Origin of the sequence: Octadecabacter sp. R77987 (assembly GCF_042466115.1) — a bacterium.
Lineage (GTDB): Bacteria > Pseudomonadota > Alphaproteobacteria > Rhodobacterales > Rhodobacteraceae > SW4.
Genome location: NZ_JAXHBQ010000001.1, coordinates 1,082,323 through 1,139,623 on the forward strand (window position 1 = coordinate 1,082,323; position 57,301 = coordinate 1,139,623).

At 59.8% G+C, this 57,301-nt stretch carries 56 protein-coding genes and 1 other RNA gene (2 of these 57 running past the window's edge); 22 read left to right on the top strand and 35 right to left on the bottom strand.

Annotated features, from left to right (window positions below):
• The 16 genes from SJY21_RS05430 to SJY21_RS05505 form a co-directional block, all read right to left on the bottom strand.
• Positions 1-683, bottom strand: partial view of an XdhC family protein gene (locus tag SJY21_RS05430; protein ID WP_377507295.1) — the 5' portion only. Its footprint begins 250 nt before the window's first position; only the first 683 of its 933 coding nucleotides appear in the window; it begins with the start codon at positions 681-683; its stop codon lies beyond the left edge, outside the window.
• Positions 684-776: 93 nt separating this feature from the next.
• The gene (locus SJY21_RS05435) at positions 777-1,211 is read right to left on the bottom strand and encodes a BLUF domain-containing protein (RefSeq protein ID WP_377507298.1); all 435 of its coding nucleotides are present in this window, start codon (positions 1,209-1,211) and stop codon (positions 777-779) included.
• Positions 1,212-1,456: 245 nt separating this feature from the next.
• On the bottom strand, positions 1,457-2,890 hold the full coding sequence (locus tag SJY21_RS05440) for an NAD(P)(+) transhydrogenase (Re/Si-specific) subunit beta (RefSeq protein ID WP_377507301.1): 1,434 nt from the start codon (positions 2,888-2,890) through the stop codon (positions 1,457-1,459).
• 12 nt (positions 2,891-2,902) lie between these two features.
• On the bottom strand, positions 2,903-4,474 hold the full coding sequence (locus SJY21_RS05445) for a Re/Si-specific NAD(P)(+) transhydrogenase subunit alpha (RefSeq protein WP_377507304.1): 1,572 nt from the start codon (positions 4,472-4,474) through the stop codon (positions 2,903-2,905).
• A 14-nt stretch (positions 4,475-4,488) separates the two neighbouring features.
• Positions 4,489-6,213 carry a dihydroxy-acid dehydratase gene (locus SJY21_RS05450; RefSeq protein ID WP_377507307.1) on the bottom strand — a complete coding sequence of 575 codons (1,725 nt, stop codon included), beginning with the start codon at positions 6,211-6,213 and terminating at the stop codon, positions 4,489-4,491.
• On the bottom strand, positions 6,206-7,660 hold the full coding sequence (locus SJY21_RS05455) for an NAD-dependent succinate-semialdehyde dehydrogenase (RefSeq protein ID WP_377507310.1): 1,455 nt from the start codon (positions 7,658-7,660) through the stop codon (positions 6,206-6,208). Before SJY21_RS05455 ends, SJY21_RS05450 begins: the two co-directional genes overlap by 8 nt.
• 10 nt (positions 7,661-7,670) lie before the next feature.
• The gene (locus SJY21_RS05460; protein ID WP_377507313.1) at positions 7,671-9,563 is read right to left on the bottom strand and encodes a thiamine pyrophosphate-dependent enzyme; all 1,893 of its coding nucleotides are present in this window, start codon (positions 9,561-9,563) and stop codon (positions 7,671-7,673) included.
• Positions 9,556-11,070, bottom strand: a complete 1,515-nt coding sequence (locus tag SJY21_RS05465; RefSeq protein WP_377507315.1) for a tripartite tricarboxylate transporter permease — start codon at positions 11,068-11,070, stop codon at positions 9,556-9,558. The genes SJY21_RS05460 and SJY21_RS05465 overlap by 8 nt, the downstream gene beginning before the upstream one ends.
• Before the next feature lie 6 nt (positions 11,071-11,076).
• On the bottom strand, positions 11,077-11,568 hold the full coding sequence (locus SJY21_RS05470; protein ID WP_377507318.1) for a tripartite tricarboxylate transporter TctB family protein: 492 nt from the start codon (positions 11,566-11,568) through the stop codon (positions 11,077-11,079).
• Between the two features lie 27 nt (positions 11,569-11,595).
• A complete protein-coding gene (locus SJY21_RS05475) occupies positions 11,596-12,561 on the bottom strand; it encodes a tripartite tricarboxylate transporter substrate binding protein (RefSeq protein WP_377507321.1) in 966 nt (321 codons plus the stop codon).
• Between the two features lie 66 nt (positions 12,562-12,627).
• Positions 12,628-13,674, bottom strand: a complete 1,047-nt coding sequence (locus SJY21_RS05480; protein ID WP_377507323.1) for a xanthine dehydrogenase family protein molybdopterin-binding subunit — start codon at positions 13,672-13,674, stop codon at positions 12,628-12,630.
• A complete protein-coding gene (locus SJY21_RS05485) occupies positions 13,674-15,530 on the bottom strand; it encodes a molybdopterin-dependent oxidoreductase (protein ID WP_377507326.1) in 1,857 nt (618 codons plus the stop codon). The genes SJY21_RS05480 and SJY21_RS05485 overlap by 1 nt, the downstream gene beginning before the upstream one ends.
• A gap of 19 nt (positions 15,531-15,549) precedes the next feature.
• Positions 15,550-16,470, bottom strand: a complete 921-nt coding sequence (locus tag SJY21_RS05490; protein ID WP_377507329.1) for an FAD binding domain-containing protein — start codon at positions 16,468-16,470, stop codon at positions 15,550-15,552.
• Positions 16,471-16,495: 25 nt separating this feature from the next.
• On the bottom strand, positions 16,496-17,659 hold the full coding sequence (locus SJY21_RS05495) for a zinc-binding dehydrogenase (protein WP_377507332.1): 1,164 nt from the start codon (positions 17,657-17,659) through the stop codon (positions 16,496-16,498).
• A 35-nt stretch (positions 17,660-17,694) separates the two neighbouring features.
• Positions 17,695-18,561 carry an IclR family transcriptional regulator gene (locus SJY21_RS05500; RefSeq protein WP_377507335.1) on the bottom strand — a complete coding sequence of 289 codons (867 nt, stop codon included), beginning with the start codon at positions 18,559-18,561 and terminating at the stop codon, positions 17,695-17,697.
• A 640-nt stretch (positions 18,562-19,201) separates the two neighbouring features.
• Positions 19,202-19,951 (bottom strand): YebC/PmpR family DNA-binding transcriptional regulator, encoded by a 750-nt coding sequence (locus SJY21_RS05505; RefSeq protein WP_377507337.1) that lies wholly within the window; start codon positions 19,949-19,951, stop codon positions 19,202-19,204.
• Positions 19,952-20,121: 170 nt separating this feature from the next.
• Between SJY21_RS05505 and SJY21_RS05510 the strand changes: the two genes are divergently transcribed.
• Together SJY21_RS05510 and SJY21_RS05515 are read left to right on the top strand one after the other, a co-directional pair.
• Positions 20,122-21,900 carry an SLC13 family permease gene (locus SJY21_RS05510; protein WP_377507340.1) on the top strand — a complete coding sequence of 593 codons (1,779 nt, stop codon included), beginning with the start codon at positions 20,122-20,124 and terminating at the stop codon, positions 21,898-21,900.
• Positions 21,901-22,635 (top strand): glutamine amidotransferase, encoded by a 735-nt coding sequence (locus SJY21_RS05515; protein WP_377507343.1) that lies wholly within the window; start codon positions 21,901-21,903, stop codon positions 22,633-22,635. It begins immediately after the preceding gene.
• Here the strand turns inward: SJY21_RS05515 and SJY21_RS05520 are convergent.
• The 5 genes from SJY21_RS05520 to mgtE are packed head-to-tail and all read right to left on the bottom strand — an operon-like array spanning position 22,626 to position 27,584.
• A complete protein-coding gene (locus tag SJY21_RS05520; RefSeq protein WP_377507346.1) occupies positions 22,626-24,413 on the bottom strand; it encodes an SLC13 family permease in 1,788 nt (595 codons plus the stop codon). The genes SJY21_RS05515 and SJY21_RS05520 overlap by 10 nt on opposite strands.
• Positions 24,414-24,473: 60 nt before the next feature.
• Positions 24,474-25,289: a YmdB family metallophosphoesterase gene (locus tag SJY21_RS05525; RefSeq protein WP_377507349.1), complete on the bottom strand. Its 816-nt coding sequence runs from the start codon at positions 25,287-25,289 to the stop codon at positions 24,474-24,476.
• Positions 25,290-25,330: 41 nt separating this feature from the next.
• Positions 25,331-25,714, bottom strand: a complete 384-nt coding sequence (locus SJY21_RS05530) for a DUF1801 domain-containing protein (RefSeq protein ID WP_377507352.1) — start codon at positions 25,712-25,714, stop codon at positions 25,331-25,333.
• Positions 25,711-26,271 (bottom strand): 5-formyltetrahydrofolate cyclo-ligase, encoded by a 561-nt coding sequence (locus SJY21_RS05535; protein WP_377507355.1) that lies wholly within the window; start codon positions 26,269-26,271, stop codon positions 25,711-25,713. The genes SJY21_RS05530 and SJY21_RS05535 overlap by 4 nt, the downstream gene beginning before the upstream one ends.
• A complete protein-coding gene (gene mgtE / locus SJY21_RS05540; protein ID WP_377513161.1) occupies positions 26,268-27,584 on the bottom strand; it encodes a magnesium transporter in 1,317 nt (438 codons plus the stop codon). Before mgtE ends, SJY21_RS05535 begins: the two co-directional genes overlap by 4 nt.
• A gap of 164 nt (positions 27,585-27,748) precedes the next feature.
• Between mgtE and guaD the strand changes: the two genes are divergently transcribed.
• Complete coding sequence (gene guaD / locus SJY21_RS05545; RefSeq protein WP_377507358.1) at positions 27,749-29,035, top strand: guanine deaminase; 1,287 nt, start codon at positions 27,749-27,751, stop codon at positions 29,033-29,035.
• Here the strand turns inward: guaD and SJY21_RS05550 are convergent.
• From SJY21_RS05550 to SJY21_RS05565, 4 genes are all read right to left on the bottom strand, one after another.
• Positions 29,032-29,514: a CAP domain-containing protein gene (locus SJY21_RS05550; protein WP_377507361.1), complete on the bottom strand. Its 483-nt coding sequence runs from the start codon at positions 29,512-29,514 to the stop codon at positions 29,032-29,034. The genes guaD and SJY21_RS05550 overlap by 4 nt on opposite strands.
• A gap of 56 nt (positions 29,515-29,570) precedes the next feature.
• Positions 29,571-30,905 (bottom strand): 8-oxoguanine deaminase, encoded by a 1,335-nt coding sequence (locus SJY21_RS05555; protein WP_377507364.1) that lies wholly within the window; start codon positions 30,903-30,905, stop codon positions 29,571-29,573.
• Between the two features lie 96 nt (positions 30,906-31,001).
• Positions 31,002-31,814, bottom strand: coding sequence for an inositol monophosphatase family protein (locus SJY21_RS05560; protein WP_377507367.1), 813 nt, complete (start codon positions 31,812-31,814; stop codon positions 31,002-31,004).
• A 62-nt stretch (positions 31,815-31,876) separates the two neighbouring features.
• On the bottom strand, positions 31,877-32,248 hold the full coding sequence (locus tag SJY21_RS05565) for a helix-turn-helix domain-containing protein (RefSeq protein WP_377507370.1): 372 nt from the start codon (positions 32,246-32,248) through the stop codon (positions 31,877-31,879).
• A 293-nt stretch (positions 32,249-32,541) separates the two neighbouring features.
• Here SJY21_RS05565 and SJY21_RS05570 point away from each other — a divergent pair, with 293 nt between their 5' ends.
• Positions 32,542-33,498: an NADPH:quinone oxidoreductase family protein gene (locus SJY21_RS05570; RefSeq protein WP_377507373.1), complete on the top strand. Its 957-nt coding sequence runs from the start codon at positions 32,542-32,544 to the stop codon at positions 33,496-33,498.
• Here SJY21_RS05570 and SJY21_RS05575 read toward each other — a convergent pair.
• Positions 33,495-34,349, bottom strand: coding sequence for a LysR family transcriptional regulator (locus tag SJY21_RS05575; RefSeq protein ID WP_377507376.1), 855 nt, complete (start codon positions 34,347-34,349; stop codon positions 33,495-33,497). The two genes, SJY21_RS05570 and SJY21_RS05575, sit on opposite strands and share 4 nt — an antisense overlap.
• Positions 34,350-34,470: 121 nt before the next feature.
• Here SJY21_RS05575 and SJY21_RS05580 point away from each other — a divergent pair, with 121 nt between their 5' ends.
• From SJY21_RS05580 to SJY21_RS05600, 5 genes are all read left to right on the top strand, one after another.
• The gene (locus tag SJY21_RS05580) at positions 34,471-34,689 is read left to right on the top strand and encodes a DUF1127 domain-containing protein (RefSeq protein WP_377507379.1); all 219 of its coding nucleotides are present in this window, start codon (positions 34,471-34,473) and stop codon (positions 34,687-34,689) included.
• Between the two features lie 168 nt (positions 34,690-34,857).
• The gene (locus SJY21_RS05585) at positions 34,858-35,631 is read left to right on the top strand and encodes a Bax inhibitor-1 family protein (RefSeq protein ID WP_377507382.1); all 774 of its coding nucleotides are present in this window, start codon (positions 34,858-34,860) and stop codon (positions 35,629-35,631) included.
• A gap of 118 nt (positions 35,632-35,749) precedes the next feature.
• Positions 35,750-37,705 carry a PEP/pyruvate-binding domain-containing protein gene (locus SJY21_RS05590; RefSeq protein WP_377507385.1) on the top strand — a complete coding sequence of 652 codons (1,956 nt, stop codon included), beginning with the start codon at positions 35,750-35,752 and terminating at the stop codon, positions 37,703-37,705.
• Positions 37,706-37,717: 12 nt separating this feature from the next.
• Entirely contained in the window at positions 37,718-38,116 is a 399-nt protein-coding gene (locus SJY21_RS05595; protein ID WP_377507388.1) for an MAPEG family protein, read from the top strand.
• Between the two features lie 103 nt (positions 38,117-38,219).
• A complete protein-coding gene (locus tag SJY21_RS05600) occupies positions 38,220-38,831 on the top strand; it encodes a hypothetical protein (protein ID WP_377507391.1) in 612 nt (203 codons plus the stop codon).
• A gap of 57 nt (positions 38,832-38,888) precedes the next feature.
• Here SJY21_RS05600 and rpmG read toward each other — a convergent pair whose 3' ends face one another.
• Together rpmG and SJY21_RS05610 are read right to left on the bottom strand one after the other, a co-directional pair.
• A complete protein-coding gene (gene rpmG / locus SJY21_RS05605) occupies positions 38,889-39,056 on the bottom strand; it encodes a 50S ribosomal protein L33 (protein ID WP_011750518.1) in 168 nt (55 codons plus the stop codon).
• A 108-nt stretch (positions 39,057-39,164) separates the two neighbouring features.
• Positions 39,165-39,533 (bottom strand): hypothetical protein, encoded by a 369-nt coding sequence (locus SJY21_RS05610; protein ID WP_377507394.1) that lies wholly within the window; start codon positions 39,531-39,533, stop codon positions 39,165-39,167.
• A gap of 131 nt (positions 39,534-39,664) precedes the next feature.
• On the opposite strand from SJY21_RS05610, the gene ppsA reads away from it, so the two are divergent.
• A complete protein-coding gene (ppsA, locus tag SJY21_RS05615; protein ID WP_377507397.1) occupies positions 39,665-42,037 on the top strand; it encodes a phosphoenolpyruvate synthase in 2,373 nt (790 codons plus the stop codon).
• A 1-nt stretch (position 42,038) separates the two neighbouring features.
• Here the strand turns inward: ppsA and rnpB are convergent.
• The 5 genes from rnpB to gatC form a co-directional block, all read right to left on the bottom strand.
• Positions 42,039-42,440, bottom strand: an RNA gene (gene rnpB / locus SJY21_RS05620) — RNase P RNA component class A.
• A 12-nt stretch (positions 42,441-42,452) separates the two neighbouring features.
• The gene (locus SJY21_RS05625; protein WP_377513163.1) at positions 42,453-43,079 is read right to left on the bottom strand and encodes an N-acetylmuramoyl-L-alanine amidase; all 627 of its coding nucleotides are present in this window, start codon (positions 43,077-43,079) and stop codon (positions 42,453-42,455) included.
• A 53-nt stretch (positions 43,080-43,132) separates the two neighbouring features.
• Positions 43,133-43,858, bottom strand: coding sequence for a hypothetical protein (locus SJY21_RS05630; RefSeq protein WP_377507400.1), 726 nt, complete (start codon positions 43,856-43,858; stop codon positions 43,133-43,135).
• A gap of 32 nt (positions 43,859-43,890) precedes the next feature.
• On the bottom strand, positions 43,891-45,375 hold the full coding sequence (gene gatA / locus SJY21_RS05635) for an Asp-tRNA(Asn)/Glu-tRNA(Gln) amidotransferase subunit GatA (RefSeq protein WP_377507403.1): 1,485 nt from the start codon (positions 45,373-45,375) through the stop codon (positions 43,891-43,893).
• Positions 45,375-45,662, bottom strand: a complete 288-nt coding sequence (gene gatC / locus SJY21_RS05640; RefSeq protein ID WP_377507405.1) for an Asp-tRNA(Asn)/Glu-tRNA(Gln) amidotransferase subunit GatC — start codon at positions 45,660-45,662, stop codon at positions 45,375-45,377. The genes gatA and gatC overlap by 1 nt, the downstream gene beginning before the upstream one ends.
• Before the next feature lie 127 nt (positions 45,663-45,789).
• Between gatC and SJY21_RS05645 the strand changes: the two genes are divergently transcribed.
• Complete coding sequence (locus tag SJY21_RS05645; RefSeq protein WP_377507408.1) at positions 45,790-46,485, top strand: metal-dependent hydrolase; 696 nt, start codon at positions 45,790-45,792, stop codon at positions 46,483-46,485.
• Between the two features lie 12 nt (positions 46,486-46,497).
• On the opposite strand, the gene SJY21_RS05650 is transcribed toward SJY21_RS05645, so the two are convergent.
• The gene (locus SJY21_RS05650) at positions 46,498-46,947 is read right to left on the bottom strand and encodes a nucleoside deaminase (RefSeq protein ID WP_377507411.1); all 450 of its coding nucleotides are present in this window, start codon (positions 46,945-46,947) and stop codon (positions 46,498-46,500) included.
• 124 nt (positions 46,948-47,071) lie between these two features.
• Here SJY21_RS05650 and SJY21_RS05655 point away from each other — a divergent pair, with 124 nt between their 5' ends.
• The 11 genes from SJY21_RS05655 to dtd all read left to right on the top strand — a co-directional run bounded on the left by SJY21_RS05655 (position 47,072) and on the right by dtd (position 57,164).
• Positions 47,072-47,854 (top strand): class I SAM-dependent methyltransferase, encoded by a 783-nt coding sequence (locus SJY21_RS05655; RefSeq protein WP_377507414.1) that lies wholly within the window; start codon positions 47,072-47,074, stop codon positions 47,852-47,854.
• A 9-nt stretch (positions 47,855-47,863) separates the two neighbouring features.
• A complete protein-coding gene (locus SJY21_RS05660) occupies positions 47,864-48,694 on the top strand; it encodes a pseudouridine synthase (protein WP_377507416.1) in 831 nt (276 codons plus the stop codon).
• Between the two features lie 60 nt (positions 48,695-48,754).
• On the top strand, positions 48,755-49,600 hold the full coding sequence (locus SJY21_RS05665; RefSeq protein ID WP_377507418.1) for a TerC family protein: 846 nt from the start codon (positions 48,755-48,757) through the stop codon (positions 49,598-49,600).
• 136 nt (positions 49,601-49,736) lie between these two features.
• Positions 49,737-50,603, top strand: a complete 867-nt coding sequence (locus SJY21_RS05670) for a 5-bromo-4-chloroindolyl phosphate hydrolysis family protein (protein ID WP_377507421.1) — start codon at positions 49,737-49,739, stop codon at positions 50,601-50,603.
• 22 nt (positions 50,604-50,625) lie between these two features.
• Positions 50,626-51,828, top strand: a complete 1,203-nt coding sequence (locus SJY21_RS05675; protein WP_377507424.1) for a toxic anion resistance protein — start codon at positions 50,626-50,628, stop codon at positions 51,826-51,828.
• 4 nt (positions 51,829-51,832) lie between these two features.
• Entirely contained in the window at positions 51,833-52,828 is a 996-nt protein-coding gene (locus tag SJY21_RS05680) for a DUF2927 domain-containing protein (RefSeq protein ID WP_377507426.1), read from the top strand.
• Between the two features lie 37 nt (positions 52,829-52,865).
• Positions 52,866-53,963, top strand: coding sequence for an SPFH domain-containing protein (locus SJY21_RS05685; protein ID WP_377507429.1), 1,098 nt, complete (start codon positions 52,866-52,868; stop codon positions 53,961-53,963).
• 89 nt (positions 53,964-54,052) lie between these two features.
• A complete protein-coding gene (locus SJY21_RS05690; protein WP_377507432.1) occupies positions 54,053-54,628 on the top strand; it encodes a cytochrome B in 576 nt (191 codons plus the stop codon).
• 50 nt (positions 54,629-54,678) lie between these two features.
• Positions 54,679-55,800 (top strand): primosomal protein N' (replication factor Y) - superfamily II helicase, encoded by a 1,122-nt coding sequence (locus tag SJY21_RS05695; protein WP_377507435.1) that lies wholly within the window; start codon positions 54,679-54,681, stop codon positions 55,798-55,800.
• Positions 55,801-55,815: 15 nt separating this feature from the next.
• On the top strand, positions 55,816-56,730 hold the full coding sequence (locus tag SJY21_RS05700) for a carbohydrate kinase (protein ID WP_377507438.1): 915 nt from the start codon (positions 55,816-55,818) through the stop codon (positions 56,728-56,730).
• A complete protein-coding gene (dtd, locus tag SJY21_RS05705) occupies positions 56,727-57,164 on the top strand; it encodes a D-aminoacyl-tRNA deacylase (protein WP_377507440.1) in 438 nt (145 codons plus the stop codon). Before SJY21_RS05700 ends, dtd begins: the two co-directional genes overlap by 4 nt.
• Here dtd and SJY21_RS05710 read toward each other — a convergent pair.
• Positions 57,161-57,301, bottom strand: the 3' portion of a protein-coding gene (locus tag SJY21_RS05710; RefSeq protein ID WP_377507443.1) for a metal ABC transporter permease. It continues 648 nt past the right edge of the window; the window shows 141 of its 789 coding nt (coding positions 649-789); the start codon falls outside the window, past its right edge; its stop codon occupies positions 57,161-57,163. The genes dtd and SJY21_RS05710 overlap by 4 nt on opposite strands.

Below are 57,301 nucleotides of genomic sequence, written 5' to 3' on the forward strand. Positions count from 1 at the left end.
AACAAGACGACTGCGGTCCTTTTATCAATAGAGACCGAAGCAGGGATTTCCGGGCGCGCCAGTTCAACGGTTTGGCACGCCACGTTCTGTGCGTGTTCCAGCGTTTCAGGGTCTGGTGATAACAGGGTCGTTTCGTAGCCGGTAGATTGCGCGAGTGCGGTGAACGCGACCGCCTCCGGGCCTTTGCCAAACACCAGGAACCTCGGCTCCGGCTCCAATGTCAAACTGACGACGGACGCCGAGGGCACGGGGGCACCTTCGATAGTCATACTCATGTCGCCGGACTGCATCTGTATGTTTAAAGTGCAGGTTCTGCGATCCCGTATTGTAGCGTGCAAGACGCCTTGAATGGTTTCACGGCACGGGTTGGGGAGGAGCAGGATCTGAAGTCCGCCGCCACATGGAAGCACGATGTCCAAATAGGGTGAACCAAGACCATAGCGAACCACATTGGGTTTGCCGGAATTGAGGCATTCGAGCGCGTGCAGTTTTATGTCGGCTTCAACGCAGCCTGATGACAAGGAGCCAACCGATGGTCGCGTTTGGAATATCGCCATCATCGCCCCGAGCGGCCGATAGGACGGCCCCTCTGTCCCGACAATGATTGCGAGGACGCAGGGATCGTCGTCGAACAAACACGCTTCCAGCGGTGCGCGTTCTAGGGGAATTGCATTCTTAAGCACGTTTCCCCCAATTTCTGACGGATATGATCCGCTAGCGCGCGGCGATCCAAGCCCCCGCGCAAGGCCGAGTGCGCCGGCGTTCTGCCAGTTGCCTCATACGCCGTCATAAAAGCTGCGTAACGTCACCAAAGCATCCGGCACCGAGCGTTCTTTTACGTTTTTCCAGAATTCATCACTTCCAAGTTCGGAAAACCCAGCAAACTTTGCCAAATCGCTGGCATCCACGCTGCGGAAACCCATGGACCATTCGCCGAACATGCGCTCATCGGTTTGCCCTTCATCCAAGACGATAATGGTGTGGTGCCGGGGGTCGCCGGAAATCCTGCGCCATACATCATCCAGCGCCTCGTGCGATCCTTCCAGCACTTGAAGGAAGTTTCCCCGTTTGAAATCAGCATTGTAGCGATAGATGAGCAACCCTGAAATGCCATCCGCAGAATTCCTCTCGCGGCTGTGCGTCAGAAGCCCTGCCAGTTCCTCCGTAGAAAACGCCTTTGCAGCTTGGCTAACATAGACAATGTACTTCATGGCATTCTCCTCTTTTTCTGGTTTTGGGTATCCGCAGGTTGGCCCCTCGGCGCAAGTCAAATCCGGATAACATCAGATATCCCCAATCGCGCTTGGACGTGTGCCATAAGGCGGCATCATCGACGAGGCCAACCATGTGACTATTTGCGGTTGGCGCGTCATCAAGGTCAAACAGACGCATTTCTGCCTCGCCCCTTTGAGGCGGCCTTTCTCGCGGGTCTGGCCATGGGCGAGGCGTGTTTCCATCAAGACACCAACGCGAGCAGCTTATCCAAGCTTGCCTTGGCGTCACCGTAAAACATCCGTGTGTTCTCCTTGAAAAACAGCGGGTTTTCGATGCCGGAATAGCCAGTGCCTTGCCCGCGTTTGGACACAAACACCTGCTTGGCCTTCCAGCATTCCAGCACCGGCATGCCGGCGATGGGGCTGTTGGGATCGTCCTGTGCGGCGGGGTTCACGATGTCGTTGGACCCGATCACGATGGCCACGTCGGTATTGGGGAAATCTTCGTTGATTTCGTCCATCTCCATGACGATGTCATAGGGCACCTTGGCCTCGGCCAGCAGCACGTTCATATGGCCGGGCAAGCGCCCCGCGACGGGGTGGATCGCGAAGCGCACGTTCTTGCCCTTGGCACGCAGTTTGCGGACCAGTTCAGCCACGCCCTGCTGCGCTTGCGCGACGGCCATTCCGTAGCCGGGGATGATGATGACGCTGTCGGCCTCGTTCAAGGCCGCGGCCACGCCATCAGCCTCAATCGCGACCTGTTCGCCCTCGACTTCCATCTGCGGGCCAGCCGCGCCGCCAAAGCCGCCCAAAATCACCGAAACGAAACTGCGGTTCATCGCCTTGCACATGATGTAGGACAGGATCGCACCGGAGGAGCCCACCAACGCGCCGACCACTATCAGCAGATCGTTGCCAAGGCTAAAGCCGATGGCAGCTGCCGCCCAGCCGGAGTAGCTGTTCAGCATCGACACCACGACGGGCATGTCCGCGCCGCCGATGCCCATGATCAGGTGGTAGCCGATGAACAAAGCCGCCAGCGTCATCAGGAACAGCGGGAAAAAAGCGCCACTGTTGAAATACCAGATCAGGCAAAGCAGCGAAATCGCCGCCGCGGCCGCGTTCAGCACATGCCCGCCGGGCAGTTTTTTCGCAGCTGAATCAACGCGCCCCGCCAGTTTGCCATAGGCAATGACGGACCCGGTAAAGGTGATTGCACCAATGAAGATACCAAGGAACAGTTCAACCCGCAGGATGCTGATTTCCACGCCGTCCTTGTGGGCCAGCAGGGCCGCGAAGCCGTCAAGGGCTACACGTTCGTCGCCTGTCATGCCCAGCACACGGGTCAGTTCGATATGGGCGATCAAGCCGACAAACACCGCCGCAAGGCCCACAAGGCTGTGCATCGCCGCGACCAGTTCGGGCATCTGCGTCATCTGCACCCGTGTGGCCAGCTGATAGCCGATGGCCCCGCCACCCGCGATCAGCAGGATCGACAGCAGCCAATAGCCCGCCCCCGGCCCGACCAGCGTGGCCGCCACGGCCAAAGCCATACCGACAATACCATACCAGACCGCGCGTTTCGCGCTTTCCTGTCCCGAAAGACCGCCCAGCGAGAGGATGAAAAGAACCGCTGCGACCACATAAGCCGCTGTTGTGAAACCGAATTCCATTGATCCGCCCCCTTAGGATTTCTGGAACATGGCGAGCATCCGCCGTGTGACCAGGAAACCGCCGAAAATGTTGATGCCCGTCATGAACACTGCCAGTGCGGCCAGCAGGATCACCAGAAATGACCCCGATCCGATCTGCATCAGCGCGCCGAGGATGATGATTGACGAGATCGCGTTGGTCACGGCCATCAGCGGGGTGTGCAGGCTGTGTGCCACGCCCCAGATGACCTGAAAGCCGACGAACACCGCCAGAACGAAGACGATAAAATGCTGCATGAAGCTGGCAGGGGCCACAAGGCCGACCCCCAGCAACAGCGCCGCACCCACGGCCAGCAAAGTGACCTGATTGCGGGTCTGTGCCTTGAAGGCGGCGATTTCGTTTGCGCGCTTTTCTTCGGCTGTCAGTTCGACAACGGCCGCCTTGGGCTTGGCCGCGATGGCCTGCACCTTGGGCGGGGGTGGCGGGAATGTGATCTCGTGTTTGAACGCCACCGTTGCGCCGCGGATCACATCATCTTCCATGTCGTGATTGATCTGTCCGTCCTTTTCGGGGGTCAGGTCGGTCATCATGTGGCGGATGTTGGTGGCATAAAGCGTGGATGCCTGCGCGGCCATGCGCGACGGGAAATCGGTGTAACCAATGATGGTCACGCCGTTGTCGGTGACGATCTTTTCGTCCGCAACGGTCAGCTTGCAGTTGCCGCCCTTTTCCGCGGCCAGATCGACAATCACCGATCCGGGCTTCATCGCCGCGACCATATCGGGCGTCCACAGTTCGGGCGCTTCGCGGTTGGGGATCAGCGCCGTGGTGATGACGATGTCCACTTCGGGGGCCAGCTCGCGGAACTTGGCAAGCTGTGCCTCGCGGAATTCGGGGGATGACACGGCGGCGTAGCCACCCGTGGCCGCGCCATCCTGCTGTTCTTCCTCGAAATCAAGGAACACGAACTCGGCGCCCATGCTTTCGACCTGTTCGGCCACTTCGGGGCGCACATCGAAGGCATAGGTGATCGCGCCGAGGCTAGTGGCCGTGCCGATCGCGGCCAATCCGGCGACACCTGCACCGACCACCAGAACCTTGGCCGGGGGCACCTTGCCCGCCGCCGTGATCTGGCCGGTAAAGAAACGGCCGAAATTGTTGCCCGCCTCGATCACGGCGCGATAACCGGCGATATTGGCCATGGAGGACAGCGCGTCCATCTTTTGCGCGCGACTGATGCGCGGCACCATTTCCATCGCCACAACCGTCGCGCCCTTCTTGGCGGCGGCCTGCATTTTGGCCTCGTCGGCCACAGGCGAAAAGAACGAGATCAACGTCTGATCAGCCCGCAGACGCTTCATCTCCCCTTCATCCGGCACGCGGACCTTGGCGATGATGTCGGCGGCCTTCCAGAGGGCATCCGCCGTCTTGATGACCTCGACACCAGCCTCCCTATAATCCTTGTCCGAGAAACCGGCCGCCGCCCCCGCCTTGGTCTCGATCACGCAGTCATGACCCAGCTTTTGCAACTCAAGTGCAGAAGCCGGCGTCATCGCAACGCGGTTCTCCCCATCAAAAACTTCCTTTGGTGTTCCAATTCTCATACGTCTGCCTCGAACTAGGAGTCTGATTTAAAATCAATTGGCTGAAGGAACGCGAAATCGCACCCTTCATCCGCCTGAGATACTTCACTGGCATAAAGCCTGTCGTAGCCGCGCCGCATTTCGGCCGGCACGTTTTCGCTTTTCCATTCGGATTTCCGGCGCGCCAGTTCCTCGTCACTGACCAGCAGGTCAATCGACTTGTCCTTGACCGATAGCTTGATCTGGTCGCCATTGCGCACCAGCGCCAGCGGTCCACCAACGGACGCTTCCGGTGCAACATGCAGAACAATTGTCCCGAATGCCGTGCCAGACATCCGCGCATCGGAAATGCGCACCATGTCCTTCACCCCTTGGGCGCTCAGCTTTTTCGGGATCGGCAGATAACCAGCTTCCGGCATGCCGGACGCGCTTTTGGGTCCGGCGTTCTGAAGCACCATGAAATCATCCCGCGTGATATCAAGGTCGGGATCATCAACGCGGTTCGCCAAGTCCTCGAGCGAGTTGAACACAACCGCCCTGCCCGTCTTTTCGAACAGTGTTTCATCGGCAGCGGATCGTTTCAGGACCGCTCCGCGCGGGGCAAGGTTGCCAAACAGCCCGACCAGCCCGCCTTGTGGTTCAAGCGGGGCATCCGCCTTGGCTATAACGCGGTGATCAACATAACCCGGATCCCGTTCAAGCCGGTCGCCCAGCGTTTCGCCAGCTACTGTCAAAGTATCCAGATGCAACAGCGGCTTAAGCTCGCGCAGAACCGCACCGACGCCGCCAGCAAAGAAGAAGTCTTCCATATAGTGCTCACCGACGGGCTTGAGGTTCACCAGCACCGGCGTCGTATCGGACAACGCGTTCATCTTTTCGAGCGAGACCTTGATTCCGAGCCGCCCCGCGACCGCCGTAAGGTGAACAATCGCGTTCGTCGAACCACCCAGCGCCAAAAGCATTCGCAGCGCGTTTTCGACCGATTTCTCGGTAATGACTTCGCTGGGGCGGATGGGCTGGTCGATCATGTTGGCCGCCGCCCGCCCAGAGGCCTCGGCGGCTCGCAGACGGTCGGCATGCACAGCGGGGATCGCCGCTGTTCCGGGTAACGACATGCCAAGGGTTTCTGCAATGCAGGCCATCGTCGAGGCCGTTCCCATAACAGCACATGTGCCAGCGGTCGTCGCCAAGCGCCCCTCGATATCGTTGATTTGTTCGGTGCTGACGTCACCGGCGCGGTACTTGCCCCAGAAGCGGCGGCAATCGGTGCAGGCACCCAGCCGTTCTTCGCCGTAGCGCGACGTCATCATCGGGCCCGCCACCAGTTGAACAGCCGGTAGGTCTGCAGAGGCCGCACCCATCAGCTGCGCAGGCACCGTCTTGTCGCAGCCGCCCATCAGCACGACCGCATCCATCGGCTGAGCGCGCACCATTTCCTCTGTGTCCATCGACATCAGGTTGCGGAATTTGAGGCTCGTCGGGCTTAGAAAGACTTCGCCCAGAGAAATCGTCGGAAACTCGATAGGAAGCCCGCCGCCCAGCAAGACGCCACGTTTGACGGCCTCGAGCAGTTCAGGGAAGTGCCGGTGGCAGTTATTGAAACCGGAAAAACTGTTCGCGATGCCGACAATCGGCTTCTTCAGAACCTCGCGCGAATAGCCCATGGAGGATGCAAAGGAATTTCGCAAATAGATCGAAAAATCCTTGTCGCCGTAGTTTGTTAGCCCGCGTGAAAGACCCGTCGCTTTTTCGTCACCCATGCGATGTCTCCGAGAGTTTGATTTTTACGTATTTCGGATCAAGGTAGTCCTGAATTCCGAAGGATCCGCCTTCGCGGCCCATCCCACTTTCCTTCACCCCACCAAAGGGTGCTTCGGCCGTGGCAAGCAGCATCTCGTTCACGCCCACCATGCCGACTTCAAGGTCTTCATAGGCGCGGGTCGCGAGCGATAGGTTGTTCGAGAAAACGTACCCCGCCAGACCAAAGGGCAGCGAATTGGCCCGTCTCATCACCTCGTCGTAGTCGGTGAACGTGGTGATGGGTGCAATCGGGCCGAATGGTTCTTCGTTCATCACTTTGGCATCGTCGGGCACGCGGCCCAGAACCGTTGGTTCCATGAAGAACCCTGCATTTGATCCTGACGGTGCCTGCCCACCCGCAAGGAGTTCCGCACCGCGACTGATCGCGTCCTGCGTCATATCCTGTATGGCCTCCAGCCCGCGTTGATTGGCCATTGGTCCCACCTGAACGCCTTCGTCCATGCCACGCCCGACCTTGAGCGACTTTGCGATCTCGGCGAAGCGACCGGCGAAGGCGTCGTAGTTGCTCTCATGAACGTAAAACCGCGTTGGTGAAATGCAGACCTGCCCGCAGTTGCGGAACTTGGTCGGCGCACAGACGTTTGCCGCCTCGATCGGATCGTAATCTTCAAAGATGACGACGGGTCCGTGCCCGCCCAATTCCATCGAAACCTTCTTTACCCCTTCCGCTGCGAGCGACAGGATTTGCTTGCCGACGGGAACAGACCCCGTGACCGTCACCTTGCGCACAATCGGCGACCGGATCAGCTGCGAGGCGATCTGCCCAGAGCTGCCCGTCACGAAATTCACAACACCTTTTGGAACGCCCGCATCATGACAGGCCTGGATCAACGCCGCACAAGACGCCGGCGTCTCACCTGCTGGCTTGATGATAATTGAACAACCCGCACCAAGCGCCGCTGCAATCTTGCGTGCCGGCAAAAGGGCCGGAAAGTTCCAAGCCGAGAAGGCCGCAACCACACCGACGGGCTGCATGATGACGGCCATGCGGCTGTCCTGCGTGCGCGATCCGATGATCTGACCATAGATGCGTTTGGTTTCTTCGGAATACCATTCGAATTGGTCGGCTGCGGCACCGGTTTCGCCTTTGGCCTCGGCCAAGGGTTTGCCCGTCTCAAGGGACATCGCGACTGCGATCTCGTCCACCCGTTCGCGGATCAAGTCGGCGGCCTTGCGAATAATGGCTGCGCGTTCCCATGTGCCCGTCTTGCGCCACACCTCGAACCCACGCTGCGCCGCCGAAAGAGCCGCATCAATGTCGGCCTCCGTCGCAGCTGCAATGGTTCCCAAGGTATCCTCGGTCGCGGGGTCGGTGACCGGCTTGGTCGATTTGTCAGACGCGCCGCGCCATTCCCCGTCGATATAGAGGTTTAGGTCATCATACATAGGATGTTCCTTAGATTTTGGATTTCAGGTAGGCGGCTTGAACGTCATCGACCCAGTTGCCGACATTCCATGACCCGTATGCCCCCATTCCGGCGATGGGGTCTCGACCGGCGTAGACCGGAATGTGAACAAGCGACAAACCATCGTGTGCGTAGGCTTCTTCAAGGGCGGATTGCAGCGTTTCCTTTGTGGTTCCGGCGTGCACAGCTTTGACGCCGCTCACGGACCCGGCCATTGCAACGTAGTCTACGGCGACGGAGTCGTTGGTTTTGAACTCGTGGCCGTATTGGTCGTACTGCAGGCCGGTGATGGCGGCCATCCGTCGATTGTCGAACAAGGCGATCATGCCGCGCACTCCGTGTTCGACACCATCAATCAGGATCTGGGGGTTCATCATGAACGATCCGTCACCGGTAAAGGCGATGCCGTATTTCGCCCCATCAACATAGGCTGATCCAAGCAGCGCCGACCCAGAAAAGCCCATGAAAGATGCGCCCGTTTCCGTGTAGGTCTGGCCCGGCGCGTCATCTTCGACAATCTGGAACCCGTTTGCCTGCACGTCACCGGCATCGAAGAATTTGATTGCGCCCTTCGCATTGGCAAAGGTCGATACCGTATGAATCGCCGCAGGCTGGGTCAAAACCGACTGCTTCCAGACGTCATCTTTGATTGGTGCCGCATCAAGGCGCTTCTGCTTGAAGGCCGTCCATTCGTCCTTGGCAGCCGCACAATCGCGCACCCAGTCACGGCGCAGCTCTGCGCCCGTGTTTTCACCCATCGCGGACACAAGGCAATCCAGAACCGATGTAATGTCACCCGGCAAAGCGATTGTATTTGCGTAATGCGCCAGATCGTCCAGATCGCCGTTGATGTTGAGAACGCCAGTGGCATTCGGATACCCGACGCCGGAACAATCCGCCTGACAAACACCACGGCTGCCGATCACGATGACGCCTTCGGCTTCGCGCATCGCATAGTTGCCGCTGATCGACCCTTTTGATCCGCCCACATGCATATTCTGGACATGGGCATCCATTAGCACCCCGGACGAGCCGGGTGAGAGAACAACCGGCAATCCGGCCTTGAACACGAAACGCCGCAATGCCTTATAGTGGGCCCGCGTTCCGCCACCCGCCTTGACGACGATCTTGGCGTGGCTGCGCATGAACGTGACCGCCTCGTCATAGGCACTGATATTGGCCGGAGCCTGCACCGGGAATTTCTGCGGCGGCGGCAGGGTCGCCAAGTTGACTTGCGTGACCTGCGGCTGCGTGTTGATCGGCAGCATGATAAAGAACGGGCTGGCCTTGTAAGGATGATGCACGCAAGCCGTTCCGCGACGCATACAATCGCGCAACGCGCCAGGTGTCTGCAGCGTATAGGACTGCCCGACAAGCGCACCGAGCTTGCCAAAGATGGCCTGCTCCCGCTTCGGGATCTGCTGCATGTTGTAGCCTTCGCCGTTGGTCGTTTCATCGCCATAAATGTGGTAAACGCCGACCCCGTTTGACGCAGCCGCAAGTGAGCCAGCCATCGCCTGCAACCCGCCCGGCCCGATCGAGGTCACGACTGCGGGCGTCTTGCCATGCACCCACGCGTACGCTGTCGCTGCGTGGGCCATTTCCACTTCGTTTCGGCAGTTGATAACGCTCAGCACACCTTCTTCGTGATAGAGTCGCAGAACCTCGCCCAGGTCAGTCGAACCATGCCCAAAGATCGCGTAAAACTGGGTCACCTTCTGCTTGAGCAGCGCCACAACCAATGCCTCGGAAAGCGTCAACTCGATGATGCCGCCGTTCTGCGGCGTCGCCAAGATGTCGACAGTTCCACTTGCCATGATCTTTGCCGCGCGGGCACGCATCTCTTTTTCGAGTTGTTCGGGTTCTCGGGATTTATCAAGCATCTGAAACTCCAGCGTTTTGTTTGTTACGTCGACTGATTTTCAGTTCGCTCAAGCCCTGGAAAAGGATGACCAACCCAGCAAGACCGAAGAAGACAAGAACAGTCGGAGATGTGTAGAAGATGTCGGCGCTGCCTTCGGAGAGCATCATCGCGGTGCGAAATTCGTTTTCCAAAGTCGGCCCCAGCACCATCCCAAGAATGATCGGGGTGATCGGGATGCGAACAGCCACGAGGACATAAGCGGCGACCCCAATCACGGCCATCGCGTAAATATCGAAGGGTGAGTTTCGGATGGAATATGCGCCGATCGTGCAGAGGACCAGAACAACAACCGCAAGGATGTCGCGGGGCACACGCAAAACATGCACAAACACGCGGATGCCCAAAAGCTGTAGCCCCAACACCCAAACATAGGCGATAACCACAGCGATATAGACGCCATACACTTCTGCCGCATTGTTCATGAACAAGGCTGGTCCAGGCACAAGTCCGTGGATCATCAGACCTGCAAGGACAATCGCCGTGGCGGGGTCGCCGGGAATGCCCAATGACAACAAGGGGATCAACGTGCCGCCCGTGACAGCATTGTTCGCCGTTTCGGGCGCAATGACCCCTTCGATATTTCCCTTGCCAAAAGTCTCTGGCTTCTTGGAAAACCGCTTTGCATGATCATAGGCCAGAAAAGAAGCGATCGCGCCGCCTGTTCCAGGGATCGCCCCAATACCCGTCCCGATGAACGAGCATCGGATCATGAGCCAGACGTTCCTGAACAGGAGCCGAAACGACGGTAATTCAGGCTTTACGTTGACGATTTTTGTCGCTTTGGAAGCCGGATCCGAACGTTCCCCCAGTGCTTCGATGATGAAAGGCACCGCAAAGAGCCCTATCAACGCGACAAGCAGATTGACGCCCTGAAGCATATTAACGCTGCCAAACGTCATTCGCGGGACACCTTCAATGGCGTCCAGCCCGATCGTCATGATCATCAGGCCCAAAACACCGCTGATCAAACCCTTGATCAACGATCGACCACACAGGCCGCAGATCGTCGAAAACCCGAATAACACCAGCGCGAAGATTTCCGCCGGGCCGAAACTGATCGCAACCTTCGAGACGATGTCGACCGAAACGATCATGATGATAAGGCTGAAAATCCCGCCAAACACGGAAACGATAACGGCTGTTCCCAATGCAATTGACGCATCGCCATTTCGGGTCATCGGGTGTCCGTCAAGTACGGTTGCTGCCGCCGATGGCGTTCCCGGAATACCCAACAGAATTGCGGAGACAGAACCGCCGGTCATGCCGCCAATATAGGTTCCAAGCAGCAAGCCGATGGCGGGCACGGTGTCCATGCTGAACGAAATGGGCAGGGCCAAAGCAAGCGCGACTGTAAACGTCAGGCCCGGAATAGATCCAAAGATCAATCCAACCAAAGCTCCAAGCCCGATCGCGGCAATCGACATAGGCGTCAACGCAAGCGCGAAGGCACTCAAGAAGTATTCCATTTTTGATTACCCGAGATTGATCCAACTGCCGTTGGCAAGGTAGATGCCAAGGACCTTTTCAAAGATGAACCAGCACGAACCGGTCACCCCTATGGACATCCCCAGAAGAAGTTTCGGGGATGTAATTCTCAAATTCACGATCATGACAAACAAAACGATTACCGGCGTCGCGATCACAAATCCGCAAGTCTGAAGCAGAAACCCATACGCGGCGATCTCAATGAAAACGAGTACGGCGGGCGTCCATCTAATGGCAAAGATGAAACCGTCGTCACTCTCGTCCGGCACTGGCCGCGTGCGGTTCACCAGAAGCGTTTTCGCCAGCAAGAGTATCGAAAGCACGCAAAGGATTATCCCAAACATCAGCGGGAACGCTCTCGGTCCGATATCGCCGTCGCCAAACCCCTTTGGGATTGTATCAATGACCAGCCAAATCCAGAAACCGGACAGGGTGAGTAAGATCAGCCCCAGTACAATGCTATGAATTCGACCAGTCATTTTAACTGCTCCTGCGGTCAGGTTTGCTTACTGGGCCATGCCCAATTCAGTCAGGAGCTCGCCATAGAAGGCATCATCGCTTGCGATGAGTTCCCCAAAAGCCTCGTGGCCGAGAAACGCGCGTGCGAAACCGACGTTTTGGGATGCCTCAATAAAGCGTTCGCTTTCGACAGCATTGCGGGCCGCTTCTTCCAAAGCCGCAATGGCCTCGTCGGGCGTCCCGGCAGGCGCCGCAAGCCCACGCCACATGGTGATGTTCACGTCGAACCCTTGCTCTTGCGCAGTCGGAACGTCTGATAGAACCTCGGCGCGTTCCTCGCCCGTCACGGCCAAAACCGTAAGCTCACCTGTCTCTGCATAAGACGCGAACTGGCCAGGCCATTGAATTGCCGCATCGATCCGTCCTGCGAGAAGTTCGACCGGAGCACGCCCGTCACCGTAGGAAATGTAAATGACCTGATCGGTCATTCCCATCGCGTCAAACAACGCCGCTGATGTCAGGTGGGTAAACGACCCCTTGCCCGAAATCCCGACGCGCAACTTCTCACCGGACTCGTTGGCCGCAGCGATCATGTCATCAAGTGATGTCCATTCCGTTGACGAGTTCACGGCCAAAGCGGGGATTTCAACTGAAACCCGTGCGATTGGTGTGAACGCCGTATAGTCAAACGGGATCCGCCCCGTGTGAAAGGACGTGTTGATCGAATTGGAATTCCAAACGATATTGTAGCCGTCTGCCGCAGCACTTTGCAGGAACGAATATCCCACGGCTCCGCCGCCGCCTTTGCGGTCTACGGGAACCACTGGCTGGCCAAGCTCTTCCGACATCAATTCGGACAGAAGCTGTGCAATCGTGTTGGCCGTACCGCCGAACAGAACCGTCATCTCAACCGGCTTTTCAGGATACTCTGCCTTAGCAGGTGCTGCAAAGACCATCAGTGCCGCAGCAGCAGATGCCGCAACAAGGCCCTTTATTTTCAATGAATTAATCATAGTTTCCTCCCTTTTGTATTTGGTATTTCCCGCACGCCACCTCCTATGACATGCCTCGTCGACGTCTTACGTTCGATGTGCTTGGGCGCGCAGTTCACGCGCAGCTTGCACGTATTGCTCGCGCCCAGGCGTTTTGTATTTCAACGCATGAAGAATTTTTTCGGGTGTAGCCGGCAAAGATTTCATCCGAACACCGATCGCATCGTAAATGGCGTTCATGATCGCCGGTGCCGTGGGCACCAGTGCTGGCTCGCCAATGCCCTTTGCTCCCAGTGGGCTAAGCGGATCATGATCCTCAACAAGCGTGCAGTTGATCTGAGGAATATCGAGCGAGGTCGGAAGGATGTATTTCGCAAAGCCGTGGGTCGTCGTGTGACCATCCACCATTTCGTAGTCTTCCATCAGGGCTTGCCCGAGGCCTTGAACCACGCCGCCTTCGATCTGCCCTTCAACCCCGCGCGGGTTGATTGCGCGGCCTACATCGTGAACCGCCCAGATACCGAGAACCTGAACCTCACCTGTGTAAGTATCCACCTCGACTTCGGCGACCTGGGTTCCGAAAACATAGGTTTGCCACGGGCTGCCGGATCCATCGACGGGATCAAGCCCTGTACCATGCGCCGTGAACGACGCCGACCCAACGGGAACAACGCCACGGGCCTTACAAATGGCGACGGCCTCCTCCATCGTGATCCGCAAATTGGTGTCGTTTGACCAGACTTCCCCGTCAAAGGACTGCAAAGTGTCAATCTCGACTTCCCAATGATCGGCCAGTTGCTCGAACAGGTGTTTCTTTGCTTCCCGCGCCGCCAAATGAACGGAGTTGCCGATCATGTAGGTTTGGCGGGTTGCACCTGCGTGGGCCGCTTCGGGGGAGCGCGCGGTATCGTTGTCCCCGATCGTGACTTCCGATGGCTTGATACCCAACTCGTCTGCCGCAACCTGGGCAAGAAGCGTCAAGATACCTTCGCCGATCTCGGTCACGCCGGTTACGATCTTGGCCGTGCCCCCGTCATCCAGTTCCGCCCAGGCACCTGCTCGGTCAATCGTCGCTGTTCGCGCAATTCCATACCAGCTAGCCGCCATTCCACGGCCACGAAGTTTCCGTTCCATCAGGCGACCCTCTCTGTGCCGGATTTCTTTTCATGCGAGAAGCGTGCGCCCAATGTGCACGGCGCGCGTGTGTCATCACCCCCCAAGTCGGCTCGTTTGGATCCGCGAACGTTTGGCGTCCCTTTCTCCCAACGCGCCTCTTTTTCAGCGGCATCCAGGCATCGGTCCAGCGAAGCTGCCGTCAGCTTGTGCTGGGTATGGGTCGTCGAACCGATCTTCATCATATTGACGCGGCGGATCTCAAACGGATCCATTTCAAGTGCTTCCGCGGCCATGTCCATCATGCTTTCGGTGGCGAATTGTGCCTGCATGCCGCCAAAGGTGCGGAATGCGCCGGACGGTGTGTTGTTGGTGTAAACGGCCGTGGTATCGACGCTCAGGTTGTCCACCGCATAAGGGCCACAGGACAGGATCGCCGCCTTGCGCATGACACCCTCGCTCGACATCCCGTAGGCGCCGCCATCCGATATCATCTTGAACTGGATCGCGGTAATTTCGCCGTTCCATTTCAAGCCCATCTTGTAGTGGACCCGCGACGGGTGCCGCTTGGCAGATGCGATGATGCTTTCTTCGCGGGTGAAGTTCAGTTGCACAGGACGATGGGTTTTCATCGCGACAAGGGCCAGCATCCCTTGGTAGATCATGTCTTCCTTGCCGCCAAATCCACCGCCCACAGGGCTCATAATAAAGCGAACCTTGTTGATGGGTTTCCCAAGGATGTGGGCCAGCATGTGCCGGTGGTGCGTGATGTTCTGGGAGGGCGAAATCACCACCACCACATCATCGGGATCGACATAGGCAATTCCGGCTTCCGGCTCCAAATAGGCGTGTTCAACCTGCTGGGTCGAAAAGTGGTCTTCCAAAACGATATCCGCATTGGCGAACCCCGCCTCGATATCACCTTTTCTGACTGGGATATGCTTGACGATGTTGTCTTCAGCGTAGTCGTGAACGACGGCCGCGCCCTTTTTCATCGCATCTTCGGGGTCAAACACCCCTGGCAACTCCTCGTAAACGACCTTGATCTTGGCAAGCGCACGTCGCGCCGTCACCAGATCTTCCGCCGCAACCGCTGCAACCGCCTCGCCGACATGGCGAACCTTGCCCCGCGCCATGATCGGCTGGTCATGGACGAACACGCCAAAACCATCCGTTTCAGCCGGAACATCGTCAGAGGTAATCACGCATACCACGCCCTCCATCGCGTCCGCCTCGCTCGTATCGATCGAGACGATGTTGGCATGCGGGTGCGGTGACCGCAGAACCTGCATTTGCAACATTTCCGGCATCTTCATGTCGGCCGCATACCGCAGACGACCAGAGACCTTTGAGGGCGCATCCAGCCGGCGAACGTTGTGCCCGATATATGAGGTTCCCACAGCTTCTTCTTCGAGGTGCTCTTCGGTCATGTCGCCGGCGATCACGGCTTTCGCCAACTCGACAGCTTCGAAGATCTTGGTGTAACCCGTGCAGCGACAAATGTTGCCGCCCAGACGCTCCTTGATCTCTTCGATCCCGGCATCAGGGTTTTCGCGCAACGCCGACGTCGCCGCCATCACCATTCCTGGAATGCAATATCCACACTGGCTGGCACCCGTCTTGTGGAACGCCTTTTGCATCGGGGTCAATTCACCGGGCACGGCAAGGCCCTCGATCGTCTCGATTTTCGCTCCGGACGCCTTGGCGACCGGCATAAGGCAGGACTTCACCAACTTGCCATCAACAAAAACCGAGCACGTGCCGCATTCGCCCGCGCCACAACCCTCCTTGGTTCCCGTCAGGTTCAGGTCATCGCGCAGGAAATCCAGAAGACGTTTGTGCGTATCGGTTTCTTTCGAAATCTTGCGATTGTTCACTTCAAGGTCGATCTTGAACTTAGACATTTGCTGTCTCCCCTAGGTCTTCGAATTTGATGTCGACATCCGGTTGATCGTCCAACGCCTCTTCGATGGCCGCCTGAACGAACCCCACAACGACGCTGCGGCGATATTCTTGGCGGCTGCGCGACGCGACCTCGTCGGCGGCAAGCTGTGCCGCTTCATTGATTGACCGACGCGAAATCTTTTCACCGCGCAGCTTGGCTTCAATTGTGTTCAACCGCATGGGTTTGGGGCCAACGCCGCCAAGGGCCAGTCGGACATCCTCGAACACTCTCCCGTCGCGGCAAGCCCGCACGAGAGCCGCACAACACGCGACGGAAATGACCAGAGACCTGCGTTGCCCGACCTTTTGGAAGGACCCGCCGTATCCGGCCATCGCATCCAGCGATACGGACGAAATAATCTCGCCGGGTTCAATCACCGTGCGACCGGGCCCGGTTATAAATTCGGAAACGCCCACCTCACGAGTCTTGATCTCGTCGCCCTCAAGGCGCGACAGCTCAAGCACAGCGTTCAGCGCCGCGGCGGGCGGTGTGCCATCGGCCACCGGTGACGCATTGGCAAGGTTTCCTGCCAGTGTCGCCTGTTCGCGAATTTGGTCGTCCGCAAACCAGATAGAGCAATACGGCATGCACGGCAGCAAATGGCGCAGCGTCGCGTCTGTCAGAAAGTCCTGATAAACGACGTTCGCGCCAAGCCGAACGCGGCCATTGCTGACGGTATGTCCGTTGAACTCTTCAATGCGCGTCACATCAACGAAAGACGGGATATGAACATCCCCCGCCCGGCCCTCGCGGGCCCAAGGCAGGATATCCGTCGCACCGGAGACGAGCCTGCTGCCCTCGGGCGCATTTGACCAAAGGTTCAATGCATCCCGAAGATTAGTTGGCAAATGATAGTCATCGTAAGTCAACATAACTCGTCTCCCTGTGTGCTACGGCTTATTCCGCGGCGACCTTGTTCGCTGCGGCGTGCTTGTTCTTCACAACCACCTTGATCGCGTCTTCAACACGGTCCTTCGCGTAACGAAGGGCTTCTTGAAGGTCGGCCATGTCGAAGGTGTGCGTGTGGATCAGGGTCGCATCGAACCGCTTCTGGCGCATATACGCCTCGGCGCGATGGGTCGCTGTCTTACCTTCGCCACGAATGCCGTAGAGGTAGATGTTATTGCGCACCAAGTAAGCCACATCCACTTCGTCGGGCTTGTGCGGGAACGCAGCCAGGCAGATCTTGCCGCCACGGTTCAGCATCTGTGCCGCCTGATTGGTCCCGTCCGGCGCGCCAGCGCATTCGACAACGTAATCGACACCTTTGCCGCCGGTCAGTTCCCTTACCTTCTCGACGACATCTTCGTTGCGCACGTTGATCACATGATCCGCGCCAAGCTGCTTGCCGATCTCAAGGCGATTGTCCCGTGTGCCTGTCAGGATCACAGGCTGCGCGCCAAGCGCCTTGGCGACGGCTGCACCCATCAGTCCGATTGGACCTGGCCCCGTGACCACTACGCTTTCACCTGCAACCAGTCCGCCCAGCTCTGTCAGGCCGTACATCGCGGTGCCAGCGGTCACCACCAAAGTGGCCTCTTCGTCTGACATCGTGTCCGCGACATGAACCAACGTGTTGATATTGTTCACCGCGTATTCGGCAAAACCACCATCGGTCGTGAACCCGTTGGCGCGGTGGCCCTTGTCCACATCGCCGTAATTCTTGCCGTAGTTGTGGCAGGACGTATACATCCCCGCCCGACAACGTTTGCACTGGCCACAGCCTGCGTGAATCTCGACCGTGACACGCTCGCCGATTTCGTATTCGTCGACACCTGGCCCCAAGGCCACCACTGTGCCCATGTATTCGTGGCCCGGCGTGAAGTTCTTGTTGAACGGATCACCGCCATGGATCTGCGCCGGCGGACCATGGTGAATGATTTCAAGATCAGTCGCACAAATGGCCACTGCGTCAATGCGCACAAGCACTTCGGCTTTTTCCGGCGTCGGAACGTCCTTGTCCTCAAGTGAAATCTCGCCCGGGTTTCCAAGAACCCATGCTTTCATCTTGTCTGGAATAGGGTAGTCCGAGCTTACGGTCACATTCTTTGGCATCGCCATTCTGTCTTCCTCCAGTTGATTTAGAAATCTTCGATTTATTGCTTCGCCGCTCTCAAGCGCCTTGAGAACTCAACCCCGGCCTCGGCCATCTTTCTGGCAACCGTCCCGCGGTAGTCTCCGGTCAAGTGTTCAGCGGGTCCCGACGCAGAAATGGAACCGACGATTGCACCGCCCCCGTCCCGCAGGGCCGCCCCCAAGCAAACCACACCGCTTTTCAATTCTTCATCGTCGATCGAATAGCCGCGGCGACGGACCAGTCGCAGTTCTTCGATCAACCCGGCCAGGCTTGTAATCGTCTTGTCCGTGTATCGCGTCAGACCATTGGCCGAGATCACCCGAACAAGTTCAACTTCAGGCAACCAAGCCAGAATTGCCTTACCGGTCGCCGTCGCATGCAGCGCGGTCATCTTGGTGATTTCGTCCGGCTCAAGAAATGAATCTACCACGTCGGCTGACGCGAACCGAAGCTTGGTCAAAAGAGATGTTTCAGCCATGATGGCCAGTTGCACAGTAAGGCCAAGCTTCTCGCCCAGATCGCGAAGATCCCTCTTGAGAAGCACTTCAGGGCCATAAAGGCTATCCTCAAGCTCTACGAGTTCGCGGACCTTGCGGCCAATCACATAGCCACGGCTTCGCCCCAAACGCTCGACATACCCTCGGGCGACAAGCGTAGAAATCAGATGATGGCAAGTCGACGCATTCAGGCCCAGACGGTCTGCCAAATCAGACAGGGCCAATCCTTCATGCTCGCTCGCCAAAACTTCGACAATATCAAGCGCACGAGCCACGGATTGTATCTGGCGAGCACCCGAAACACGGCCTTCACTCGCCACATCGGTTTGGGCGCCGCCATCAGCACCTTTCGATCCGAATGCTTGTGATTGTTCATGCTTCACAGTCATTGTCCTCCCTCCTTTACGGTTGTTGATCTGAATCTTTTTAGCAACAAAATTTCATAATGTCGTGTTCAATTTCATATTGTGAAACTGACAGTGGGCCTTGCGATAACTCACAGCAGGCGAAAGGGAACGTTTCTCTTTTGATTTCAGTGCCAAATAAACGTCCGAGCCGTCCTCACTTCAAACGGCGACGATGCGCGTCAGAGCGCGGGCTGAGGGGGGGCATTCAAAAAGAGGGCAGTCAATTCGACGTGGTTGCGGACTAACCCGCATGATTCTGCGCGGCGTCATAGCCATCGCGTCAACACTTACCGAGACACCGATACTCGAAGCTCATTACTCACGTCGTCCGTCAAATGAACCAACTTCATGTCGCCCAAAAATCGCAGCGGGACTTCTTGATATGAAAAGGCACGTGCGTCGAGATGTCGGAGCTGTATCCCTTCCATTGTCAGGTTTTCGGGAGCAGCAGTCCCAGATACGTAGCAGCCATCAAGCTTCCACACATGCGAGCAAATGCTGCGTCAGCAAAAGCCGCATCTGCGCAGTTCAGCTTTGTCCGCAAAGCCGCCACTCAAGTTAACTACGTTCAACAGCCGCCACCCCCGTGACGGGCGCGCGGTGCATTCTGCCCCCAAACGCCCTAGCCATTGGCAAAGGCTTCCATCACCTCGTCGGACGCGTCCAGATTGGTCGTGACCGTCTGGATATCGTCATCATCTTCCAGCGCATCCACCAGCTTCATCAGCTTGGTCAGCCCGTCCAGATCAAGGTCGGTCTGCATATTGGGTTGCCAGATCAGCTTGGTTGATTCCGACTCGCCCAAGGCGGCCTCGAGCGCAGTGGAGACTTCGTTCAGGTCCGTGTCGGCGCAGATAATGACATGGTTTTCATCCGTGCTTTCGCAATCCTCGGCGCCCGCTTCGATGGCGGCCATCATCACGGTATCGGCGTCGCCCACGGAAGCGGGGTAGATCACCTGCCCCTTGCGGTCGAACATGAAACCCACGCTGCCGGTTTCGCCCAGGTTTCCGCCGTTCTTGGAAAACGTCGACCGCACGGTGGATGCGGTGCGATTGCGGTTGTCGGTCATCGCCTCGACGATCACGGCCACGCCGCCGGGGCCGTAGCCTTCATAGCGGATTTCGTCGTAGTTTTCGGCGTCACCACCTTGGGATTTCTTGATCGCGCGGTCGATCACATCCTTGGGCACGGACGATGATTTCGCTTCCTTGACGGCCAGACGCAGGCGCGGGTTCTTGTCGGGGTCGGGGTCGCCCATCTTGGCGGCCACGGTGATTTCTTTGGCCAGCTTGGAAAACAGCTTGGAGCGCAGTTTGTCCTGCCGTCCCTTGCGGTGCTGAATGTTTGCCCATTTTGAGTGGCCGGCCATGGGTGCTCTCCCGAATTGCGATATCTGCGTCTCTATATGGCAGTCAGGCAGGGGGCTGCAATCCCCGGCGCGCCATACCACACCCATACGGTTTCCATACGCTTTCCATACGGTTTCCATATCGCGATTTTGCCCTGTTTTCGCACCTCGCCCCGCGTTACACCTGTGCTATGACAACAGATCAAATCATCCTCTTTACCCTGTTCGGGTCCGTGTTCGGCATGTTGCTTTGGGGCAGGTTCCGCTATGATCTTGTGGCCTTTGCGGCGCTGCTGATCGGCGTGGTGCTGGGCGTGGTCCCGACCAAGGATGCCTTCAGCGGCTTTGGCCATCCCGCCACGATTATCGTCGCTTTGGTGCTTGTGGTTTCGGCCGGTCTGGTGCGGTCCGGCGCGGTTTATCTGATCACCCGCACGCTGGTGGACAGCACCCGCAGCCTTGGCGCGCATATCGCCATCATGGGCGGGATCGGCGGCGTGCTTTCGGCCTTCATGAACAACGTCGCGGCCCTTGCCTTGCTGATGCCGGTGGACGTGCAGACCGCGCGCAAGGCGGGGCGCGCACCCAGCCTGTCACTAATGCCGCTGTCATTCGCGACGATCCTTGGCGGCATGGTCACGCTGATCGGCACACCACCCAATATCATCATTGCCGCGATCCGGCAGGAAAGCCTTGGCGCTCCCTTCAAGATGTTTGATTTCGCGCCCGTGGGTGCAGTGACGGCAATTGCCGGCCTGCTGTTTGTCGCCCTGATCGGCTGGCGGCTGATCCCGCAAAAAGACGGCCCAAGCGCTGCACAGGCCCTTGAAAACGTGACAGATTACATCGCTGAACTGACGGTGCCGGACGGCAGCAAACATATCGGCAAACGGGTAATTGACCTTTACGAGATCGCCGAAAAGAATGATGTCGCCATTCTTGGGATGATCCGCGACGGCAAGCGCCGCTATGGCACCGCGCGCAATATCAAGATCAACGCCGGTGACGCGCTGGTCCTCGAAGCGGCGCCCGAAGCTTTGGACGAATTTCGTGCCGCCCTGTCGCTGAACTTTGCCGATGACACGCGCGAGGACCTGTTGAAAGCCGATGGCGCAGGCCTGTCCGTGATCGAGGTTGTGGTCCCCTCCGAGGCCCGGATCAACGGCAAGACCGCACAGGCCATTGGCCTGTCGTGGCGCCAGCGCACGGTGCTGATGGGCATCTCGCGTCAAGGCAAGGCGATCCGCACCAACCTGCGCAAGACGCAGATCCGTGCGGGCGATATCCTGCTGCTGCTGACCCCCGAAGACAATGCCGCCGACGTGACCGATTGGCTGGGGTGTCTGCCCCTTGCAGACCGTGGTCTGGCCGTGACCGCCGACAGCAAGGTCTGGTTGGCGATCGGGTTGTTTGGCGGGGCCGTGGCGCTGGCCAGTTTCGGGCTAATCTACCTGCCCATCGCGCTGGGATTGGTCGTCGTCGCCTATGTCCTGGCAAAGATCGTCCCCCTGTCCGAACTCTACCACCACATCGAATGGCCCGTTGTCGTCCTGCTGGGATCAATGATCCCGCTGGGCGCGGCGCTGGAAACATCCGGTGGCACCGAACTGATCGCGGGCTGGCTGGTCAGCCTCACGGCGGGCATGGCGCCATGGATGATCCTGACGGTGCTGATGGTCGTGACGATGACGCTGTCGGATGTGCTCAACAACACAGCCACCACCATCGTCGCCGCCCCCGTTGGCATCCAGATGGCGCAGACGCTGAACGTATCGCCTGACCCGTTCCTGATGGCCGTGGCCGTGGCGGCATCCTGCGCGTTCCTGACGCCAATCGGGCACAAGAACAACACGTTGATCCTTGGTCCCGGCGGCTATGGCTTTGGCGATTACTGGCGTATGGGGCTGCCGCTGGAAATTCTAGTGGTCGCCGTGTCGATCCCGTCAATCCTTGTATTCTGGCCGCTTTAGATGACCAAGTTCCTGATCCTGCAACTGCGCCCCGAAACCGAAGCCAGCGAAGATGAATACGCCGCAATCCTGCGCAAGGGAGGGCTGGCGGCGGGCGACACACACCGCATCCGGCTTGATTGCGAAGACCTGCCACAGGGGCTGGACGTGCGTGACTATGCCGGTGTGATCGTCGGTGGCGGCCCCGGCTGCGTCAGCGATGCGCCCGCCGACAAGACCCTGCAAGAAGCACGGATCGAAGGCGCCTGCCTGTCGCTGATGCCGCAGATCACGACACTGGATCATCCGTTCATGGGCTGCTGTTACGGGATCGGCATTCTGGCGCATCATCTGGGTGCCACTGTCAGCAAGGACCGCTACGGCGAACCCGTCGGCGCCACACCCTGCACCTTGACGGACGCGGGGCGGGCCGATCCGCTGTTGTCCGGCCTGCCACGCGAATTTGACGCTTTCGTCGGCCACAAGGAAGCGGTTCAAGACCTGCCACAGGGTTGCACCCATCTGGTCGCCGGCCCCGCCTGCCCGTTCCAGATGATCCGCCATGGCAGCAACGTTTACGCCACGCAATTCCACCCCGAAGCCGACGCCGCAGGCTTTGAAACCCGCATCAGGCTTTATAAGGACAAAGGGTATTTTGACCCGTCCGAGGCGGATGACCTGATCGCCATGTGCCGCGCCGCCGATGTCACAACACCGGAACTGATCCTGCAACGGTTCGTGGAACGCTACGGATAAAGCGGCCAGATGAACGGGATCACGGCACTTGCCAGCATCCCGATGGACAGGTTCAACGGAATGCCGACACGCAGGAAATCACTGAATTTATACCCGCCGGGGCCATAGACCAGCGTGTTGGTCTGATAGCCGATGGGTGTTGCGAAACTGGCGCTTGCTGCGACCATGACAGCCACCACCAGCGGGCGCGGATCAAGGCCCATCGCCGTGGCCAACCCGATGGCAATGGGGGTGATCACCACCGCCACGGCGTTGTTGGACACCATTTCGGTCAGGATGGATGTCAGCAGGTAAATCGCCCAGATAATCAGGAACGGCGGCAACATCTGCAAGGCGGGCGCAAGGCCGCTGACGATCAGGGCAACCGCGCCCGATGCCTCGAGCGCGGCGCCAATGGCCAGCATCGAAAAAATCAGCGCCAACAACCGGCCATCAATAAAGGAAAATGCCTCGTCCGCGTCGATGCAGCGGGTCACAAGCACCAGCGCGACGGCCAGCACCGCCAGGAAAAAGATCGGCGCGACCCCGAATGCGGCCAGCGCGACAATCCCCAAAAGCGCGGCAACGACAATCGGCGCATGGCTGCGCCGGAACGCACGGGCCGAAGGGTGCGATACGTCAACCATGTCCATATCGCTGGCCAGACGCTGGATATCTTCGGGTGCACCTTCAAGCAGGAGCGTATCGCCAACGCGCACAACCAAATCATCCAACTGACGTCCGATGTTCTGGTTCCGGCGGTGCACGGCCAGCGTGTAAACACCGTAGCGGCGGCGCAGACGCAGCGCACCAAGGGTGCGGCCGACCATCTTGCACCCCGGCGTGATCAACACCTCGACGGTGGATGTTTCCACCGCTGACAGCTGATCGACGCGCTTCAATTCCTTGGTTGCCTGCAGTGACAACAGTTCTGTCATCGCCGTGCGCAGCACTACCCGATCACCCACCTGCAAGGTCACGCCCGCAAGGTCGCGCCGCAAGGATGCATCGCCGCGCACCACATCGATCAGGCGCACACCATCACGTTTGAACAGTTGCACGCCCGTCACTTCACGCCCGATCAGGTTACTTTCGGGGGGGATCACGGCCTCGGTAAAGAACCGCATCTTGGACTTGTCCGACAGCAGGTTGGCCATGCTGTCGCGGTCGGGCAAAAGGCGCGGCGCGATGAACCGCAGATAGATCATGCCCCAGATCACCAGAATGATGCCCAGCGGTGTCACCTCGAAAATCGTGAACGCCGCCAGCCCTTGGGCGCGCGCCACACCATCGACCAGCAGGTTCGTGGAGGTGCCGATCAGGGTCAGTGTGCCACCAAGGATCGCGGCGTAACTGAGCGGGATCAACAGCTTGGAGGCAGACAAGCCCATCGTGCGGGCCAGTTGCACAAAGACCGGGATCATCACGACGACCACGGGCGTATTCGACACAATCGCCGATGACAGCACAACAAAGGCCATCAACCCGCCCAAGGCCAGCGCAGGCCGCGTTTTGGCGTTGCGTTCAGCCACCTTGGTCAGCGCCTCAAGCGCGCCTGTGCGCACCAATGCACCCATGACGATAAACATCGCCGCGATGGTCCAGGGCGCGGGGTTGGACAGCACGTTCAGCGCGTCCTGATAGGGCAACACGCCGCTGATCAGCATCAGGGCCACACCGGCGATGGCCACGACTTCGGTCGGAAAAGTTTCGCGCAGGAACAGCACGAACATGATGCCGACGACCGTGAGGGTCAAAACCGCCTGCCCCATGGGCGAGACCGAAAAGAGTTCAATCATCAAGCGTCATCCTGTTGCGCGTCCCCAGTTTCGCGTCAAGCGCGCAGCGGCGCAAGCGGATTAGGCCGGCGCGGCCTGTTGCAAGCGCCCGCCCGTGCGGATCATTTCCGCGCGCGTCGCCTTGCCCGTGCGATCATCAGTGACCACGAACAGGCCTGACAGGGTTGCCTCATCGGGCGCGGGGGAAAACCGGTCTTTGGGCATTCCGGTGATGAAACGGCGCAGGGGTTCGGTTTTTTCCATGCCAATGACGGAATTGTAATCGCCGCACATGCCTGCATCGGTCTGATAGGCAGTGCCGCCGGACAGCACCATCGCATCGGCCGTGGGCACATGGGTGTGGGTGCCGACCACGATGCTGGCGCGCCCGTCGCAGAAATGGCCCATCGCCATCTTTTCGCTGGTGGCCTCGCAGTGCACGTCAATCAGGCTGGCCTGCACCATGCCCCCCATCGGATGCTGGCGCAGCACCCCGTCAACAGCCGAAAACGGATCGTCAAACGGGCGTTTCATGAACACCTGCCCCAGCACCTGGGCAACCAGAACCTTGCGCCCGCCTGCCGCGTTGAACACCCGCGCGCCGACACCGGGTGCGGCTTTGGAATAGTTCAGCGGGCGAATGATGCGCGGTTCACTGTCGATAAACGCCATCATGTCCTTTTGATCAAAGGCATGATCGCCAAGGGTCAGCACATCGGCGCCTGCGTCCAGCAATACCTTGGCATGTGCACCCGACAGGCCCATGCCGCCGGTCGCGTTTTCGCCGTTCACCACGACAAAATCCAGCCGCCATTCATCGCGCAGGCGCGGCAGGTGGGTGGTGATCGCCGTGCGTCCCGCACGGCCCATGACATCGCCAAGAAACAAAATTCGCATGCATGTGCGTAAAGCAATCGCGCCGCCCAAGCGCAAGTGAATTATAGAAAGTAGGTCAGCCCGTGCAGGATCGTCAGACGCAGACGGTCCGCGTCGATCTGGTCGGGATGATCGAACAGGATCGCGCGGGTGCCGTCGATCCTGTCCGCTCCTGCAAAGCGTTCTGCGTGGGTCGGGATCACGGTCGTGGAACAGGGTGCATAAAGGGCAAAGGCGGCATCCTTGTGGGCCGCCACGCGCAGGGTCGTGCCGGTGTTTGCCGCTTTGGGGCGAAAGGCAGGCTGGCCCCATTTCAGGCTTTCGCTTAGGGGGCCGACGCGCGGATCACTTACTGCCGTTTCAAGGATCAGATCACGCAAACGCGCCATGCCCTGTGCCGTTAACGCAGGCTGGGCATCAAGGACGGCGGCAATTTCGGGGGTCACTTGCCCACCTCTATCACGCCGCGTTCGGTGACGATCAGATCAAGCGGTTGATCAGTGGGTTCCAGCGGCAGGTTGTCATCCTCTTGGTCTGCATAGGCAAATCCGATGGCCAGCGTTCCACGCTGCGCGCGCAGCCCTTCCAGCGTGCGGTCATAAAACCCGCCGCCATAGCCCAGCCGCCCGCCTGCGCGGCTGAAAGCCACCAGCGGCACAATCAGGATTTCCGGCGTGATCCAATCACCACTGGCAGGCACCTGTGCGCCAAATTCGCCTGCGATCATGTCGCAATCCGGCTCCCATGCGCGAAACTTTAGCGGCTGGCCTTTGCCGATGATGACCGGCACGCAAACGGGGCCGTGTGCCGCCGCCTCGGCCATCGCCGCTGTCGGGTCGATTTCAGTGCGCATCGCCATGTAGCCCGACAAAGGCACACCGCGATATCCGGCCAGAACTTCGGACAAATACCCTGCGTGGCCTGCGCCACTGTCATGGGCCAGCTTGCGCCGTGCAAAGGCGGCCTTGCGCGCCTGCGCCTTGATCGCCGTCAGGTCAGTCACAGCAACACCACTGCCGCCAACCCAAGAAAGGCAAAGAAACCAACGACATCCGTAACCGTTGTTACAAAGGCACCCGAGGCAAGCGCCGGATCAACGCCCAGTTTTTCCAAGGCAACAGGGATCACCGTGCCTGCCAATCCGGCCACGATCAGGTTGATGATCATCGCCACGCCAATCACCACACCCAGCATCGGTGAACCGAACCAGAACATGCCGACAGCCCCCATCACAACGGCAAAAATCACGCCGTTCACGCAGCCCACAAAGACCTCGCGCCGGATCACGCGCCAGACGTTTGCACCGGTCAAATCGCGCGTGGCAATGGCGCGCACGGCCACAGTCAGCGACTGCGTGCCAGCATTGCCACCCATCGACGCGACAATCGGCATCAGCACGGCCAGCGCGACAAAGCCTGCGATCACGTCCTCGAACAGGGAAATCACCAGACTGGCCAGAATGGCCGTCACAAGGTTGACCGCCAGCCACGGAAAGCGCTGGCGGGTGGTTTCGATCACGCGGTCGGTCAGGCTGCCCTCGCCGACACCGGCAAGGCGCAGGATATCCTCCTCGTGTTCCTCGTCCAGAACGATCATCGCATCGTCAATCGTGATCACCCCGACAAGGCGGTCGTCGCCATCCACAACAGGCGCGGAAATCAGGTGATACTGGTTGAACGCATAGGCCACGTCCTCTTCGTCCTGATCATAGCGGAAGGTGCGAAAGCTGTCCTCGGTCAGGTCGGCAAGTTTGGTGGCGCGGGGCGATCCCAGCAGGCGACCCAAGGTCACGTAACCTGTTGGTTTCATGCGCGGATCGACAAGGATCACATGGTAAAACTGTTCCGGCAGATCATCATGGCTGCGTAGGAAATCAATCGTTTCGCCAACGCTCCAGTGGGCGGGCGCGCGCACCACTTCGACCTGCATCAAGCGGCCGGCGGACTCTTCGGGATAGGACAGCGCCTGTTCCACCGCGATCCGGTCGGTAACGCCAAGGGCATCCAGAACGGCCTCTTGCTGGGCATCGTCCAGGTCCTCGACAAGGTCCACGACATCGTCGCTTTCCATCTCGCGCACGGCCTCGGCCAGTTCCAGCGGAGCAAGGCTCTGGATCACTTCCTCGCGCAGGGATTCTTCAAGTTCGGACAGAATTTCGCCGTCCATGCCGCCGCGCCAAAGCAACAGCAGTGCACGACGGTCGCGCCCGTCGATCTGCTCCAGAAGGTCGGCGATGTCAGCTGCGTGCAGCGGGTTGAGCAGATCATCAACCGCAGCGGCATCGCCCGCCTCGACAGCGTCCAACACCGCGTCCATGACACGTTTTGTCAGGCTTTGGCCGTCGTCTTCGATGTCGATCTGGTCTTCCACGCGCACCCCCGATTTGCGCGCACCATAGCGGATCACCCACGGTCAGCAAGAAGGTCTCTCTTGGAAATCCGATGTTTCGCCCCCCTGAAAGCGGGGCTAGTCTGGGCGGCATGACAAAACATCTTCTTTTGGGGCAGACCCTGTCGTATTCCGGTGATCCCATGGCCGGTGACTGGCAAGACGTGACCCATCACGACAGTGCTGGCGCGGTGCTGGTCGACGGCGGGCAGATCGCCGCAATGGGCAGTGCCGAGACCCTGCGCCGCGCCCACCCGCATGCGAAAATCCATGACTACGGCGATGCGCTGATCAGCGCCGGCTTTGTCGATGCGCACATGCATTACCCGCAAACCGCGATGATCGCGAGCTGGGGAAAACGGCTGATTGACTGGCTCAACACCTATACCTTTCCCGAAGAAATGCAGTTTGGCGACCGTAGCTATGCGGATGCCGTTGCGGCGCGCACGCTTGATATTGCGCTGGCCCACGGCACAACCACGCTGACCAGTTTCTGCACGATCCACCCCGAAAGCGTGGATGCGTTTTTTGGTGCGGCGGCAGACCGTGACATGGCCGTAGTCGCGGGCAAAACCTGCATGGATCGCAACGCGCCGGACGGTCTGCGCGACACGGCGCAATCAGCCTATGACGACAGCAAGGCGCTGCTGGAAAAGTGGCACGGCAAGGGGCGTGCGTCCTATGCGATCACGCCGCGCTTCACACCCACCTCGACGCCAGACCAGATGCATGCATTGGGCGCGCTTTGGGGCGAACATCCTGATTGCCTGATGCAGACGCACCTGTCCGAACAGGTTGATGAGATCGCATGGGTGCGTGGTTTGCACCCAGAAGCGCGCGACTACCTTGATACCTATGAAAGCGCCGGACTGCTGGGTGAACGCGGCCTTTACGGCCACGCGATCCACCTTGAACCGCGCGAGATTGACCGGCTGGCCGAAGTGGGTGGCGCGCTGGTGCATTGTCCGACATCGAACACCTTTATCGGGTCGGGGTTGTTTGACATGGCGGGCCTTAGGGCGCGCGGGATCAGCGTGGGGCTGGCCACGGATACCGGTGGCGGGTCATCTTTTTCGATGCTGCGCACCATGGCGGCGGCCTATGAAATTGCGCAGCTGCGCGGCACCGCCTTGCATCCGGCCCAACTGATGTGGCTGGCCACCGAAGGGTCGGCGCGCACCCTGCATATGGGCGGAAAGATCGGCGCGCTTGCCCAAGGTGCGGCGGCGGATATCTGCGTGATCGACCTTGCCTCAACCCCAGCCATCGCCCAGCGCGCGACCCGTGCCACTGACCTCTGGGAGGCGCTGTTTCCAACGATCATGATGGGCGACGACCGCGCGATTGCACAGGTTTGGGTCAACGGCGTGGCGCGCTAGCAGGGCGACCCCAGCACAAGCACCCAAATATCACCCGCACGTCCCAGCCCGTATTCACGGGCATTTGGCGACAGCATGTTTGCACGGTGATCACGCGAGCCCATCCACGCCGCCATGACCCGTTGTTCGCTTTGTTGCCCGCTGGCGATGTTTTCCGCGACGAACCGGAAACAATAGCCCTGCGCACGCACGCGCGCTGACGGCAATGTGCCACTTGGTGATTGATGCGCAAAATACCCGCGTTGCACCATGTCTTGCGCATGGGCCTGCGCGGCGGCGGCAAGTCGTGCATTCGGGACAAGCGCGCCCAATCCGGTGTCGGCGCGCACCGTGTTCAGCAGCGCGCCAAAGCCCGACGCCGGCAGCGCCGCAAGCGGGGCCGCAGGGCCCGATGGCGCGCCACCCGCAATCGGAATCGGCACGACAACGCAGGCCGTCAGCGCAAGAATTGCACAAAATGAAAGGACAACGCGCCGCATCGAGGCCTCCGAAGGTTTTTTCTACCTTATGCGTGCGCGGCGGGTCTTGTCGAACACTAAACCCGCAAAGCCGCCGCAAGCCTGTTTTGGGTGCGAACCACTTGCCCCAAGTCAATCGTGACCAATTGCCCGTCGCGCACCACGGCGCGCCCTTCGACGATCAGATCGCGCACGGATGTCGGCCCCGCCAGCAGCAGGGCTGCCGGATCCCAACTGCCTGCAGCTTCCACGCCCGATACATCCCAGATGGCGATGTCCGCGCGCTTGCCCACGGCGATTTGACCGCAATCGTCGCGGCCCAGAACCTGCGCACCACCGCGTGTCGCGATCTCGAGCGCCTCGCGCGCGCTCATCGCGTCCGCACCACGTGCAACCCGTTGCAACAGCATGGACTGGCGCGCCTCAAGGATCAGGTTGCCGGCATCATTGCTGGCCGATCCATCGACGCCCAGCCCCACATTCACCCCCGCATCGCGCATTGCGCGCACAGGTGCGATTCCGCTGCCAAGGCGACAGTTGGAACAGGGGCAATGGGCAACTCCTGTGCCGGAACGTGCAAACAAATCAATCTCTTGCCCGTCCAACTTGACACAATGCGCGTGCCAGACATCGTGCCCCGTCCAACCCAGATCTTCGGCATATTGCCCCGGGCGGCAGCCGAATTTTTCAAGACTATAGGCGATATCCTCGTCGTTTTCGGCCAGATGGGTGTGCAGCATGACGCCCTTGTCGCGCGCCAGAATGGCCGCATCACGCATCAGGTCGCGGCTGACAGAAAACGGTGAACAGGGGGCCACGCCAACACGCACCATCGCGCCAACGCCCGCATCGTGATGGGCATCAATCACGCGGATGCAGTCATTCAGGATCGCCGCCTCGCGTTCGACCAGACTGTCGGGCGGCAGGCCGCCATCGCTTTCGCCAATGCTCATCGCGCCCCGTGTCGGGTGGAACCGCAAGCCGACCTCTTGGGCGGCGGCGATTGTGTCGTCAAGGCGCGATCCATTGGGGAACAGATACAGATGATCCGAGGTCATCGTGCAGCCCGACAGCGCCAGTTCGGCCAGGCCAACTTGCGCCGATGTGAACATTTCTTCGGGGCCGAAACGCGCCCAGATCGGGTAAAGCGTTTGCAACCAGCCAAACAGCAGCGCGTCCTGCCCGCCGGGCACCGCACGGGTCAGGGTTTGGTAAAGATGGTGGTGCGTGTTCACCAATCCCGGTGTGACAACGCAGCCGCGCGCATTGATCAGATGGGCATCAGGCGCATCTATCGTGCCGATTTCAACAATCACGCCATCGCGCAGCAGGATGTCGGCACCATTCAATTCACGGCGCGTGTCATCCATCGTCAGGATGGTATCGGCATTTTTGATCAGGGTTGCGGGCATTGGGGTGTCCTTTCGCTCCACCCCCTTCGGTGGATTGGACAACCTGCACCGACAGAAGGGGGAAAAGGACTCGGCGCTTTGGAAGGTTAGCGTGGCTTACGCCGCAACGCCAGCCTGCAGAATCGCAAGTGCCTGCGCGTGGATGTCTGCGTTTGCGGCGGCCAAAACGCGTCCGCCGTTGTGAACGGGGCCACCCTGCCAGTCGGTGACAATCCCGCCTGCGGCGGTGATCACGGCGATGGGGGCCTGAATGTCGTAGGCGTTCAACCCCGCCTCGATCACCAGATCGACCTGCCCTGCCGCCACCAAGGCATAGCCGTAACAGTCCATGCCATAGCGCGTCAGGCGGGCCTGCGCGGCGACGGCGCGAAAGGCGCGGGCCTCGGCCTCGGTGCCGACTTCGGGGAAGGTGCTCAGCAAGATCGCATCGGCCAAGTCCCGCGGGGGGCGCGTTTTCAGCGGCGCAGTTCCATGCGGCCCCACGACTTCGGCCAGTCCAAACCCGCCGGCAAAGCGTTCGCCAATATAGGGCTGATCAATCAGGCCGAACATCGGACCCTGCGCATCAGCGACCGAAATCAGGACGCCCCATGTTGGTGTGCCGCTTAGATACCCGCGAGTTCCGTCAATCGGGTCAAGCACCCAGGTCAGCCCGCTGGTTCCGCTGGTCGCGCCATATTCTTCGCCCAGAATACCATCATCCGGGCGCAGGTCAGCCAGAACCGTGCGCATGGCGCGTTCGGCGGCGCGATCACCTTCGGTCACGGGGTCAAAGCCGCCATCGCCATCCTTGTTGTCACTGGTCAACGCGGATTGGCGGAAATGGCGCAGGGTTTCAGGGCGGGCCGCATCGGCCATGGCATGGGCCGTGCGGATCAGCTCTGCTTGCAGGTCACTGCTATTGGTCATCTTCCCCCCGGCGCTTGGCCCACAGGCGCTAGCGCGGGTCGGGGCGCAAGGTCAAGCGTGCTTTAGGCGGCTTCGCTAAGAACGCGGGCCAGATCAAACAAGCGGCGGCGCTGGTTTTCGGGGATCGCGTAATACGACCGCAGCAATTCAAGCGCTTCTTTGTCGCCAAGGATATCATTGGGCATATTTCCCGATACATCCGCAGCGGCCGCGCCTGTTTCCATCCCCTCAAAGAAGAACGATACAGGCACCGTCAAGGCATGGGCGATGTCCCAAAGCCGCGAGGCGCTGACCCTATTCATGCCAGTTTCATACTTCTGGATCTGCTGGAACTTGATGCCAACCTGTTCAGCAAGTTGCTGCTGGGTCACGCCATTCATCCAACGGCGGTGGCGGATACGCTTACCCACATGCACATCAACAGGGTGCTTCATACTTTTGATCCTTCTCTTTACGCGGCTCCGGCGGTGCGGGGCAAAGCGACAATTGGCTTCACCAACCGAACACAGGTATTACCAAAGGAGTCTGAATGCGCTCATTTTCATAAAACACGCAACGGTTGCATGACCTGACCTAGCCTTTAGGACAGTCTTGGGGTTGATGCCCCTTCGGTCAACCTGTCTTTTTGTCAGTATTTCAGTGAGTTCAGACGCGATTCTGGCCTTTATCCCAAGGCAAGGTTAGGGTCGTTAAAGGCAAATCTTGCAACACGGGTGCGACAAAGAATATGCGGGCATTTCAAGTAAAATCCTTCGAAACAAAGGCCGGATTGGTCGAAATTGACGCGCCGCGCCCTGCCGAAGGCGAGGTTGCGTTGCACGTTCACGCCTGTGGATTGAACTTTGCCGACTTGCTGATGGCCAGGGGCACCTATCAGGACACCCCAAAGCCGCCCTTTACCCTCGGACTCGAGGTCTGCGGCACCGTCACAGCGCTTGGCGCGGGCGTGACCAGCCCTGCCATCGGCACCCGCGTTGCCGTTTTTGGCGGGCGCGGCGGGTTGGCGGACACGGGCGTATTCCCTGCCGCCCTGTGCCGTCCCGTTCCCGATTCCATGACCAATGAACAGGCTGCCGGCTTTCAGGTGGCTTATGGCACATCACATCTGGCGCTGACCCGGCGCGCGCATTTGCAGGCGGGCGAAACCCTGCTCGTGCTGGGTGCTGCCGGTGGTGTTGGCCTCACGGCTGTGGAAATCGGCAAGGCAATGGGTGCGACCGTGATCGCCGTGGCCCGCGGGGCTGACAAACTGGCGGTGGCCCGCGCGGCGGGTGCCGATCACTGCATTGACGCAGGCGATGACATCACGGCGCAGGTCAAGGCTCTGGGCGGGGCCGATGTTGTTTATGATCCCGTGGGTGGTGATTTGTTCAAAGCCGCGCTGAAAGCCTGCAACCGCGAGGCGCGGGTGATCGTCATCGGTTTTGCCAGCGGCGACGTGCCGCAAATTCCGGCCAATATCATTCTGGTCAAGAATATCACCGTGATCGGGTTCTATTGGGGTGGCTATCTGGCGTTCAACCCGGACGCCCTGACCGACAGCATGGCCGAGCTGATGAAATGGCACGCCCAAGGGCGCTTGCACCCGCATGTCAGCCATGCCCTGCCGCTGGATCGCGCGCAGGACGCGCTGGACCTGCTGGAAAGCCGCAAATCAACCGGCAAGGTTGTCGTGACGATCTAATGCGCCTGATAGGCCGCGTGGATCAGCGCCGCCAGATCGCCCACCACGGGGCTGTCGTCGCTGGCGCGGTGATACATGTTGATGCGGGTCTGGCGCAGTTCGGGCAACGCGCCGCCGTGGTTGATACGTTCACAGTGGCGCGGTTCGGTGCCTTCGATCAGCGCATGAACGGCAAGGTCGGCGGTCACTGTCGCCTCGATCGTGCGGGATGAATTGGTTTCGACAACCATTTCCCACGGGATGCCTGCCTCGGACAGGCGACGTTGCACGCCTTGACGAAAGATGCAGTTCTTTTCAAACGCAAGGCGCAGCGGACGGTTGCGCCATGCGGTGCCGTTCTCTGTGCCGATCCAGACCAGCGGCTTGATTGCCAGTGTTTCGCCGCCCTCGCCCACTTCGTCCTCGGTGGTGAGCAGCACATCAACCTCGCCCTTGGCATATTGTTCTTTCAGCGCGCGGGTAAAGGATGTCAGCAGTTGCACCCGCACACGGGGGTATTCGGCGGCAAAGCGCTGCAAGACCTGCGGCACCACCGGATAAACAATGTCGTGGGGCACGCCCAAGGTGACTTCGCCCTCGAATTCCTGCGCGGTCAGGCGGCTGTAGATTTCATCGTTCAATGACAGCATCCGCCGCGCGTAGCCCAGCAGTTGTTCGCCATTGGGCGACAGGGAAATGCTGCGCGCAGATCGGTCAAACAGCGCCACACCCATCGACTCCTCAAGCCGTTTCAGCTGCATCGACACCGCTGATTGGGTCAGGTGCAACACACCGGCCGCCTTGGTCACGCCGCCCGTGTCGGCAACAGCCACAAAGGAGCGCAGGGCGGTGAGGTCAAGATTGCGGGGCATATCAATATCCGTGATGCATTAACTATCAAACATTCATTTTCAATATGACATAGGGTCGACTACATATCAATCATCCTGATTCAAACCAGAGAAAACATCACAAACCCGAAAGGACGATCCGATGTCCATGACACACGACATGCACTACGCCGCCAACCGCCGCCCTGCCCTGCGCTCTCCGCTGGGCCTGTTCACCGAAGCGCTTGTGGTCTGGCAGCAGCGCCGCGCACTTGCCCGCCTTGACGATACCCGCCTGTGCGACATCGGCATCTCGCGCGAGGATGCACGCCGCGAAGCAGCCCGCCCCGTCTGGGACGTGCCAACAGGCTGGCGCTCCTGAACCTCGAAATTTCCCGAAAATCCGGTCATTCTGCGCAATCCTGCGTGAAATGATCGGATTTTTGCGTGTCCTGCCTCCGGTATTCCTTGAAAACGCGGGGAAATACGCCAATATCACCCCCAAGGATACCGCACACGCGGTGCAACCCGTTCAACCTTGGAGGCTTTGATGGCTGACTACAGACCGATGGACGCTGGCGTAGGTGCCCGCAGCGTTGAAATCGACGCGGGGCTTCGCGCCCACATGAACAAAGTTTACGGCACCATGTCCGTGGGCATGATTATCACGGCGCTGGCCGCATGGGCCATTTCCGGCCTTGCCACGGCTGATGCCGGCACGGCTGCGGCGCAACTGTCCAACGGCATTTTCCTGTCCGACCTTGGCGTGACGCTTTACACCACGCCGCTGCGCTGGGTGATCATGTTCCTGCCGCTGGTGATGGTTTTCGCCTTTGGCGCGATGATCAACCGCCTGTCGGCTGCTGGCGCACAACTGTTCTTTTATGCCTTCGCGCTGGCGATGGGTGTGTCGATCAGCTGGATCTTCCTCAGCTTCACCGGATACTCGATCATTCAGGTCTTCCTTGTCACGTCAATCGCCTTTGCCGGACTGTCGCTTTATGGCTACACGACCAAGCGCGACATCAGCGGCTGGGGCAGCTTCCTGATCATGGGCGTGATCGGCCTGATCGTGGCCATGGTCATCAACATCTTCCTGCAATCGCCGGTGATGATGTATGCCATTTCGATGATCGGTGTGCTGATCTTTGCAGGCCTCACCGCCTATGACACCCAGAACATCAAGAACACCTACCTTGCCCACGCCCACCACGGCGACAAGGAATGGTTGGGCAAGGCCGCCATCATGGGCGCGCTGAACCTCTACCTTGATTTCATCAACATGTTCATGTTCCTGCTGCAACTGCTGGGCAACCGCAACTAGGCAGTGCTGAACACGACTGATCAAAGCCCCCGTGGTTTGTGCCACGGGGGCTTTTTTATATCCAAGACTTGCCCTGCTGCATCCGTCATACTGTCAAAGCAACCCGCAAGGACACGTCATGACGCCCCGTTTCCCCCGCCATTTGCGCCTGCCCGCATTACCACTGGACGCCTATTGCGTTGATTGCGGGTCGGGTGCGGGCGACCAGCAGGTCAGCGATACCGCCCTGCTGGACCGCGATGCGTTTGAGAGGTTTGCCGTGCGCGATGACGTTCCCGGTGCCCTGGGCGTGCGCGAGGTCAAGTTTGTCATTACGCATGCCGACACGGACACGCCGCGACTGATGTTCATGAACAGCAACCTGAACCCCCTGCACTACTACTTTGTCCGTGATCATCTGGGCGCCGATCTGTCCGTGGCCGATTTCAACCGCGTGACTTATTTCACCGAAAACCGGAAATTCATCGTCGGCAATATCGTCGCCTATGACAACTACACCCGCCCCGATGGCACGCCCGGCCTTTATGCACTGGAATTCTGGCCAACTGACCCGATGGGTGCGCAGGCGGTTGCGCTGGCCTATGGGATGGTGCGTGACGCAATGCCATTTGCGCGCGAAACGCTGGCCTTTCACCCCTCGGGCGACATCCAAGAGGCGCGTCTGGCCGAGGAGGCCGATCTGTTCGCCGCCTTTGCCATCCCGACCGTGTCGACATTCGAGATATTCGAGGATGTGCGCTTTAACCCGCTTCACCTTGGCATGGCCATCGGCACCCTGCGCGTCATCGACGGGACCGAGCGCCGCCCGCCTGCGCCCACCGATATCGTGATCTATGACCGCCTGCCCAATGACCTGCCGCTGGTGGCAGGCGTGCTGTCCACCACGCCGCAGACCGCCCTGTCACATGTGAACCTGCGCGCGCAGCAAAACGACATCCCCAACGCCTATCTGCGCGGTGCGGCGGATGATCCGGCGATTGCCCCGCTGATTGGCCAGATCGTGCGGATGACCGTGACGGCCGAAGGGGTCAGCGTGACGCCCGCCAGCGCCGCTGAACGCGCCGCCGCTTTGGTCGCGCGCCGCCCCGAACTGGCGCAGATACCGCCGCGCAATCTGACCCCGCGCGCAATTGTGCCACTGGATGATCTGCGTTTTGACCAGGCGGATGCATTCGGGGCCAAGGCCACCAATGTGGCCGAACTGCGCCGCTCGATTGACCCGGTCTATGTGCCTGACGGGTTCGCCGTGCCGTTTTCCTTTTACGACACCTTTATGGTGGCCAATGGGCTTTATGATCTGATCCGCGCGCAGATGGCCGCCCCAGATTTCGCCGATGATACGCTGCGCCCCGATGTGCTGAAATCCATCCGCCGCGCGATCAAGGACGCGCCAATGCCCACGCCCTTGGCGGATCAGTTGGACGCAATGCACCGCGCCTTTCCGGCAGGCACCACGCCACGCTGTCGGTCATCCGCCAATAACGAAGATTTGGTCGGGTTCACGGGCGCGGGGCTTTATGATTCCTATACCCACCGTCTGGACGAAGGCCATATCAACAAATCCATCAAACAGGTCTGGGCCAGCCTGTGGAATGCCCGCGCCTTTGAAGAACGCGACTTTTACCGGATTGATCATCTAAGTGCTGCGATGGGCGTGCTGGTGCATCCCAACTTTGACGACGAACGGGTCAACGGCGTGGCGCTGACCCGCAACATCTATTTCCCGACCTTCGAGGGGTATTTCATCAATTCCCAAGTGGGCGAAGACCTGATCACCAACCCCGAAAGCGATGCCATCGCCGAGGAAGTGCTGATTATCAAGGATTTGAACCTGCGCAACGTGGAATCATACGAGACGATCTATGTGCGCCGCTCGACCCTTGTGGCGCCGGACACGACCGTGATCGCTCGCCCCGATCTGATGTTGCTGATTTCGCAGCTGAAACTGATCCACGACCATTTCAAAGCACTTTATCGCCGCACGGATGACCCAACGTTCGCGATGGACATCGAGTTCAAGTTCGATCTCAATGGCCACCTCGCAATCAAGCAAGCGCGCCCGTGGACGGGCTGACCCGAGGTGCCCATGACCGATCTGACCCTGCCGATCACCAGCCTTGCCGCCCTTGCCAACGGGGCGATTTACCTGATTCTGACGTGGCGGGTGATCCGCATGCGCAGGCGTGACGGGATCGTTCTGGGGGACAATGGCGACCGGATCATGGCCAAACGCATCCGTGGCCACGCGAATGCGGCGGAACAGATGCCCCTTGCGCTCATAATGATCGCGCTGGTGGAAGTGCGTGATGGCAATGCCTTCGCGCTGGCGACGCTGGCGGCCCTGTTCACATTGGGGCGTGCACTGCACGCGGCCTATTTCACGATCCACGGCACGCACTGGCGGTTTCGCATGTGGGGGATGGCCGCGACACTTGGCGCGCAGGCTGGGTTTTTGCTGCTTTTGGCTTACACGCTGGTGTCATAGGCTGCGGCGACTTCCCGCTTGAACCGCCCTATCGGCGGAATTTTCCTATCCGGTCGGGGACTTGGCTTGCTAGCCTGCCCGCGGCAGATAAGGAAAGCCGACCTTGAAGCTGATGCAAAATCTGTTCGCGGCCAAACTGGCGGATGGTCTTGATCCGGTGCGCGACGCGTTGTTGGCGGCCCAGATCGTTGACACCGCAGATATCTGGCATCCGGTGGCGACCCTTGCCGTTGGCGGGCTGGTTGCCGTGGGGTTTGATCGCAAGAGCGAGGAAATGTTGGTTGTTTCCGCGCATGGGCAAAGTGTTTTCGATTGCCGCAACGGCGCGATCCGCTACCAGGATGAACACGCGGATGGCTATGATGCCCCGCCCCTCAAGGCGGCCCGCCTTGACCACCCCGCCGCCGAGCGTTTCGACATGGCGGGCCGTGATGGCGGGGGCTTGCGCAGTGTGACGCGCGATGGCTGGCGGGTTGCGCGGATCAATCTGTGCTGGCCGGAAACCTATTGCATCTTGCAGCCCCCCAAAGCGTCAATTCACGCGCTGGCACGGGTGCAACAGGATCAGGATACGACGTTCTACCTGATGGCCAAGGAACGCACGGATATCCGTGCTTTCGGGTTTTCGTGGACCGGCGAAAGCCTTGTGCTGGCCACCGCGTCAGACCTGCACATCTGGACCCGCGAAACGCTGAAGTTGACCAACCCGTCCTGAAACGAAAAAGACCGCGCAGATTGCACGGCCCCTGTTCACTGTCCTTGAAACGCAAGATTACTTGATCTTGCCTTCCTTGTATTCAACATGCTTGCGCACAACGGGGTCATATTTGTTGACCGTCATTTTTTCGGTCATCGTGCGTGCATTTTTCTTGGTCACATAAAAGTGCCCGGTCCCCGCGGTGGAGTTCAGGCGGATTTTGATCGTGGTCGGCTTCGCCATGTCACTTGTCCTCGGATTAGCGGGGCGCGCTGTGGCCCGTCGCGTGCGTGAATTAGAAGCCCGCTACTTAACGGCTTGGGTGATGCTGTCAACCCTGAACCGTGCCAGTCAGCGCATGTCCTTGCGGGTCAGCGCCTTGAGCAGGGCCGCGATCATCACGTTGGACAATTTCGGCCCCTTGGCGACACCCATGGCCGGATCATCATCGCGCCCGATCTGGCGACGCAATGAACAGGTCCAGTGGCCATGCACCTCGCTTGCGGTGCCTTGCAGCGAAATCGCCCAGCCGGGCAACCCGTGATCAATTACCATCAACACGGCGTCCACGCCGCCCATCGCCCCGTTGCGGATCATCGCCTGATCAACATCGGGCAGCTGTGTTTCCACCCCGTCAAAGGCCAGTTCGCATAGGGCCGCATCATAAAGCGGCTCTTGTTCGATCTTTTCGGCGAGCGCGACAAGTGCTTGGGCTTGCATGGGTTTTCTCCCTCAGTTGCAATGTCCCTCCCACGATATTCCATTCACAATATCCCCACCATGACGTGCGTCAAGGCGCGCCTCGCCAAGCCGGAATAAACTGCGCCCATACACCTTTTGGGAGAAGACTAATGTCCGACAACGTCATCTGGTTCGAGAATCTGAAACGCGCGGATGTCGCCCTTGTGGGCGGCAAGAACTCGTCGCTTGGTGAAATGGTGCAAACGCTTGGCCCCAAGGGGATTGATGTGCCAACGGGATTCGCGACCAGTTCGGATGCTTACCGCGGCTTTATCGAAGCCAACAATCTGCACACACGCATTTCTACCGAAATGGACGCCCTTGCAGCGCACAAGATCACCCTGCACGAGGCTGGCACCCGAATCCGTGCGATGATCAACGCGGGCGACTGGCCCGATGATCTGCGCGCCGACATCCTGACAGCGTATCAGGAAATGGCGCGCCGTACGGGCAGCGACAATCCGTCTGTCGCCGTGCGTTCCTCGGCGACCGCCGAAGACCTACCCGATGCCAGTTTCGCCGGACAGCAGGAAACATTTCTGAACGTCGAAGGAGAAGCGGCCCTGCTGGCCGCCTGCAAACGCTGCTATGCCTCGCTGTTTACCGACCGCGCGATCACCTACCGCACCCTGCAAGGGTTCGATCACATGGCCGTGGCCCTGTCGATCGGCGTGCAGCAAATGGTGCGTTCGGACATCGGCGGATCGGGTGTGATGTTTTCCATCGACACGGAATCGGGCTTCGACAAGGTCGTGCTGATCAACGCCGCATGGGGTTTGGGGGAAAATGTTGTTCAGGGCGCGGTCACACCCGACGAATACATGGTCTATAAACCCTTCCTGAAAGACAAAAAGCGCAAGCCCATCGTTGAACGCACCCTTGGCGCGAAAGAGATCAAGATGATCTATGCAGACGGTGGCAAAGCCGTCAAAAACGTGCGCACCAGCCGCGCCGAACGCGCCCGGTTTGTGCTCTCCGAGGATGAAATCTGCGAACTCGCCCGTCAGGCCTGCACCATCGAGGACCACTATGGCTGCGCCATGGACATGGAATGGGCGCGCGATGGCAACACGGGCAAGCTTTATATCGTGCAGGCCCGTCCTGAAACCGTGCAGTCGCGCGCCGAGGTTGGTGCCATGAAATCCTACACCGTCACCGAAACCGGTGAACGTCTGCTTACGGGCCTTTCTGTTGGCGGGGCCGTGGCCACAGGGCCGGTCTGCCTGATCGAAACGGCCGCCGACATCGACAACTTTGTCGACGGGTCGATCCTTGTGACCCAAACGACCGACCCCGACTGGGTGCCGATCATGAAGCGCGCCAGTGCCATCGTCACCGACCACGGCGGGCGCACCAGCCACGCTGCCATCGTCAGCCGCGAACTGGGCCTGCCTGCCATCGTCGGCACAGGCAACGCCACCCATATTCTGCACGATGATCAGGAAATCACGGTCAGCTGCGCCGAGGGCGAAGAAGGCTATGTTTACGCCGGTCACGCCACGATTGTGGTCGAGGATATTGATCTGGGCGATCTGCCCGACACGAAAACCAAAGTCATGTTCAACATGGCCAATCCCTCGGCAGCATCGCGCTGGTGGCGCTTGCCTGCGGATGGTGTCGGCCTTGCCCGCATGGAATTCGTCGTCAACAACGCGATCAAGGTGCACCCGCTTGCGTTGACCCGCTTTGATGAACTGACTGACGAGGCCGTGAAAGAGGAGATTGAGACCCTCACCCGTGGCTACGACCAAAAGCCCGACTATTTTGTCGACACGCTTGCCCTTGGGCTGTCGCGGATTGCAGCCGTGCATTACCCCAACCCCGTTATCGTGCGCATGTCGGACTTTAAAACAAACGAATACGCGGCCCTTTTGGGTGGCACCCAGTTTGAACCCAACGAAGAAAACCCGATGATCGGCTGGCGCGGTGCCTCCCGCTATTACTCGGATGCCTATAAGGACGGGTTCGCGCTGGAATGTCAGGCCATCGCCAAGGCGCGCGGGGTCAAAGGGTTCGACAATATTCTGATGATGATCCCTTTCTGCCGCACGCCAGACGAGGCCGACCGCGTGCTAAAGGTCATGGTCGAAAACGGATTGAAGCGCGGCAAGGACGGCTTGCAGGTCTATGTGATGTGCGAGATCCCTGCCAACGTCATTCTGGCCGAGGAATTCGCCAAACGGTTCGACGGGTTCTCGATTGGCTCGAACGACCTGACGCAACTGACACTTGGGGTGGACCGCGATAACGAAACCCTCGCGCCTTTGTTCAAAGAGGACAACGCCGCCGTGCTGTGGATGATCGAACAGATGATCTCCCGCGCCCACGCGGTCGGTGCCAAAGTCGGGTTCTGCGGCCAAGCGCCCAGTAACGACCCCGCCTTTGCCAAACTGCTGGTGGGGTTCGGGATCGATTTAATCTCGGTCACGCCGGATGCGTTCCGCAGTGTCAAAGCCAATGTGGCGGCAGCCGAAAAGGGGTAGTTTGCGCGGACGGCCTGTAAGCCGGATTCTGTCCCGGTGGTACCCTGGGGTGCCACCATGGATGACCATTCATCTTAAGCGGCTGTTACCAACCGCCCTCTAGCTGCCAACCCGGGCCCCTTGGGTTCAGGCATCCTTGCGGCGGTATGCCTTGCGGCACCTGCCCGCGCGGGGCCCCTATTTGGCATTGCTCCTGGTGGGGCTTGCCGTGCCACCCGTGTTGCCACGCGTGCGGTGGGCTCTTACCCCACCGTTTCACCCTGACCCCGGAACATGTCCGGGGCGGTCTGTTTTCTGTGGCGCTTTCCCTGGGGTTGCCCCCGCCGGGCGTTACCCGGCACCATGCCTTGTGGAGTCCGGACTTTCCTCGGGTGTTGCCACCCGCGATCACCCAGCCATCCGCGCGATATGCGACTTAGGCACTGTGGGCGGTTTGGTCAACGGGAAAGCGTTTGGCCAGTTGTGCGGCCAATGCGCAATCCGTGGCGTCCAGCGGGCCTGTCGCGCCTTGACGGTGGCGCAGGCGAAAGGCGGACAGCAGTGCATCATCTGCCGCGTCAGCGGTATATCCGGCGGTGCGTAGGTCATTGAAAAATCGCGCAGTATCGGCTTCTGCGGATTCAACGTGTGACAACTGGATCGCCAAACCACCGCGCGCCAGACGCGCCCAGTCAAACCGCGCACCGGGATCAATCTTGCGCCCCGGCGCCATGTCGGAATGGCCGATGACCCGCTGCGGGGGAATGTCCCAGCGCGCGATGATCCCTGCCAGCAGGGTTTCCAGCGCGTCCATCTGTGGCGCGGCAAAGGGTGCTGTGCCGGTGTTGGACAACTCAATCCCGATGGAGCGCGAATTGACGTCCGTCACATCACCCCAGCGCCCTGCCCCCGCATGCCACGCACGCGCAGACTCATCGACGAGTTGGTCAACCTCACCGAGCGGCGAAATGATATAATGCGCCGAGACCTCGGCATCCTCGTGGCACAACCAATCGCGCGCCGCCGCGTGATCGGCCATGGCGGTGTAATGGATCACGACAATATCGGGGCGCGCGCCGTCACGGCGCGGGCCACAGTTCGGTGATGGTGTGGTGATCAGTTGCCCGCTGCCAGACGGAACGGTGCCGGATCCCAGCCACAGGCGAATCCATCGCCATCGGGATCAATCCCGCGCGGATCACGGTCGGGGCCGCCACGGCGCAGAAAATCGCGTTGCGCTTCGTCTGCGGCGCGATAATCGGCACAGTTACGCTGGAACCGCGCCTGACCCGACAGACCGGAACGGCCATAGACCGACACGCCCTTGGCATTGGTGGTTTGCAAGGCATATTGCACGATATTGGGGCCGACATTGCCATCGCGTTCCGGCACGGCAGTGGGTTCTACCAACTGATAAGCCGCGGCCTGGGCGGCGCGGCGTTCGGCGTCTGATTCAATGCTTTCTCGACCTGCGACTGCATCAAAGCTTTGCTCGTCGGATATCCCTGCAGAATCGACAAGTGCAGGCGGTGCATTGCCCGGTGTTGCGTCAACGCCCGTGCGCCCTGTTTGCGGCACTGGGGTTTGCTGCGCGCCGATCCCGGCGGCGGCAAGGTCTGACGATGGAATGGCGCCTTCGCTGACGACGGGCGCGGCGGGCAGTGTTGCGGGCGCACCAGCGGCAGGGACAGTGGCGCCTTGCAACTGCGCCTCGCGGCGCGCGCGATCAATCTCGTATTGGGCGTAATCGCCAAAGCCGACACCCGCACCGCTATCGGGCACGGGTTGCGCACAATTTGCGAGTGCCAAAGTGGCCACGCCCAACATCAGAAACTTTTTCACAGCACATCCTGCCTTTTGCAATTTTGCGCGTCTTACCACCACTTGGCCGGTTTGGCTACAAATCCGGCTGCACGTTCCAGTGAATAGGCGGTATTGAGCAAATCCGCTTCTTCCCACGGACGCCCGATCAGTTGCAGACCCAGCGGCAGCCCCTGACGGTCCTGTCCGGTTGGCACGGCAATGCCGGGCAATCCGGCAAGGTTCACCGTCACGGTGAACACATCGTTGAGATACATTTGCACCGGATCGGCATCGGTCATTTCACCCAGACCAAAAGCAGCCGAGGGCGTGGCCGGTGTCAGGATCGCATCAACGCCGGTGGCAAACACATCCTCGAAGTCCTTTTTGATCAACGTGCGCACCTTGCGGGCGCGGTTGTAATAAGCATCATAGAACCCCGCCGACAGCACATAGGTGCCAACCATCACGCGGCGCTGGACCTCGTGACCGAACCCTTCGGCGCGGGTCTTTTCATACATTTCGGCAATGCCGTCGCCCGCGGCCAGTTTGGCGCGGCGGCCAAAGCGCACACCGTCATAGCGCGCAAGGTTGCTGGATGCTTCGGCAGGGGCGATCACATAGTAGGCAGGCAGCGCGTATTTCGTGTGCGGCAGCGAGATATCAACGATCTTGGCACCGGCATCCTTCAGCATCGCCGTGCCTTCGGCCCACAACGTTTCGATCTCGTCCGGCATCCCGTCCATGCGGTATTCCTTGGGAATGCCGATGGTCTTGCCCTTGATGTCGCCTGTCAGGGCCGCCTCGAAATCGGGCACGGCCAGATCGGCGCTGGTGCTGTCCTTGGGGTCGTGCCCGCACATGGCTTGCAGCATGATCGCCGCATCGCGCACGTCCTTCGTCATCGGACCCGCTTGGTCCAGCGAGGAGGCAAAGGCCACAACGCCCCAGCGGCTGACGCGACCATAGGTTGGCTTGATTCCCGTGATGCCGGTGAACGCGGCAGGCTGGCGGATTGACCCGCCTGTATCGGTGCCCGTTGCGCCAAGGCAAAGGTCAGCCGCCACCGCGCTGGCCGATCCGCCCGACGACCCGCCCGGTGTCAGTGCCGCGTCATCATTGCCGCGCCGCCACGGGTTCACCGCATTGCCATAGGTGCTGGTTTCGTTGCTGGACCCCATGGCGAATTCGTCCATGTTCAGCTTGCCCAACATCACGGCACCCGCATCAAACAGCTGGGTTGTCACGGTGCTTTCGTATTCGGGTTTGAACCCTTCCAGAATGCGGCTGGCAGCCTGCGATGGCACGCCCTTGGTGCAGAACAAGTCTTTGATCCCCAATGGAATACCGTTCAGCGACGGCGCATTTGCCGATTGGCGCGCGTCCGCCGCCTTGGCCTGTTCCATCGCAATTTCGGGGGTCTTGTGCACAAAGGCGTTCAACGCATCCGATGCATCAATGGCCTCCAGACAGGCGGTTGTCAGTTCGGTGCTGGTCAGGTCGCCCTTGCGTAGCGCGTCACGGGCGGCGGCGATGGTCAGTTTGGTCAGGTCAGACATTATTCAACCACCTTTGGCACGGCAAAGAACCCTTCGCGGGCATCGGGCGCATTGGCCAACACGGCAGCCTGCTGATCGCCATCCGTAATCACATCATCGCGCCGTTTCAGGCGCTGGGGGGTGACGGATGTCATCGGCTCGACGCCGTCGATGTCCACTTCGTTCAGCTGTTCAATAAAATCCAGAATCGCGCTGAATTCCGAGGCCAGCGCGGGCAACGCGTCATCCTCGACCTTGATACGGGCCAGATGGGCCACCTTGCGGGCAGTTTCCGTGTCGATTGACATGGGGGTCTCCGGGTTTTTGTCAGTTCAGTCGCGTTTATCGCCCTGCCGCGCAGGTCGCAAGGTGCCACGACCCGTGGCAATGCGTTTGGGGCGCGTTATAATGGGCGGGGCAACTATGGAGGATAAAATGCAGGTCATCTGGCTGGGCCATTCAAGTTTTCGCATCGAGATCGCCGACAAGGTTCTGCTGGTTGATCCGTGGCTGGATGGAAACCCGTCCTTTCCCGCTGACCGGCGCGGCGAGGCGACCGCGGGTGCGACCCATATCCTGATCTCGCACGGACATGGTGATCATGCGTGCAACGCACTGGATATCGGACGCGCGCGGGGCATCCCGATTCTGTGCATTCACGAACTGGCCGAATGTTGGGGCGAACAGGATGGCGTCACGACAATGGGGTTCGGCAAGGGCGGCACCATTGATCTGGACGGCGTCAAGGTGACGATGGTGAACGCCTCCCATTCATCAAGCCACGATCTGGACGGTGGACGCCCCGTTTACGCGGGATCCGAGGCCGGTTTCATGATCGCGGGCGAAGGCCACACGATCTATTTCAGCGGTGACACGGACATCATGGCCGATATGGACTGGATGGGCGACTTGCACAAACCCGATGTGGGCATCCTGTGCGCTGGCGGGCACTATACGATGGACATGGCGCGCGCGGCCTATGCGGCCAAACGCTATTTCAATTTTGCAACATTGATCCCCTGCCACTACAAGACTTTTCCAATCCTTGCGCAGGACGCCGATGAACTGGTCGCAGCCCTGCCCGATGTGGACGTTCTGACGCCCGAGGTCATGGACGTGATCACGATCTAGGCACCACCTCGGTTAACGTCGGGAGGCAAAGAAATCGCGGAGCAGGTCGGATGAGGCCGTAGCCGAAATCCCGTCATAGACATCGGGCGCGTGATGGCATTGCGGATGGGTGAACACCCGCGCACCATGATCCACGCCGCCGGATTTCGGATCGGCGGCCCCGTAATACAGCCGCGCGATGCGGGCGTTGCTGATCGCCGCCGCACACATCGGGCAGGGTTCCAGCGTCACATAAAGATCGCAGCCCGTCAGCCGTTCCTGCCCCAGCGCTGCACAGGCCGCACGGATCACAAGGATTTCGGCATGTGCCGTCGGGTCGTTCAATTCACGGGTGCGGTTGCCATCTGCCGCGATCAGCGCGCCACCCGCGTCAACGATCACAGCGCCAACGGGCACCTCGCCGCGGGTGGCGGCGGCGCGGGCTTCGCGCAGGGCGGTGTCCATATGGCTGCGAAATGTCATGCTCCTTCAATAAGCGGGTCACGCAAGGTTGCAAGGCCGGATGCCTCCGGCGGGAGTATTTGGAAACAGAAGAATTGGGGTTTGTGCGATTGTCAGGCGGGGTGCGGCTGGTTAGCGTGACCGCATGGACAAGGATATCTATGATCCGGCCTATGTGGCTGATTTGTTTGACCGATGCAGCGGCAACTATCGCTGGTGGTCGGCGATCAGTTCGTTCGGGTTTGTGTGGATGTGGCGGCGTCAGTGTGTTGCGCGCCTGATGGGCCAGCGTCAGGTGGCACGGATCGCTGATGGCGTGGTCGGTGACACGCCGTCCCCGATGCCAGTCGTTGTCGATCTGATGGCCGGAACCGGCGAAGTATGGCCGCATCTTCTGACATCCCTGCCCCGCGCGCGCATTCGTGCGATTGATATCTCTGAAAGGATGCACCGCGAAGCCGTTGCGCGTTTGCACCAAGGCCGGGAAGGCCAGATCGAACATCACGCGGCCAATGCATTGCAGGACGTCTTGCCCGAAGGGTCTGCAGATCTGTTGATTTCCACCTTTGGCCTCAAGACCTTCAACGCTGACCAACAAGCAGTGCTGGCCCGCCAGATCGCGCGTCTTTTACATGACGGCGGCAGTTTTGCCCTGATCGAGGCATCTGATCCCAAAGGCTGGGTGTTGCGCCCGTTCTACCGGTTCTATCTGGATCGTGCCCTGCCCCAGATCGAAAAGCTGTTCCTGAACGGCGCGCGCGATTTTTCCATGATCGGCGATTACACCCGTGGTTTTGGCGATTGCAGCCATATGGCGCAGGCGCTGCGCGATGCAGGCCTGAGCGTCACCATGAAGCGCCACTTTTTCGGCTGTGCCACCAGTGTCGCGGGCCACAAGCCGATTGCGCCGCGCGCCGCGCCGCACTAAGGCAGGCCCATGAATGACGCCCCCACCCCTGAAGGCGACCGCATCGCCAAGGTTCTGTCACGCGCAGGCATCGCCAGCCGGCGCGAGGCCGAGCGCATGATCGAGGCAGGCCGCGTGCGCGTGAATGGCAAGGTGATCGACAGCCCTGCCCTGAACGTCACCGCCAAGGACAAGATCGTCGTCGACGGCAAACCCGTGGGCGAACCCGATCCGCCGCGCATCTGGCTGTATCACAAACCCACCGGCCTTGTGACGACGGAACGCGATGAAAAGGGCCGTGAAACGGTGTTTGATGCCCTGCCTGCGGACCTGCCGCGCGTGATGTCGGTGGGGCGCTTGGATATCAACTCCGAAGGGTTGCTGGTGCTCACCAATGACGGCGAGATCAAGCGCAAGCTGGAACTGCCCAGCACCGGCTGGCTGCGCCGGTATCGCGTGCGCATCAACGGTGCGGTGAGTGAGGCGAAGCTGGACCAGTTGCGCCAGGGGCTGACCTTTGAGGGGATCACCTATTTGCCGATGGAGGTCACGTTTGACCGCCAGCAAGGGGCGAACGCCTGGCTGACTGTATCAATCCGCGAAGGCAAGAACCGTGAAATCCGGCGCGCGATGGAGGCGATTGGCGTCGCCGTGAACCGGTTGATCCGCATCAGTTATGGGCCATTCCAATTGGGCAACCTGAAACAGGGCGCGGTCGAGGAATTGAAACCGCGCGTCGTGCGTGACCAGCTTGGCCTTGCCGCGCGTCCGCAACCGCAACGCACACGGCGCAACAGCGACAAACCCGCCCCGCGCAACGCCAAACCCGCCCCGAAAGGGGGGAAAAGCACGCGCAGTTGAACCTTGTGCCATGGGTCAGTCTGTGCATTTTAACCCCCAAGCGACAATTGGGGACATAACATGGCCGACCTACTGACACTGGAAAACGCGACAAACCTGATCATGCTTTGCTTTTTGCAAGCGGTTCTGGGCTTCGACAACCTGCTTTATATCTCGATCGAAAGCCAACGCGCACCGGTAGCCCATCAAAAGGCCGTGCGCACATGGGGCATCATCATTGCGGTCGCCTTGCGGGTGGTTTTGCTTTTCACGATGATCCAGCTGCTTAATTCCCTCAATGCGCCGTTCTATACCTTTGAATGGGACGGGGTGATCACCGGTAGCATCAACTTTGCCACCTGCGTGTTCATCGTCGGCGGTGTGTTCATCATGTATACAGCCGTCAAGGAAATCGCGCATATGCTGTCGATTGACCACATCGGCCATGATGTTTCGGGCAAGTCCGGCAAGTCCGCGGTGCAGGTCATCTTGTTGATCGTCATGATGAACCTGATCTTCTCGTTTGATTCCGTTTTGTCGGCGATTGCGATTACCGATGTCTTCCCGATCCTTGCCACCGCGATCATCCTCAGCGGATTAGCGATGCTGTTGCTGGCCGATGGTGTCACCAAGTTCCTGCAAAAGAACCGCATGTACGAAGTTCTGGGCCTGTTTATCCTGCTGATTGTTGGTGTTGTTCTGCTGGGCGAAAGTGGTCAGGCGGCGGTTCATGGCCTCGAGGCGATGGGCGTGCCCCACGACGAGGCCAAGGAGCAGGCGCTCAAGGTGTTTGGCCGCGAGATCATCCCGATGTCGAAATCGACCTTCTATTTCTCAGTGATTGTGCTGGTTGCTGTCGAAGTGCTGCAATCAGGTTACAGCCGGAAATTGAACGCCGAACGCGCCGCCTTGCAGAAGCACTCGTAAACGTGGGCGCGGCGGACTATCTTAGGGCAGATACGGTGCAACTGGGGGCACAGACATGATCAAGAACGTGGCATACGGAGCGCTTCTATTGCTTCTGTTGGGCATTTCCACTGGCTGGATTGCGGGGCTTTAGGGCATGGCACAACGCTTTGGCGGCAAACATAGCCCGAATGGCGCTGGCGGCCCGACACCAGAAGTGATCGACGAACGCAAAGTCGATGCGGCAGGCGCGCGCGCGAACCTGCTGTTCGTCCCGCCTGTGATCCTTGTTTTCACGTCGTTGAACGAAGGGGCCACGGGCCTTGCAATGGGGCTTGTCGCGGCCGGATTGCTGACGTTGGGCGCATGGATGCTGCGTGACGGCTTGCGCGCGACGGCCGCCTATGAGGCCCGCAAGGTCGCCCGCCGCCCCGCCGTGCCGCGCAAGATGTTTGCGGCTGTGGCCACGGGCCTTGGCGCTGGACTGGCCAGCTATGCGACAGACCCAAGCGTGATTGCAGGCGTTCTTTATGCCATCATCGCAGGCGCATTGCATGTGACAGCCTTTGGGATCGACCCGTTGAAAGACAAGCGCATGGAAGGAATCGACACCTTTCAGCAAGACCGCGTTGCCCGCGTTGTCGACGAGGCCGAGGCGCATTTGCGTGCCATGAAGGACCATATTGCCACACTCAATGATCGCCCGCTTGATCTGCGCGTTTCGGCCTTTCAGACCGCCGCCCGCCGCATGATCCGCACCGTCGAGGAAGACCCGCGCGACCTGACAGGCGCGCGCAAGTTTCTGGGCGTCTATCTGATGGGTGCGCGCGACGCCTCGGTGAAATTCGTCGATGTTTACAAACGCAAACATGACGACGCGGTGCGCGCCGACTATGAAGCCCTGCTTGCCGACCTTGAGCAGAATTTCGCCGCACGCACCGAAAAGCTGTTGCTGGACGACCGCAGTGACATGGACATTGAAATCAAAGTGCTGCGCGATCGTTTGCAGCGTGAAGGCCTGTGAAGGTCAGTAAAAGGGGGACATTATGTCTGATACCGTTGTGAACAATATGCAAAAAGCCCAAGCCACGCTGGCCGACGTCGAGAAAGTGACCGCCGTGGTGCTTGCCGAACCAAAGAACGACCTGGTGACACTGGAGGGCGCGAACAAGAAAACAGGCGCCGAAATCACCAAGCGCATGGCCGAACTGGACATGGAAGATACCAATTCGATTATCTCGTTCGGGTCCGCTGCCCAGTCCGAATTGCAGGTCATCAGCCAGTCCATGCTGCAAGGTGTGCGCAACAAGGATGTCGGCCCCGCCGGTGACAGCCTGCGCCAGATTGTCACCACTATCCGTGGGTTCAACGTCAGCGAACTTGACGTGCGCCGCAAACGGTCCTGGTGGGAAAGGCTGCTGGGCCGCATGGCCCCTGCCGCGAAATTCGCCGCCAAGTTTGAAACCGTGCAGGGCCAGATCGACAAGGTGACCGACGACCTGCTGCGCCACGAACATGTGCTGCTGAAAGACATCGAAAGCCTTGATGTGCTCTATGACAAGACACTGGCGTTTTATGACGAACTGGCGCTTTACATTGCCGCGGGAGAGGAAAAGCTGAAGGAACTGGACGAGAAAACCATTCCTGCCAAGGTTGCCGAAGTCGAAAAAGCCCCCGAAGAACAGGGTGTGATGAAGGCGCAGGAATTGCGCGATCTGCGCGCCGCGCGTGACGACCTGGAGCGCCGTGTCCACGATCTGAAACTGACCCGTCAGGTGACGATGCAATCCTTGCCAAGCATCCGTCTGGTGCAGGAAAATGACAAATCGCTGGTGACTAAGATCAACTCGACCCTGATCAACACCGTGCCGCTGTGGGAAACCCAACTGGCGCAGGCCGTCACGATCCAGCGTTCTGCCGAAGCCGCCGTGGCCGTGCGCGACGCCAATGATCTGACCAACGAATTGCTGACGGCAAACGCCGAAAACCTGCGCAGCGCCAACAAGATGATCCGCACCGAAATGGAACGCGGCGTGTTCGATATCGAAGCGATCAAAAAGGCCAACGCCGACCTGATCGGCACGATCGAGGAATCGCTGCAAATCGCCGACGAAGGCAAGCGCAAGCGCGCCGAGGCCGAAAAGGAACTGCAAGCGATGGAAGCCGAACTCAAGGCGACCCTGTCTGCCGCCAAAGCCCGTGGCACGGGCACCGGCGACACCATCGGCACCGCCACAGGCGTGGAATAGGCGATTGGGCAAAAAGGGCAACATCGCAGGCAACGCCCTGCGCAGTTTGGGCTTTGCTGCCCTGATCGGGGTGCTGGGTTGCGACCAGTTGCAGCCCAGCACCCCGATGCCCGCCCCCCCGTCGCGCCCTGACGGGCTGGTTGAACCGCTGCCCTCCATGGCCGCGCCGATCCTGACGCCAAATCGGGTGGATGAAGACAGCGCCGCCCTGCGGATCCACTACCAACGCCTGCAAAACGATCTGCTGGCGCAGGGGTTGATGCGCACCGATGGTGGCGGGCCGGACACGCCCTTTACCGACACGATGCTGGCTCGCAATTTCGTGCGCATCGCATTGTTTGACGAGTATGTCGCCGATGCGGGCGGCTTTCGCGCCCAGCCCACCATCAGCAACCTGCGCCGCTGGGATCGTCCAATCCGGATGAACATCGCCTTTGGCGACAGCATCCCCGAAGATCAGCGCGTCACCGACACAAATTCTGTGCGTGGCTATGCCAACCGTTTGGCGCGTCTGACGGGGCTGACAATCACCCAATCGCGCGACAACGCCAATTTCCACGTGCTGGTTCTGAACGAAAACGACCGGCGCGGATACGAGACACAATTGCGCGCCCTTGTGCCCGATATCGACGCATCGACGATGCGGGCGATCATTGATCTGCCGCGCGACACGCTGTGCCTTGTGGTTGCCTTTTCCGAGGCCAACAACGCCAGCTATTCCCGCGCCGTGGCCCTGATCCGTGGCGAACACCCCGACCTGATGCGCCTTGCCTGCGTGCACGAAGAAATCGCCCAAGGGTTGGGCCTTGCCAATGACAGCCCTCAGGCCCGCCCGTCGATTTTCAACGATGACGAAGAATTCGGCCTGCTGACAACCCACGACGAAATGTTGCTGAAAATGCTGTATGATCCGCGCCTGCAAAACGGCATGACCGCCGCCGAAGCCGCGCCGATCGCACGGGTAATCGCGCGCGAGCTACTCGCGGATGGGGCAAGTTGATGAGCACCACTGATTTCACACTAGAAGGGAGCCAAACATGGGCATTCTCGATTTTCTAACCGGCGAATTTATCGACGTCATTCATTGGACCGACGACACACGCGATACGATGGTTTGGCGTTTTCAGCGTGAAGGCCACGAGATCAAGTATGGCGCCAAACTGACTGTGCGCGAGGGTCAGGCGGCGGTATTTGTGCACGAGGGCCAGCTCGCCGATGTGTTCACGCCGGGCCTTTACATGCTTGAAACCAACAACATGCCCGTCATGACGACCCTGCAACACTGGGATCATGGCTTCAAAAGCCCGTTCAAATCGGAAATCTACTACGTCAACACGACGCGGTTCAACGATCTGAAATGGGGCACCAAGAACCCGATCATGCTGCGCGATCCCGAATTCGGCCCGACACGCATTCGCGCCTACGGCACTTATTCCGTGCGCGTCACCGATCCCGCCAAGTTCCTGACCGAGATCGTCGGCACGGACGGTGAATTTACCATGGACGAGATCAGCTATCAGGTCCGCAACATCATCGTGCAGGAGTTTTCCCGTGTGATCGCTGCATCCGGCATTCCCGTGCTGGACATGGCCGCCAACACGGCCGATCTGGGCAAGCTGATCGCGGGCGCGATTGCCGACACGATTGCGGCTTACGGCATTTCCATCCCTGAACTCTATATCGAAAACATCAGCCTTCCACCTGCCGTTGAAAAGGCGCTTGATACCCGCACATCGCGCGGGCTGACGGGTGATCTGGACGCGCATATGAAATACGCCGCTGCCGAAGCCTTGCGCCAAGGTGGCGAAGCATCGGGCGCAATGGGTGCGGGCCTTGGCGCTGGGATGGGCATGGCGATGGCCGGTCAAATGGCCCAGGCCGGCCCATGGGGTGCGGCCCCTGCCCCCGTGGCCCCGCCACCCCCGCCCGTCGAACACGTCTGGCACATCGCCGAGGGCGGCAAGACAAAGGGGCCGTTTTCACGCGCCACAATCGGCCAGATGGTCGCCAAGGGCGAGGTGAGCCGCGAAACCCACGTCTGGACCCAAGGGCAGGACGGATGGAAAACCGCAGACGAAGTCGCCGAACTGGCGCAGCTGTTCACCGTCATGCCACCACCACCGCCAGGGGCGTAGGTTGACAGACCATCGGCGCGCCCTGACGGGCGCGCTTTTTTCGTTGTTCATTATGAAACTTTTCTCCCGCGCCACCCGTGTCTGCTGACATGACAGCGACACCGACATATCGCGCGCGCCTTTACGCCGCCCTGCCCCGGCGCCGCACATGGCTCAAAGCGCTGCACGCGGTGATGATCCCGCTGACCTTCTGGTTCATGATCGCCACGCCCGGTTTCGTGCGCGACACGCTGGGGCCGGGCGGCGCGCTGATCAACTCCAAGATCGCGCTGGTGTTTGTCCTTCTTTGCCTGTTCTGGACGTTTGACTATGTCCGCCGCGGGTTTGCCAGCCGACCGGGGCCAAAACTGCCGCCTCGCGCGCGCAAGATACACAAACTGCTGCACCGCGTGATCATCTGGGGGCTGTTTCTGGTGCCTGTGGGTGGGTTCCTTTTGGGCCTCACCTCGCATCGTCTGCTCAAGGCGGGGGGCTTTTGGCCCATCGCGCCGCCGATGGACTGGCCCACCGCAAACGAAATCATCGGCAAGCTGCATATCATCGAGTTTTATACACTGGGCGCGATCATCGTGTTTCACGCGGGGTTTCACATCTGGCGGCATGTGAAACTGCGCGACAATGCCCTGCGGATCATGGCCCCGAAATTCCTGCACCGTTTCCTGTGAAATGCGCGCCAGATATGGCGCCAGCCGCCAAGCGTTGATATGTCTCGGTCATGACAGACACCACCGCCCCGTTTGACACGCCCGCGCCTGTGCAGGAACACCGCTTTCCTTGCGATCAATGCGGTGCGGACCTGCGTTTTGATCCCGGTGAGAACCGGTTGATCTGCGACCATTGCGGCAACACCCAAGCCATGGCGACCGGCGATTATCGCGGTGGCGCGATCCGCGAACTGGATTTTCGCGCGGCGCTGGATAATCAGCTTCCCGATGCGGAAATCGAGGAAATCCGCGTGGTGTCCTGCCCCAACTGCGGGGCGCAGACCGAAATTGATGAAACCGCCCATGCCGCCGAATGCCCGTTTTGCGCCACGCCCGTGGTTACGGACACAGGCCTACACCGCCATATCAAACCCAAGGGTCTGCTGCCCTTCGCGCTGGATGAACGTCAGGCGCGCGGCAAGCTGACCGATTGGCTGGGCGGCCTTTGGTTTGCTCCCGATGGCGTAAAGCAATACGCGCGCAAGGGCCGCGCGATGAACGGGATTTATGTGCCCTATTGGACATTCGATGCGGATACCAAAAGCCGGTATCGCGGCGAACGCGGCACGGATTATTACGAAACCAAGACCGTCATGCGTGACGGGAAACGCACGCAGGTGCGGGTGCGCAAGACCCGCTGGCGCAACACTTCGGGACGCGTTGCACGGTTCTTTGACGATGTGCTGGTGCTGGCCTCCAAATCCCTGCCCAAACGCTATACCGACGGGCTGGAACCTTGGGATCTTTCGGCGCTTGAACCCTATTCCCCCGAATTTCTGGCCGGTTTTCGCGCCGAAGGCTATCAGGTCGAACTGGACGAGGGGTTTAGCGAAGCGCGCGCGCATATGGATCGCGTGATCCTGCGGGATGTGAAATTCGATATCGGTGGTGATCGTCAGCGCGTGCATGGCATCGACACCGCCATCAGCGATGTGACGTTCAAACACATCCTGCTGCCCGTCTGGATGGCCGCATATAAATACCGCGGCAAGACCTATCGCTTTGTCGTCAACGGCCGCACGGGCCGCGTGCAGGGCGAACGCCCCTATTCAGCAATCAAGATCGCCATTGCCGTGGTGATTGGCCTGATCATTGCAGGGATCGCAGGATATGTTATCGCTAACAGCCAGTAAATTCGGAGACCCGCTATGATTCTGTCCTGTGGCGAAGCCCTGATCGACATGTTGCCGCGCACCAGTGACAAGGGCGAACCGGCCTTTGCCCCCTATGCGGGTGGTGCCGTGTTCAACACCGCGATTGCGCTGGGGCGGCTGGGCGTGCCTGCCAGCTTTTTCAGCGGGATCAGTTCGGATTTTCTGGGTGATATCCTGTTGGAATCGTTGCGTGAAAGCCACGTCGAATCCGGCCAGTGCCACATCAGCGACCGGCCCTGCACCGTTGCTTTTGTCAAACTGGTAAACGGGCAAGCCACCTATGCATTCTATGACGAAAACACCGCCGGCCGGATGTTGTCGGTCGCTGACCTGCCCGGCGTCACGGCCGATGCGCTGTTTTTTGGCGGAATCAGCCTTGTGGTCGAACCCTGTGGCGCCGCCTACGAGGCGTTGATGCTGCGTGAGAGTGCCTCCAAAGTCACGATGATCGACCCCAACATCCGCCCGTCCTTCATCAAGGACGAGGCCCGCTACCGCGCCCGGATTGACCGGATGCTGCGCGCCGCCGATATCGTGAAACTGTCGGACGAAGACCTGCACTGGTTGATGGGATCGGGCGACATCACCGATCTGGCGCGCAAGATTATCGCGATGGGGCCGCGCCTTGTGTGCATCACCGAAGGGTCCAAGGGCGTGACGGGCTTTTCATCGGCGGACAATATCTTTGTGCCCGCAAATGTGGTGCAGGTCGCCGATACGGTCGGCGCGGGTGATACATTCAATGCCGGGTTGCTGGCCGCCCTGCACAAACGCGGCGTGCTGACCAAGGAAAAGATCGCAACACTTGATCCGGCCACGATCACCGCCGCGCTGACGATGGGTGTGAATGCCGCCGCTGTCACCGTCAGCCGCGCAGGTGCCAACCCGCCCTGGGCGCACGAATTGTGAGGGCGCTGATCCAGCGGGTCAGCACGGCCAGCGTTGCCGTTGACGGCGAAACGATTGGCGCAATCGGGCGCGGGATGCTGATCCTCGTTTGTGCCATGCAGGAGGATACGTCCGACCTGCCTGCGAAACTGGCCGCGAAAATCAGTAAACTGCGCATTTTTGCCGATGATGCGGGCAAGATGAACCTCTCGCTGGCCGATATCGGCGGCAGTGCCTTGGTCGTCAGCCAGTTCACGCTGGCCGCCGACACATCGCGCGGCAATCGCCCCGGATTTTCCACAGCCGCCGCGCCCGAGGCCGGCAATGCAGCTTACGAGGCGTTCAAATCCGACCTCGCAGCCCTTGGAATCCCCGTGCAATCGGGGCGTTTCGGGGCGGATATGCAAGTGTCACTGACCAACGATGGCCCCGTCACGATCTGGCTGGACGCCTAGGCGCGCAAGCGCGACACGACCGTGCTGATCGCGAATAGCGCCACAGCCACGCAAACAATCGACGGACCGGCGGGCGTTTCATACCGCAGGCTAAGGGCAATACCGCCCAGCGACGACATCACGCCGATCAGGGTCGC

Excerpts from the sequence above, each read along its gene's own strand:
- SJY21_RS05435 (WP_377507298.1), bottom strand. The coding sequence starts at position 1,211 with ATGAAGTACATTGTCTATGTTAGCCAAGCTGCAAAGGCGTTTTCTACG.
- SJY21_RS05440 (WP_377507301.1), bottom strand. The coding sequence starts at position 2,890 with ATGGAATTCGGTTTCACAACAGCGGCTTATGTGGTCGCAGCGGTTCTT.
- SJY21_RS05445 (WP_377507304.1), bottom strand. The coding sequence starts at position 4,474 with ATGAGAATTGGAACACCAAAGGAAGTTTTTGATGGGGAGAACCGCGTT.
- SJY21_RS05450 (WP_377507307.1), bottom strand. The coding sequence starts at position 6,213 with ATGGGTGACGAAAAAGCGACGGGTCTTTCACGCGGGCTAACAAACTAC.
- SJY21_RS05455 (WP_377507310.1), bottom strand. The coding sequence starts at position 7,660 with ATGTATGATGACCTAAACCTCTATATCGACGGGGAATGGCGCGGCGCG.
- SJY21_RS05460 (WP_377507313.1), bottom strand. The coding sequence starts at position 9,563 with ATGCTTGATAAATCCCGAGAACCCGAACAACTCGAAAAAGAGATGCGT.
- SJY21_RS05465 (WP_377507315.1), bottom strand. The coding sequence starts at position 11,070 with ATGGAATACTTCTTGAGTGCCTTCGCGCTTGCGTTGACGCCTATGTCG.
- SJY21_RS05470 (WP_377507318.1), bottom strand. The coding sequence starts at position 11,568 with ATGACTGGTCGAATTCATAGCATTGTACTGGGGCTGATCTTACTCACC.
- SJY21_RS05475 (WP_377507321.1), bottom strand. The coding sequence starts at position 12,561 with ATGATTAATTCATTGAAAATAAAGGGCCTTGTTGCGGCATCTGCTGCT.
- SJY21_RS05480 (WP_377507323.1), bottom strand. The coding sequence starts at position 13,674 with ATGGAACGGAAACTTCGTGGCCGTGGAATGGCGGCTAGCTGGTATGGA.
- SJY21_RS05490 (WP_377507329.1), bottom strand. The coding sequence starts at position 16,470 with ATGTTGACTTACGATGACTATCATTTGCCAACTAATCTTCGGGATGCA.
- SJY21_RS05495 (WP_377507332.1), bottom strand. The coding sequence starts at position 17,659 with ATGGCGATGCCAAAGAATGTGACCGTAAGCTCGGACTACCCTATTCCA.
- SJY21_RS05500 (WP_377507335.1), bottom strand. The coding sequence starts at position 18,561 with ATGACTGTGAAGCATGAACAATCACAAGCATTCGGATCGAAAGGTGCT.
- SJY21_RS05505 (WP_377507337.1), bottom strand. The coding sequence starts at position 19,951 with ATGGCCGGCCACTCAAAATGGGCAAACATTCAGCACCGCAAGGGACGG.
- SJY21_RS05510 (WP_377507340.1), top strand. The coding sequence starts at position 20,122 with ATGACAACAGATCAAATCATCCTCTTTACCCTGTTCGGGTCCGTGTTC.
- SJY21_RS05515 (WP_377507343.1), top strand. The coding sequence starts at position 21,901 with ATGACCAAGTTCCTGATCCTGCAACTGCGCCCCGAAACCGAAGCCAGC.
- SJY21_RS05520 (WP_377507346.1), bottom strand. The coding sequence starts at position 24,413 with ATGATTGAACTCTTTTCGGTCTCGCCCATGGGGCAGGCGGTTTTGACC.
- SJY21_RS05525 (WP_377507349.1), bottom strand. The coding sequence starts at position 25,289 with ATGCGAATTTTGTTTCTTGGCGATGTCATGGGCCGTGCGGGACGCACG.
- mgtE (WP_377513161.1), bottom strand. The coding sequence starts at position 27,584 with ATGGACGCGGTGTTGGACGCTGTCGAGGCGGGCGATGCCGCTGCGGTT.
- guaD (WP_377507358.1), top strand. The coding sequence starts at position 27,749 with ATGACAAAACATCTTCTTTTGGGGCAGACCCTGTCGTATTCCGGTGAT.
- SJY21_RS05550 (WP_377507361.1), bottom strand. The coding sequence starts at position 29,514 with ATGCGGCGCGTTGTCCTTTCATTTTGTGCAATTCTTGCGCTGACGGCC.
- SJY21_RS05555 (WP_377507364.1), bottom strand. The coding sequence starts at position 30,905 with ATGCCCGCAACCCTGATCAAAAATGCCGATACCATCCTGACGATGGAT.
- SJY21_RS05560 (WP_377507367.1), bottom strand. The coding sequence starts at position 31,814 with ATGACCAATAGCAGTGACCTGCAAGCAGAGCTGATCCGCACGGCCCAT.
- SJY21_RS05565 (WP_377507370.1), bottom strand. The coding sequence starts at position 32,248 with ATGAAGCACCCTGTTGATGTGCATGTGGGTAAGCGTATCCGCCACCGC.
- SJY21_RS05570 (WP_377507373.1), top strand. The coding sequence starts at position 32,542 with ATGCGGGCATTTCAAGTAAAATCCTTCGAAACAAAGGCCGGATTGGTC.
- SJY21_RS05575 (WP_377507376.1), bottom strand. The coding sequence starts at position 34,349 with ATGCCCCGCAATCTTGACCTCACCGCCCTGCGCTCCTTTGTGGCTGTT.
- SJY21_RS05580 (WP_377507379.1), top strand. The coding sequence starts at position 34,471 with ATGTCCATGACACACGACATGCACTACGCCGCCAACCGCCGCCCTGCC.
- SJY21_RS05585 (WP_377507382.1), top strand. The coding sequence starts at position 34,858 with ATGGCTGACTACAGACCGATGGACGCTGGCGTAGGTGCCCGCAGCGTT.
- SJY21_RS05590 (WP_377507385.1), top strand. The coding sequence starts at position 35,750 with ATGACGCCCCGTTTCCCCCGCCATTTGCGCCTGCCCGCATTACCACTG.
- SJY21_RS05595 (WP_377507388.1), top strand. The coding sequence starts at position 37,718 with ATGACCGATCTGACCCTGCCGATCACCAGCCTTGCCGCCCTTGCCAAC.
- rpmG (WP_011750518.1), bottom strand. The coding sequence starts at position 39,056 with ATGGCGAAGCCGACCACGATCAAAATCCGCCTGAACTCCACCGCGGGG.
- SJY21_RS05610 (WP_377507394.1), bottom strand. The coding sequence starts at position 39,533 with ATGCAAGCCCAAGCACTTGTCGCGCTCGCCGAAAAGATCGAACAAGAG.
- ppsA (WP_377507397.1), top strand. The coding sequence starts at position 39,665 with ATGTCCGACAACGTCATCTGGTTCGAGAATCTGAAACGCGCGGATGTC.
- gatA (WP_377507403.1), bottom strand. The coding sequence starts at position 45,375 with ATGTCTGACCTGACCAAACTGACCATCGCCGCCGCCCGTGACGCGCTA.
- gatC (WP_377507405.1), bottom strand. The coding sequence starts at position 45,662 with ATGTCAATCGACACGGAAACTGCCCGCAAGGTGGCCCATCTGGCCCGT.
- SJY21_RS05645 (WP_377507408.1), top strand. The coding sequence starts at position 45,790 with ATGCAGGTCATCTGGCTGGGCCATTCAAGTTTTCGCATCGAGATCGCC.
- SJY21_RS05650 (WP_377507411.1), bottom strand. The coding sequence starts at position 46,947 with ATGACATTTCGCAGCCATATGGACACCGCCCTGCGCGAAGCCCGCGCC.
- SJY21_RS05655 (WP_377507414.1), top strand. The coding sequence starts at position 47,072 with ATGGACAAGGATATCTATGATCCGGCCTATGTGGCTGATTTGTTTGAC.
- SJY21_RS05660 (WP_377507416.1), top strand. The coding sequence starts at position 47,864 with ATGAATGACGCCCCCACCCCTGAAGGCGACCGCATCGCCAAGGTTCTG.
- SJY21_RS05665 (WP_377507418.1), top strand. The coding sequence starts at position 48,755 with ATGGCCGACCTACTGACACTGGAAAACGCGACAAACCTGATCATGCTT.
- SJY21_RS05670 (WP_377507421.1), top strand. The coding sequence starts at position 49,737 with ATGGCACAACGCTTTGGCGGCAAACATAGCCCGAATGGCGCTGGCGGC.
- SJY21_RS05675 (WP_377507424.1), top strand. The coding sequence starts at position 50,626 with ATGTCTGATACCGTTGTGAACAATATGCAAAAAGCCCAAGCCACGCTG.
- SJY21_RS05685 (WP_377507429.1), top strand. The coding sequence starts at position 52,866 with ATGGGCATTCTCGATTTTCTAACCGGCGAATTTATCGACGTCATTCAT.
- SJY21_RS05690 (WP_377507432.1), top strand. The coding sequence starts at position 54,053 with ATGACAGCGACACCGACATATCGCGCGCGCCTTTACGCCGCCCTGCCC.
- SJY21_RS05695 (WP_377507435.1), top strand. The coding sequence starts at position 54,679 with ATGACAGACACCACCGCCCCGTTTGACACGCCCGCGCCTGTGCAGGAA.
- SJY21_RS05700 (WP_377507438.1), top strand. The coding sequence starts at position 55,816 with ATGATTCTGTCCTGTGGCGAAGCCCTGATCGACATGTTGCCGCGCACC.